The organism is Desulfobacter curvatus DSM 3379, assembly GCF_000373985.1.
GTDB classification, from domain to species: domain Bacteria; phylum Desulfobacterota; class Desulfobacteria; order Desulfobacterales; family Desulfobacteraceae; genus Desulfobacter; species Desulfobacter curvatus.
In genome coordinates this window covers 1-41,127 of record NZ_KB893078.1, presented here as the reverse complement: position 1 = coordinate 41,127, position 41,127 = coordinate 1, and the positions used below count along the sequence as shown (strand labels likewise).

Genomic DNA, 41,127 nt, shown 5'->3' with positions numbered 1-41,127 from the left:
ATTTGCATAATACAGTGGCCCCTGGCAGTGAGGGCACTTCATTTGCCGATACTGTTCAGCTGTTGCCAGATCTATTTTGTATAGATCCCGAAAAAGGCTTTCGTTTTTTAGTGCTTCTGATAGCATATCTCCTGCCCTGTTAATGGGTGGGGAGGCAGGAGTTTCCATTGATTATTTGCGAGATAAACGGAGGAGCTTCTGCCTCAAACCTTGCATATCTTGCAAATTATCTTCATCTTTTCCATGAATTTTTGTGATTGCTCTCAATTGTATCGATTTTTCTGTTTTGCAGAAGATAAAAGAGCAAAGTCAATTCCCAAAAAACTATTACCATCAGACCAGCCGAGGGTGAGCAGTCGAAATCCTTTTAAAAATTTCATGGTCGAATGATCGAACACCTTGGCCAGTAGTTCAACTTTTTTGGAGCGACTGCGATCATAGGGGGAGTCGTCAAAAATCAAAACTTCTTCAGGTGAATTATCATCGAGAAGCCTTCTGATGAGAAGATAAATTTTCGAAAAAAGGATTAGAGTAAAGCGCCGCCAATTATAAGTCGATGAATTGAGGAAGTTGTATACAGCATCTTTGCCGATTTTAATCTGTCGGTTCCGAACAATACCCTCATAAAAATTTTTGCCAACGAACGACAGGTTGAAAATGATTGTAAAAATCTCTAATGGTGAAGCTCCTTTAGTCTTCACTATTCCAGACCGGTTCAAAAGGCTCCCAACTTTTAATTTGGCAAAGTACGAACTAAAGACTCCAAGTTTTTCATGGGCAAGGGTTTGATTTTGATCTTCGAGCGGGGTAGTATTCATTTTAGCGAGATTCCTTTCTTTGATTTCTATGTTTTTGGTCGAACTATAGTATATCATAGATAGCGAATCCCGCAATATTTTTTATAAATTCAGTCTGTTATGTTCTATATTTAATGTCAGAAAGTTGAGTAAAGAAACAAGAAGAGTTCCGTCCCGGCGATATCAAATTGGAACGAGGAAAACGGAAATATATCCACAACACCATTGCTCACATATCCAAAGCACATGCGGGTAAATATGTGTTGAATGGCCCTGGCACAAAATATGTCTTGTTATTTTTAACAGCTTTTCTGTTCCATAATGATTTGATAGGCGACCGTATCCAGTTCTTCACCGACGGTCATAAAATACTAAACGATTCCATTTTTAACTGGTTCAGTTGGTATGGGAATATTGGTGTCATCCTTGATTGGTATCATTTGGAAAAGAAATGCAAAGAACAATTGAGCCTGGCGCTTAAGGGACGATTCATCCGTAACGAAATTCTTGATAATCTTAAGCCGCTGTTGTGGTATGGGTTAATTGATGAAGCTGTAGGCCATTTGGAGGCAATCGATAAAGATTCCATAAAGCAAGTGGAAAAATTAGATAAACTGATTGCTTATTTGAAAAGGAATAAACCGTATATTCCCTGCTATGCGGTAAGGAAAGAACTGGGTTTATGTAACTCCAGTGCTATCGGTGAAAAAATGAATGACCTTGTCGTCTCAAGCCGTCAAAAACACAATGGAATGAGTTGGTCAAAAGCGGGTTCAGTTGGATTGGCAACAATCACGGCCATAAAAAGAAATAAAGAAAATGAAAAATGGTTTGAAACAAAGAGCTTAGATTTCAAGCTGGCTGCTTAAGCCACCCGCACAGGTCGAAAAATATCGGGAAAGATATCAGGAAATCAGTGGGATAGATCCCATGAGGTGTCAATATTGCGAAAACATTATGGAATTGATGTCGATATGGCATCCCAAATACGGTAATCTGTATGATATTTTTTCGACTTTAGAGGAAGTGAAAATTGAGCAAAAAAAAGTTGATAGAGGGGGAGGACATACCGTTCGGCCCTCCTCCGGAGGAGTACAGTTATCGTTGTTCCCATTGCCATTGTGAGATGAAGGTAAATGAAGCGATAATTGATGTTGAGATAGGAATGGCTAAATTTGAGGGCCGGTATTCTGATGGCTTTATGCCGGTACTTGGATGCCCTGGATGCAATAACGAAACTATGGAATTTGTTCGAGATTAAAAAGTCCGCGCGTTAGCGCGCTAAGTTCAAAGAAAAAGAAGTAATCAACAGGGAAAGCAAATACTGAAGGAGACAGTTTCTATGATAATCGGATTAATTAAAAGGAATATGCCTGACAGAATTTGTGAGTCACAAGCAGACTATGAATTTGAGCAGAAGTAAGAAATACGGTATCTATGGCAACTTTGTGAGCATGCGCTCCCTTAATCGTGACCACCGTTAAGGCGCTAAGTCCACCTTTCCCTTGAGCATACGCCTGATGGCATCATATCCGGTGCTGGTTTGATTCAGCATGATCACAAAGGGGTAAAGTCGGTTATTCTTTCCACGAATAAATCCTGCACGGCTTCTAACATCCGACAGCGTACCGGTTTTATAAAATTCATTTTCATCTTTTCTTAACAATTCATACCAGGGCATAAAAGCAATAAGAATATCTTTCATCTGACCAGGCGTTAATTGGTTGCGCCGGGACAGGCCGGAGCCCTCAACAATCGCAACATTTCTTAACCCCAGTGTTTCTTCTGCAAATTTGTTCAGGACAGCGGTTCCTTTTTCAAGGGTGGCCGGCGGGCCGAAGGTGCGGGCTCCCATGGTTAGCATCAGCTGGTTGGCAATAAAGTTGTTTGAAAATTTCAGTAATTTTTCAATAATGTCTGCCAGGCTAAAGGCGGATGTGTAAACAATGCAGCCTTCATCAGAACCTATAAATTTACCCGTCCGGACTGACCCTGTCACCTTAACCCCGGGTTCCTTTAAAAAATAGTGCATCAGTATGCCCGGGTAATCTTGACGAAGATCATGGGACAGAAGAATTCTGTCTGCTTTTTTTGAGCCGGGCGTAATCTGCCGTGCCAGAATGTCCGGAAATGGGGTTTGCCTTTCAGCAGAGATATATTGTCTGTTCCGGCGGTCCCATTTTAGAAAAATTGTGTTAAAATTGGCACACAGCGCTCCGTTTGTGGCATCATAGGGATTGGAGGAGGACCCGGCACCGGGGATTGTAATGTGGGGCGCATAATAGGTTTGGTCCACAATGATATCCCGGATAACCGCAGATGGGATAATTCCTTCAGATACCTGTTTGAAAAGATGGTGTGATATTTGATGTGCAAACTTGTTTATCTCCTCGGAGATAAACAAAGGATCTCCAAATCCCTTCAGGTAAAGGTCACAAGTCGTTTCGTCGTAACAGGCCCATGTCTGGAAATGGAAATCCGGGCCTAACGTTTTAATTGCCGCAAGGCTGGTCAGTATCTTCAAAGTTGATGCAGGGATTAAAGGATTATCCGGATTCTTTGCATAAATCGTTTTGCCCTCATCATCGGACAGAATAATGCCCGATGTTTGGGCCCAAACACACAACGATGTTGAAAGGGTCAGAAAAAGAACCAAAATAGTCGACAGGCTGTTACGGAATGCTAATTTCCCCAATTTCTGCGTTGGAGAAATAAATTTGGTCCTCGGAATACTGCATGTATGCCTGTGGCCAAATTTATTTTCCGCCTTGAACTTGGAAAAATTATTTATTCCGTAACAACCTGTCGAGCAAAGATATAGTTGGATTTTATTTTTCATGTTTTTTAAAGTGTTTATATAAAAGTTCCAATAAGTTGTTGAATTACTTTGTAACTTCTCAATAAATCAGGGTTAGGAATTACAAAATTTGTTCTTCCATTTTCCTTACCATTAAATCCGAAAGGGAGGGGATATTTTTTCTGGTCTCAATCCGATCTATCAGGTAATCCCAAAACGAAACCCCTAATTTTCTGCAAGTCTTTTTAATACTTGTAAAGGTGTCTCGGCAGGTCCTCCCCGCAGGGCTTCTGGTTGAACCACTGATTTTTCGTTTCTTGACATATTCCCGGATATCGCTTTCGCTCAAATTGTTATGCAATGGAATATCAGGCCTCTCAAGAACCAACAACAGTTCAGACTTGTTTTTGAGGATTCTGTTTAGGGCCAGGTCTAACGCCGCATAACCGGTTTTTTGTCCAAAAATATTATCAAACCGTTTATTGAGGTCCGACTTTGCTCCCCTTGTCGGGCCTTGCTGATATTTTTTTAAATCAGAGTATAAATCCCATATATCGGATCGGACCGACTCAATTTGATCCTTTCGTTTTTGTGTAAAACCGATTAATTTCTGGATTGTTCTTTCTGCATGGACCCAGCATAAAGCATGGGTCAAGATATTGAACTGACCTGCATCATCACTGATTATGGCAAGATCATGATTCCAGCCATGATCAAGCAGGCTGCCCAGAAGAGCTCCCTCGGTTGCAATCCTTTTGTGGCGTTTTTTACGGATTTTGTTCTGAAACAAAAATGATTTCCAGTTGCGTTCAGTTGAAAAACACTGATTTTGAAATTTTTCCAGTTGGTACTTGGGAAGCCGCTGATGTTTCATATATTCAATGGCAGCGTCGTTAATCACATAATCTTCATGGTTGCACCGCAATAACTGGAGGAAATTGATTCTGCTTTTGCTGTCGGTACTTTTAAACCAGGCGAAAAAGTTATTACCGATATGGGTGCAGTAACCATTTTTCCCATTATGCCTGGCACCGGTATCATCCACATTAATATGGCTTGAAAATTTTAATCCCGCAGATAAGATTTCATCTTTTTCTGCATGATATTGATCTTTATTTTCGGTGATGATCGAATTGATCTGCCCGCTTGAAATACTGATGCCATACTCTCGCAGTTGCTCAAGAATCAACGGTTGGGTAACATGGCCATGATAGTATTGATACAATATAAAGGCTGTCAAAGTAGAACCAAAATGATTTTGAGAAACATGATCCGGCAACCCGCCGACAATATAGCCCCCGTTGGGGGTTCTATATCGAGCTTTTCGATATCGGATGTTCCAGTTTCCTATGATGAGATCTTGGACGATGAAATCCTGATACCCTTTAAATTCGCTGCCGGCAGGGATTAAATCCGGCTGGACAATTTTGTCCTCATTAATCTCGAGTTGCTTTGTCTTTGATCTCTTTTGGGAACCCGGTCGTTTTTTATCCTGAGTGTTTTTCCTTTTTATGGCTGTTTTCTTATCAAGATTTGAAGGTTTGATTTTGGGTTTGGCCTTCTGGCCTTTTAATTCGGCAAGCTCATCTTTCAATTTTTGAATCATGTCCCCTTGCTGTTTGATATAGTCTATCAACTCTGAGATTATAGGAGATTCTTCATCTTTAGCCATTTTGAGTATTTGCCCGATCGTTTTCATGCGGTGAATATAAGTACACAAAAAGAACAATGTCTATCGATTTTTTATTTGTTCCCCACACTTATTGAGAAGTTACATTACTTTCATTGTTTGTTGTGGGATGAGCCTGGGTGTTGATAGGCCAGGTCCGCCCATGGCTGTTATTGGAAGAAAAGGAAAAAATTATCAAGAATCTCTTTCATTTTAAACCGTCGACGCAATGATTCCCACTGATCCGGAAAGCTTAACGGGCTGAAGAGCACCCGGGCAGTATATGGATATCCTTTGTTTTTATCATCATACGGCGAAATAAGCAGGGTAATAGGCACCTGGACACAGCCTTCATAACTGACAATCGTATCATAATTCAAGGTTGTTACCGATTTTAACCCCTTTTGCTCTAATAGTTGAATAAAGGCATTTTGTTTTACTTTGGCTTCAATGGTTCGGGCCGTTTCCTGGGGCAGGGCCGGGATGATGCCGGATATCGGAAAATAAGAAAATTTTGCCGCCCTGAACTCCTCATATGCCGGCACCATTGTCAGTTTTCCGTCGGTGATCCGCTGGCTGGAGCTTTTAAGGTCGAATCGAATGTAATAGGTGGAAATTCCTTTGAGATCCCCGGCAACAAGGGATTTCAAGCATATTAGAACCAGAAACATACCTGTGGTGAACAGCCGGCCATTTTTTTTTGTGAAACAAGGTATGAATTTTGAGTAAGCTTTTATTGAATAGGTTTTTAAATGAGTTTTAAAATTAGATTGCATTTAATTGTCCGTTTTAACCGTGGGTTGTTGGCTTTATTCTAACTTTAAAGTTGAAAAAGCAATGTTTCTAAAGTTTAAAGCCCTACCTGACGATTAATTTTTAACATGAATACAAGATGTGAATCAATGGTTGCGCATTTGATTTTGCAACGGCTAACTGCAGAGAGGAGAAAAATGCCATGAAGAAATTATTGGCTTTGTCGTCATGTTTAATTGTTTTATCCGTATGGGGCTGCACTAATATGAATTTTTCGAGAGGAGGGCCGGGAGGCGTTCTGGATCCTTCTGCAGACAACACGGTGAATCAAAAAGTTGTCACGTTTCAGGTAACGGGCAAGGGGCTTGAACCTGAAAATGCATTAACTAAAGGGGAAGCAATACTCATGGCCGAGCGTGCTGCCGTTGCCGATGGATATCGGCAGCTGGTTGAAAAAGTACGCGGCGTTTATGTGGATGCATATATGAAAGCGGGCAGGGGGACGGTGAGCCAGGATGCAATTCGGCTGCATACACAATCCTGGTTAAGAGGTACCGAAGTGATGGAAATTACCCAGGCCGATTATGGCATCACCTTGGCCCGGCTAAGGTTAAGAATTAATTTTTCGAAACAAGGTATGGTTTGGTGGCCTGTGGGCATTGCAGATAAGAGCTAATAGTTCAATTTCTGGTACAAAGACGGTTTTCAATTTAACAGACTATTAACAGGGGGCCGCATGGGAACTCTTCTTTCGAAATCGATATTCCCAGGCAGGATCGTGTTTATTTTGATACCTGTGTATATAACATTCTTATATTATGCCAACATTGCAAATGGTGCTTATCAAACATTCAAGCCTGATCCGCAAACGTATTCGCTAATAGAACTGGAGGAAATCCTTGGAGAGTACAAAAGTCAATTGGATGTTTTGGATGAACAACTCCGTGATACGCGTAAGGACCTTGAGTGGCTAATTGTCAAAATAAGCCGCATATCTGATTCCGGAAGAAGCATTCCGCAGTTGCTTCATGAATCAGTTGATTTTAAAGAGAGGAAAATTTCTCAGCTTGAGCGGCAAAAAAAGTATCTTAACAGCACTGCTGCAAAATACCGGAAGATTTATCATATAAAAAAAAATCATGAAGAGAACACAAACCAGATTCGGATTGAGTCCACACCGGACATGAAAGTCTCCGTAAAAGGCGTCGACAAATCCAAGGTAGTGACAAAACTTGCGGACATTGAACAAGCGCTTAAAAAAGCCGGCCTTGAAGATTGGGTAGATGTCATTCCAGCATACGGAAGTTGTGCAAAGATCAACAATACCCTGCCGATTCTTTTTTCTTCGGGCAGCGCAACTTTGGCCAAAGAATATAAATCCTTTTTAGAAAAATTGGCACGGTTCCTTAAGCCCTATGATGTCAAAGTTTATGTCAACGGATATGCCGACCCGGACCCCATTCATACCCCCAAATATCCTTCTAATCTGGAACTCGGCGCATCTCGGGCGGCAAATGTTGTTCATGAAATGGTGAAAAACGGTTTGAAACCCGACATTTTTAAAATAGGTTCAACTGGCGAGTATCAGTTTGCAGCCAAAATGCAGTCAGCAACAAAAACTTTCCAGCGCCGTGCGCAATTGACGGTTGTGTTCAGCGGTTAGCTCAGGTTAATCTCTATCCTTTATTTTTCCAACTAGCTATTATAAGCCCCAGTATCAAGGCCGTTTTTTCTTGATTTAATCGTCATAACAGGGCTTTTTTCAGTACATAGCGGCATACCTTGAGGATGGGCACCACAAAAACTGACCGTTAAAACGCTGGTGTGGTCGTTCATAATTGTGATAATTAAAGTGTTTTTACAGTGATTTTCGTAGTTGTTCAACAGACTCAAAATCTGTCACATAAATATCTTCATACTTTACACTGCGCCACAACCGCTCTATGAAAATATTGGGCATGGCCTTGCCTTTACCGTCCATGCTGATTTTGATGCATTTATCCTTCAACTCCTTTGTATACTCGATGCGTGTATATTAAGAACCTTGATCCGTGTTAGGGGGGATCATGCAGTAGCAAAGCACGTTTTAAAGCCGAAATACAGAATTCACTATCCATGACTGATTTTTAAGGGTCTGATACATTCGAAAACAGCAAAGCAATTTATCTTGGATAGTAGTGATAAAAAAGTATTGCCATATTTCATGGACCTGGTAGGGTGATTCAAAAAAAATGATACTATGAAAACTGCAAACAAGGCGAATGGCCTACGCTTTTTTATTTATTTAAGGAGGATGTGAAGATGGCATCAACAGAATCCATGGATTTGGCTCAGCAGCTTTACGTTGGTTATTATGGTCGTCCGGCAGATCCCGAAGGGCAAGCATACTGGGCAGACATTTTTGATGAGACGGATGATCTGACCGGGGCCTTGGAGGCCTTTGGTACATCTGAAGAGTATACTGAAAATTTTGGAGCCATGACCACTGAAGAATTAATTGAAAATCTTTATCAGCAATTATTCGGCCGTTCTGCTGAAGCAGCAGGGATTGAGTTTTATACCGAACGTATAACAAGCGGCGAAGCTTCCCTGATTACCATTGCAAAACAGATTGCAGATGGCGCCGGCGGTGATGATGCTACCGTTTTGAACAATAAAATAAGTGTCGCCAATGCCTATACACTTTCTGTAGAAACCAACAATGCCGATTATACTTCTGACGACATACCGATGGCCCAGGACTTGCTAATGTCTGTAGATGCAACTGATGAATCCGTCGAAAGTGCCACTTCTATGGTTGATGACATCGTCACCACTTCTCTTACTGATGACACCAGCGATTCCGGAGATGATTCCTCTGGGACGACTGCTGACTTCACGGATATTTTCACCACGAGTTATGATTCTGTTCTCCAGAATATTACCACATCTAAAATTTACTATAATGAAGACGGCCTTGAGGTTAAATCAGTTACTGAGATAGATGAGGGTGGTGACGGAACGGTAGACTCCTCCTTTACAATTACGTCTACCTATGATGGCAACGGTAACGCTATTAAACTGGTGACGGAAAACGACAACAATGCCGACGGCACTATCGATTCAATTGAAACAAACACCCTTACCTTTAATGCCAGCGGGCATGCAGAAAGCTCAGTGAGCGAGACTGATAGTAATGCTGATGGCGTTCTTGATCAGCGAGACACATTCATTTACACATACGATGCAAACAATAACATTCTTACTCTAATTGGTGAAACGGATCTTGAGGCAGACGGTTTTGTTGATAGTATTGTTACATACACCTATACCTATGATGGCAATAACAATATGACATCTTCGATTCAAGAAGACGACGACGATGCTGACAGCAATATTGATGAGCGTATTACAATAACCTATACCTATGATGGTAATAACAATATGACATCTTCGACTCAAGAAGAAGATGACGATGCTGACGGAATCATTGACAGCCTCTCGACAACCTCCAATACTTACGATGAGAACGGCAATGAGATATATTCGGTCTCAACCCGTGATAGTGATGCTGACGGCAATATTGACAACCGTACTGAAACCACTACGACATATGATGGTAACAACAATGTGGTAAAAGAAGTCATGGATGAAACTATCATGACAAACATAGCCGGCAACCTTATAACAACAGAGTATCAAATAACAACAACATACGCTTATAATGCCGATAACAATGTAATTGAGCAGGTAATTGAAACGGATTTGGATGGGGATGGTGCTGTTGATATGCGCACTACCGTGACTTATGACTGGGATGAAGTTGTTGTACAGACCCGTGCTGACGGATCTGAGTACATGACTGGAACCCTTTACACGGACTGGAATGCTGAATATTCTCTTGACGATATCTCAGCTTCTGATTTTTTGGAAAATTTTATTGATGACGTTCAGCTCGTAGCTGTCCAAGAAACGGTTCAAGTAGATAGTTTAACAGTTTAGGACTATAAGGGTTTGCTCAAAAATTAAGTCTTCATTTTTAAGGCGTTTCGTTTGTAATTCCAGAGTGAAAGAGTTTTGTACTTTATCTATGCAAAACTCTTTCATTTATTTTATCGGAAACCCTTTTTTTCATAGTCAATAGTTATTATACGTAGTTCTTGAAATTCCGGTACCAATAAATTAGTGTACACATAAATTTTTAATGATTTAATATGGAGTTCGGGTTTTTTATTTGGCAGAAAGATTGTTTGATATAATAAGTGTATGCCATGGCTGGTCTATAAAATATCTTGGCATATCCATGCCCAAGGGAGTGTTTTGCCAGATATTAATAATTTTTATCAGTTTGGGCCTATGTTTATTTTATCGCCCATGTTGGGGCGATGATAAAGGCAATAATTGCATTGCCGTTGTGATTTCAAAAAAAATTAAACCATATATCCAGATTGGTGATGGGATCAAGTCCAAATCAGAAGAGGTTGAACTGGATGTTGATATTTTTTTTCTTGACCCTGAAACCGAATCAATCTCAGGAAATGCTTTACACGAACTAACCCTGGAAAAGTATAAACTCATTGCAGCCATAGGACCAGAAGCCGCTGTTTTTATTTGGAGTGCAAGAAGTATTCAATCTCCCAAAATATACACAGCCATCCTTGATCCGGAAAATTGTTCCGGCTTGCCGGAGCATGCCATGGGTATTGCTTTAAAGATCCCTGTTGAAATCCAGGTCGAACAGATCAGTAGGCATCTTAGAAATCTTGACTCTATCGGCATTTTGTTTAATCCAAAGTTTAACCAGGTGTTTTATAACCAGGCTGATGCTGCTGCCTTAAACCATTCTTTTGAAATTCTCCCAATCAAAGTAGACTCAAAAAACCAGATCTTTCAACAGGTTAAGATGCATATAAGTAAAGTTGATGCCATTTGGATGATTCCGGACCAGACCATTATTTCTGAAAAAATTATTCAGTACGTGATTAAGCAGGGTATTTATCAAAATACCGGGGTGATTGGTTATAACTCTTTTTTTTCCTTGTCTGGTGCGGTTTTTTCTTTTGAATTTGATTATGAGGCATTAGGCCGTCAGGCCGCATTAAAAATAAAAGCATTTATAGAATCAGGTCAATGGGTGGCTGAACCGCCTGTATTTAAAACTATTGTTAACCAGAGAATCGCAAAAAAAATAGGAATCAGCGTCAAATAATGATGTTGAGGTTTAAAAATATTAGCATCCACGCGCGCCTTCTCTCTGCGGCAGTCATATTGATTACACTGACTACGTTGATTTTAGGGTGGGTTGGAATATTTATGATCAGTAATTTTGTTACAAAACGATTTCACCAGCGCATTGATTTTATGACTCAGTACCTGGCTTTGAACTGTGAACTTGGTTTGTTGATCGGGGAAAAACATCTGCTTCAAGGATTGGTGGACAATATGCTTAATGAAGATGATGTTACCGTCGTAGAAATTTTTGATCCAGACAAAAAAACGCTTGCTTTGGGAAAGCGAATTTTACCCGGCCCCTTTGAACATATCAGTAAAAAAGTTTTTTCTTCAACCAGTCAGGAACCCATAGCCTGGGTAGGGGGAACGCAAAAGAACAAAGCGTCTGAAATTATAGGGGAAGTGAAGATAACTTATTCGGTCCATGGTATCTCTGAGCTTATAAACGCAATGAAAAATCAAGTACTTGTCAGCGCGCTTGCGTTGATTTTTATTTCATGTTTGATTTTTCATTTTATTTCAAGATCCCTTGTCGCACCTATTGTTTCCCTTGCGGATACAGCCAGAAAGGTGTCAATGGGCAACAAAAATGTACGGGCTGCCCCCGGAACGACCCCTGAAATCATTCGATTGAGTCAGGCTTTCAATAACATGCTTGATTCTCTGGCCCAAGGCCGTAAAACCCTTGTGCGTACCTATGAAAAATTGACCAGACAAGAGGCGTTGGTTGAAGTGGGAAAGTTTTCAATGATGATTGCCCATGAAGTTAAAAACCCTTTAGGGATTATTAAATCTTCCCTTGAGCTGATTAAATCCGAGTTCAATATTCCAGACAATAATTTGCTGATAAGTTATGCAGAGGAGGAAATTGTTCGCCTGAATCACCTTATTGAAAGTTTTTTAATGTTTTCAAAACCTGCAAAACCACAATTGGCAAAAGTAAATTTAAATCAGTTGGTGGAACAGATCGTCATGGGATTTGATATACAATCATTAACGACCGGAGTAAAACTGGATTGCAGGATTCCCGAATCCAAATTTGAGGCACAGGCTGACTTTGACCTGCTTGCGCGCGGGATAGGAAATATCATTAAAAACGCCTGTGAAGCCAATGATAATAACGGTACGGTCAGGATAGACGTAGTGGAACATTATAAGATGGATAAAACTCCACACAAATGGGAAATATTCATCCAGGATCAGGGGCCTGGCATAAGCCAGGAGCAAAAGGCCAAAATTTTTGAGCCCTTTTTTACCACTAAGTCAACCGGAACAGGTCTGGGCCTTGCTTTTGCTGATCAGGCCATAAAGGCCCACGGTGGAAACATCCGCATTGAATCACCTGAGATCGGTGGATGTTGCTTTTGCGTAACATTGTTTTCAAATATTCGGGAGCCAGAGGTGTTAAAAGCTTATGACACAGATATTAATAGTTGATGACGAAGAAAAATTAAGAAACCTTCTTTCAATGATGCTCGAAAGCAAGGGGATAACAACGCATAAAGCCGTTCATGGGGCCGATGCGCTTGAAATGCTGGAACATAACAGCTATGATTTGATAATTTCAGATATTAAAATGCCTGTAATGGACGGCAAGCAACTCATCTGTAAAATGCGGGAGAAAAATATTTTAACCCCCGTCATTTTCATTACTGCTTTTGCAACCGTTGATTCAGCCGTGGAAATGATGCAGCAGGGGGCATGCGATTATATAACCAAACCCTTTGAATCGGCAAAAATTCATTTGGCCGTTGAAAAGGCCATGAACTTGTCCAGGCTGATCACAGAAAATCAGGAGATGAAGCGGGTTCTTTCCGGCGCCGAGAAGTCTAAAAATCTTATTTATAAATCAAAAGCGATGCAGGATGTAGTGGCTTTGGCAGATAATGTAGCCACAGTGGATACTGCGGTGTTGATACTAGGAGAGTCCGGGACAGGCAAAGAAGTGCTTGCAAATTATATTCACAGCAAAAGTCCCAGGCGTGATAAAAAATTTGTGGCAGTGAACTGCGCAGCCATTTCTTCAAACCTCGTGGAATCAGAGTTGTTCGGCTATGAAAAAGGTGCTTTTACAGGTGCTTCCGTCAGGACCCGGGGACGGTTTGAGTTTGCAGACTCCGGGACGCTGTTTCTTGATGAGATCGGGGATATGCCTCTGGAATCCCAGGGTAAGCTTTTACGGGCCTTGCAGGAGAAAAGAATACAGCGGGTCGGGGGGAATGAAGAAATCCCCGTCGACGTTAGGGTTATCTGTGCGACCAATCAGCACCTTGGTCAAATGGTGATGAATAAAAAATTCCGCCAGGATCTATATTACAGAATTAATGTATTTCCCATTGAAATTCCGCCGTTGCGTCTAAGAAAAGAAGATATTGTCCCGCTTGCACAATATATTATCACTACATTTTCCTTTGGCGCAGGGCATGAACTCAGTGAAGGTGCTTGTACCAAGCTTATGGAGTACCCTTGGCCGGGAAACGTCAGAGAGCTTGCCAATGTGCTTGAGCGCTGTCTGATATTAACCCGGGATACACAAAAAATTACATCCCAGACCTTGTCTTTCCTGCAGGTGGGAAAACCTGTCACCCAGACTCAACATACGGTGATAAGGCTACCGGCCAACGGTATTTCGTTGCAGCAGGTTCAAATGAACCTGGTCAAGCAGGCATTGGATAAGTCTGGTAATAACCAGACATCTGCAGCAAAACTTTTGGGCCTGAGCCGTTCTAAATTTAGGGTGTTGCTGAAAAACATGGAGCCAAACCAGTAAGGATGAAATGTTGATAGGTAAACTTAAAATTGCCGTAATCATTTTATTTTCCGCCTGGATTTCTTTTGGGGCATCCTGGGTATGGGCATCAGATACCATGCTTATGTTCGTGGGTGAAGATTTAGAGATGCTGTCCATTGCCTCGCGAAAAGAAGAGGCTGCCTGGAGCGCGCCGGCCATCGTTGACGTCATCACAAGGCAGGAGTTTGAGTATGACAATGCATTTACCCTCTCCCAGGCCCTCCAAGGCACGCCCGGATTTCACATAAACCAGACTGAAAGATCCAGCAATTATTATCTGAGAGGTATTCCGAATTCTGCCTTGATTCTTTTTGATACAGTGCCCGCAGGGTCCGGTGTGGTGAAATCTGAAAATTATATGGATTATGAAACAAGCCTTGCCGCTGTAAAACGTATTGAAGTGATAAGAGGGGGCAGTTCTGTCTTGTGGGGACCGGATGCCTTTGCCGGGGTTGTCAATATTGTTCCGCTCACAGGCAAGGATATCGATGGTTTTCAAGCCGGCCTTAATTCATCTTCAGGGGACAGCACCGGGGAAGTCTACCTGAACTATGGACATCAAAAAAATAAGTGGTCTGGGTTTGCTTCCGTGTCAGGGCGGTTTGCAAAAGATGACGGTCCTGAAACAAATCTTGTTCGCTTCTGGAATGATGGTATTGTAGCGACTCCTCCTGAAGATCGTTATGGGATAAAAAATGCCGATGATTCTCATTTCGTTAATTTTTATGGAAACATAACCTATGAAAATTGGCTGACGCTTTCATTCCGGTTTGCAGACAGCCTTAACGCATATACGGTTTCGGACTGGTATGATAATTTTTGCTGGGAAGAACAGGTTGCATCCACCCGGCATATGGTAAAGCTTGAAGCTGTAAAATCCCTTGACCAGGATTCCGGGTTGCGCTTTACGGGCTACCTGTCCGGAACGTCCCTGGATTATACCATTATAGATGGAACCTTTGATCGTAAGGAGTCTTCACTCTTTGCTGAAGTCATTTACGACAGGTCGTTTTTTCTTTCCAAAGGGATTTTAACCACAGGTATCTCCGTGAAATCCGATCAGTATGACCAAGTTCCGGAGTGGAGGGGCTTTTTCCCCTTATATTTAACAGACGAAAATTTTGAACACCTTCCCGATATTTCACAATATGATTTTTCCAATGATCTGTTTTCAGTATTTGGGCAATACCGGCATAAATTTAATCTTGTGGAAATCTGGACCGGGGCGCGCTATGACAGCCACAAGGCCTATGAGGACAAAGTCAGCTATACCACAGGATTTGCCTGGAACATAGACAGATTTATCTTTAAAGGGATTTTCGGTACCGGCTACAGAACGCCCTTTGCCCTCCGGATGATCGAAGCATCGGACGTTAAGCTTGAAAAGATCACGACGTTTAATTTAGGCCTTTCATGGAAATATATGGGCACCCGGGCGGCTGTCACTATGTTCCGAAACGAGATCGATAATCATGTTATTGAGGATCGGTATGCAGGGGCCGGGCTTTCAAGTCCAAACAGTCAGGATATTTATGGTTTGGAACTGGAACTCGAGCATCAATTGTTCCAAGATTTGACGCTTTTTGTAAATTTGACATTGCTGGATAACTCCGGTACCGATGAAATCTATTATTATCGTGACTACATCTTATCCGGCGATGAGTATTATATTGAGTTATCCCATGCCTATGAGACCGGGCCGGACATCATGGGGTCGGTAAAAGCGGTTTGGGATCTTAATCGGAATTTGTCTCTTGCGCCTGAAATCAGATATTTCAGCGGCCAGACGATTTATTTCCCTGTGGAGGATGAGACCCTGTCATGTCGTCACGCCTGGGTGATGGATATTAATCTACGGATAAAAAATTATTTCCCCTGTGATGTTAACTTATTTGTAAATAATGTGTTTAACCATAGATATAAAACACCCGGGTTGTATTCGGTGACCCGAAACACAGGATTTAGTGCTGGGGTTGTATTGCGATACGCTTGGTGATTTAGATAGATAATTTAGGCTTGCCTTTGAAAAAATCATAGTCTATATACAAAGGCTGCAAAGAATAAAGGAGCTGTTTTGAAATACTGGAGAACATCTGTACTACCTGCACTACTGTTGATGAGTTTAATCTGGCCTGGTTTTTCAGCTGTTGCCGCGCAATCAATGACTCTGGCGCAATGCGTGGCTGTCGCGCTGGAAGACAATCCCACTCTTGAAGCATCACGTCTGGAAATTCAAGCTGCTGAAGCGAATCGGAAGTCTGCTCGGGGTGTTTTTTTGCCTTCGGCCACCACGGAGTATGGAATGAATAGAGTACACAGCCGTAGTGCAAAAGGGCTGACGGATGACGATGCATTGAATCAGGACGGCCTTAATTTTAGTGTTAGGCTCAGCCAGGTCCTTTATTCAGGTTTTAGAAATTTTAATTCTTATCAGCGGGCTAAGATTAGAAAAAGCCTGCTGACGGCTGAACTTGAGCTAAGGCGCATGGAAGTCCGATACGATATTGAAACAACTTTTTATCGTTTGTTAAAGGCCAAGCAGGACGTGGTGGTGGCCAGGGAATCTGTGTTAAGACTTAAAGAGAGTCTGAAAGCAGCAGAGGCCTTGTTTCGCCGGGAACAAATTCCTTATGTAGATGTGCTCCAGGCTAAGGTTGAGGTTGCCGGTGCAATAGAGCGACTTGGGGTTGCCGGAAATGATGTTAACCGTGAGCGAGCTTCTTTATTTACCTTAATGAATAAGGAAGAAAGCCCTGATATCAGCTTTATCGGGGCTGTTGATCCTGACCTGTCAGATCCGCCGGCGTTTGAGGTTAACCGGCAAATAGCCTTTGAAAACAGGCCGGATATCAAAAGCCTGGAATGCCAACTGCAAATTGCCCAAAAAGATGCGGCAATTGCGAAAGGCCAATATCTGCCTGTGGTAAGGCTTGATGTTGGTTACTACGATCAGGATAGAGATTTTGAAAATGACGTATATGATAGGCGTAATCGTTATTGGTCTGCCGGCGTAAGCGCCTCCTGGTCTCTGTTTGATGGTGGTAGAGCCTTTTACGAGTCTCAGGAGCATGAAATTATGTCCAACCGAATCAAATCCTTGATATTAGATACAAAAAATTCCATTTCCAAGGAAATTCGATGTGCATTGTATGCCATGACAGAGGCCAAGCAACGGGTGAAAGTTTCCGTAGAAGCACTTGGTGCGGCCAATGAGTATTATGCCGGCGAAGAAAAACGGCTTACTGCCGGGCTTTCGACCATTCCGAATCTGCTTGATGCTCATGTCCAACTTATTCAGGCCCAGCGAAATAATGCCCGGGCTATTCTGGATTATCGCTTAGCACAGTCCGATTTGAAATTGATGACCGGTTCTTCAGATTTTTAGTAAGGGCTTTCTGTGGTCTTTTATTTAGTTTTTTTATATGAGAGTCTGTGTGCTCTGCACAGATCGTTAAAATTCGTTGTGGGCTGAGCAGGCAGATGCTATGTCAGGTCGGCCCATGGCCGTTAGAGGAAAAATATGGGGCCTGGACCATTAATCGCTATTGATGTTTTGTTGTTATATCTATTGTTGGGACCTTTGGTGTTATTTGGTATATATGTTTTTTTTGATGGGTTAGGGACCCAAACAGTATCACATATTCAAAAATCTAAGCCGGAGACGTCGCCTGCCCTTTGGACGGATCGTGAAGTCCGTTCGTTTTTGGAAAAATCGTCACTATGACTCTGTTTTTAAAAGAGTGGAAAAAATATTTTACATTTGCAGCAATGCTTAGTTGTTTCGTAAATATTCTTCAACTCACATTTCCGTTTTACATGTTTACCATATACCGCAATATACTTGTTTCTTTCAGCATGGTTTCCCTTGAAAATATTACTGCTGTTGCTGTTTTTGCGATCATGGTCCTGGCGATTTTCAGCTATCTGCGATCCAGACTTCTTTCGGTTGCGGGAAGAAAATTGACGCTTTCCCTTAGACAGGACGTATATGCAACCATGGTTAAAGGGTGTGCCGTTAACAGTCAAATTGCCTATCGTGGAGGTGCTGGTGACCTCGATACATTACGCAATTTTTTTTCATCCCCTGGGATTTACGCGCTGTTTGATGCCGTTTGGGCTCCATTTTATCTGGGGTTGATTTTTTTGTTTCACCCGGTCCTGGGTCTTATTGCGCTTTGCGGTGTCGGCGGCATGGTTGGACTGAGCATTCTCCAGGAAAACCTTGTCGGCAGGCGTATAAAAGAAGCAAATCGTCTCAATGCAGAAAATTACAGGTTTGTGGATTCATTTTTGAGAAATACAGAGGTAATTAACGGCATGGGAATGATTACGGCCATCAGTGATCGATTTATTTTGGGAAACAGCAGGGTCATGGACAATCAGACGTTGTCGAGTTATTATGCCGGTATGATTCAGGCAATAATAAAACCGGCCCAGAATGTGATTCAGGTGCTGATTTATTGTTTCGGTGCGTACTATGCCATGCATGAGGGATTCAATGTGGGACTGATGGTGGCCGCTTCCATCATCATGGGTAGGGGGGTGGGACCTTTGATGCAGGTGATGTCTTCTTGGAGACTGATTTCATCTGCAAAACTGTCCTATGAGAGGATAAGCCGAATGGCTGCTCATATTGAGGCGGAAGCGATAAACGAATCGATGTCCTTGCCCAAACCTGCCGGGCATATTAGAGCGGAAAGCGTTTTATTCAGCACCGGCGGTCGTGTTTTGCTTAATAATATTTCTTTTGATTTGGCACCCGGGGAATTCCTCGGTATTGTCGGGCCGAATGGTGCTGGAAAGACTACCCTGTGTAGACTTCTGCTTGGTATTTGGCCCACCGTTGCCGGTAGGATAACCCTCGACGGGAAAGATATGTTTTCCTGGTCTAAATCCGACCTCGGCCGGCATATCGGGTATCTTCCCCAAGAAATAGAATTGTTTCCCGGAAGTATGGCTGAAAATATTTCCCGTTTGGGAGAAATTGACTCCGACGCGCTTGATAAAGCTGTTGAACTCAGTGGTATTGCCGATCTGGTGAGTGCGTTTCCCAGAGGTCTGGGCACAAAGCTTGAGGGGAAGGACGGTATCCGGCTTTCGGGGGGGCAGCGTCAGCGTATCGGTTTGGCCAGGGCATTGTATGGTAGCCCCTCTTTTGTTGTTCTTGATGAGCCCTCCTCTAATATGGACGAGCAAAGTGAAGCGCTGTTGGCTAAAAATCTCGAGTTAATAAAGTCCGGTCGTGATACGACCTGCATCATGGTCACGCATAAGCCTGAGCTGTTGCATGTCATGGATAAGATTTTGGTTCTCAATAAAGGGCAGGCAGTCCTTTTTGGCGCAAGGGATGACGTACTCAGCAAGTTGGCAGGGGGAGAGAAGTGATTGCTTATCTCAGGGCTTGCTTGCGGCATTTTTTATTCGCCGGCTTTTTTTCCCTATTTATAAATACATTATATTTGACGTTTCCCCTATATATGCTGTCGGTATACGATAAGGTGCTAACCAGTTATAGTATGCCTACCCTATATGCAACAACGGCTTTAGCCCTGGTTGCACTGATGGTGCTCGGGGGGCTGGACCTTGCCAGATCCCGATTACTGGTCAGGTCCGGCGTTTTATTGGATAAACTGCTCAGTCGCCGTGTTTTAAAGGAGATGTTAACTGACCTGGCCCGGGTTGACGGCATTGGATATACCCAGGGGCTTAAGGATATTAATACCCTTCGAAATTATTTGGGTGGTAGTTCAATCTTTGCTTTTTTTGATGTTCCCTGGATTTTTATTTATTTATGGATCATTTACATGATTCACCCTAAATTAGGCGCTGTGGCCGGTATTGGTGCGCTTATTCTTTTCATTGTAGGGATTTTGCAAACTTTTTTGACCCGAAACTATATGACCAGCTTTGATAAATGGAATAACCAGGCCGAACAATGGCTACTGAAAAGTTTTAGGTCGGCAAAGGAGATTGACGTAATGGGAATGACCGGGAATGCGGGCCGGCATTTTGCCGCAATCAGCAATACCGGGCTGGCCCATATGGAAAAAGCGTCCAGATTTAATCATTTCTTTTCAGCCGTTACGTCAAGTTTTGGTACACTCATGCAAGTATTCATATACGGTGCCGGGGCAATTTTAGTTATTCAGAATGAAACGGCTCCCGGCGTCATTATTGCTGCTTCTATTATTATGGGCAGAGCGCTGGCCCCGGTGAATCAGGGAATCAGCGCCTGGCGACAGACATCCGGAGCAAAAAGAGCTTATGATAACCTGAATCGCTTGTTCAGCATTGGAGCACACCGGGAACTTGAGCAGATTGATGAGGTAAACGGCCGTTTGAATATCGTTGATTTAAGTCTTGATATCAAAGACAAACGGGTCCTCAACGGAATTAATTTTCAATTGGCATCCGGTGAAATTATGGGGTTGATGGGACATAACGGTGCCGGAAAGAGTTGTTTATGCCGGCTTATTTTGGGAATGTGGGCCCCTACGGAGGGCCGTGTGGAGTTGGATGGTAGAAATGTTTATAATCTGGATAACGACGCGCTGGGTGCAAAGCTTGGATATCTGCCCCAATCCGTTGAGTTGTTTGCCGGGACGGTGAAAGAGAATATAGCAAGAATGGGACATGTGGATGATGCAAAAGTAGTGGAAGCGGCTAGGTCCGCCTTTGCCCATGAAACGATTTTGGGCTTTCCACAAGGATATGATACTGATATTGGGGAGGCAGGTCTTATGCTTTCAGGTGGCCAGCGCCAGCGGGTCGGTCTGGCCCGGGCCCTTTACGGCAATCCGGGATTGGTCATTCTTGACGAACCCAATTCAAATTTGGATCAAGCTGGCGAAGATGCGCTGGTGCTGGCCCTTCAACATTTAAAGCTGATGGGAACCACGACGATAATGATTACCCATAAACCCAGTCTGCTGAATGCCGTAGATAAAATTATGATGCTCAAGAACGGAAATCAGATCATATTTGGGACCCGGCAGGAGGTACTTGAATATCATGCAACCATGCAACGGGGGAATTGAATGCAGTATACAATGAAATCTTGGTTGAAATACTTTTTATTTGCAGGCATATTCAATATCTGCCTCAACGTGGTGTATCTTTCCGTGCCTTTTTATATAATGATCGTCTATGACCGTGCTCTGTATAGTTTTAGTCGCTCGACATTGTATACATTATCTGCCGGAGTGTTGATATGTCTGGTCGTAACGGCCATGTTTGATTATTTAAAACATAGATTGATGGATCAGGCCGGCAATGATGTGGTTCAGCACTTAAATAGCCTTGTTTTCAATCAGATGCACAAAGATGCCGCGGTGCCGGGGGGCGATGCTGATTCTGGCGGTCTTAGCGACCTTAATCTTATCCGCCGGGCTATTGTTCAAGGGCGGATATCAAGTGTTCTGGATTTCCCATGGATATTAATTTACCTTGCCGTGCTGTATTTGATCCACCCCTTGCCGGGGATGATAGGCATCGGCGTAGTTTTTCTGGTCGCTGTATTTCAAATTTTAGTCTATATTCTTGAAAAAAGAAATTATACCATTGCCGATGTTATCCAGCAGTCCAACCAAAAGTTTGCAGACAAGATTTTTTCCCATGCGTATCTGATTCAGTCCATGCGAATGGGGCCGGCTGCAGAACGCAAATACAGGGAAAGAGAACGTCAGGGGCTGAAAATGGCGGCAGGGGCTGACTTTTTTCAATCCCTGGCTGGTGCCGCCATTCGTATGATTCATATGATCGGTCCGACGGCGGTCTTTTGTGCGGGTGCTTTTGTTTTCTTTGATAATGAGATTACTGTGGGTGGTATATTTGCCGGAGCCATGGTTGCCGTCAAAATATTTCAGAGTCTGGATAATTCATTGACAAATCTTCAGCCGGCTGTCCAAGCAAATGCGGCATGGCAAAGGATAAAGCACAGGGTTGAAATCAGCGCTCAACGGGAAAAACTTTCTTTACCCGAACCTGAAGGTCGTCTGGATGTGAATCAACTGAACCTTGTGATCCAGGGGCGGCCGATGCTCTACAATGTTACATTTTCACTAGAGCCGGGGGAGTCCTTAGGCATTTTTGGGCCTTCTCCCGTAGGAAAAACATCCTTGTGTCGAGCGCTGGTTGGCGTCTGGCCCATTGCTGCCGGGGAGGTCAGGCTGGACAAAGCAAAAATTTCAGATTGGCCTGACAGGCAGTTGGCACAATATTTGGGGTATATGCCCCAGGAGCCGGAACTGCTTCCCGGTACGGTTGTTGAAAATATCGCGAGGTTCGCAAAAGACGCTGATTCGGAAAAGGTTGTCAAGGCGGCAAAATCGGCCGGGGTCCATGAAGCGATTCTCAAAATGCCCAAAGGATATGATACGCACATCGTTGCCGATGGGGCAAATCTTTCGCCCGGGCAGCGGCAGATTATTTCATTGGCAAGAACCCTGTACAATGACCCCAGGCTCGTTATACTTGATGAGCCGTTCACCCATATGGACGACATCGGGATCAAGCAGGTCGCAGCGACATTAAATCATTTAAAACAATCTAAGATAACCCATGTGATGGTGACCCGTCAGGTCGGTTTTTTAGCTAAAATGGATAAGGTGTTAATTTTAAAAGAGGGGAAGGTCGCTATGTACGGACCGTCCAAAGCGGTGTTTGCCCAGCTTGCCAAACAGCAGCAGGCCGCAAACGGAGTTGTACCGTTATCCAACCCGTCAACAGGAGCAAGAATATGATGGCAGAAGACAAAATTTTAAATACGAACCCCTTGAAATATATTCTGGCTGGTTTAGCGGTAATCGTTGTATTTTTTGGCGGCCTCACTGTGTGGGCAATATACCTCCCTTTTCAAGGGGCCGTGATCGCGCCGGGGCTTGTTAAGGTGTCCGGAGAAAGAAAAACCGTTCAGCACCTTGAGGGCGGAATTATAGAAAGAATCTTCATTAAGGAAGGCGATCATGTCTCCCAGGGAGATATTTTGATTTCTCTGAAAGGATCCAGAATAAGCTCCAATGTTGACATGATCAGCGGTAAGTTGTGGGCAAGACAGGCAGAATCGGCGCGCTTGCGGGCAGAGGCGGCCATGAAATCAAAAATCGAGTGGCCGGCTGAATTTGAGGTATTAAAAGCCGATAAAGAAGTTGTGGAAATTATGGCCACTGAGCAGGATATTTTTGACTCCAGGCGCAGAGATATCAAGGGGAAAACCCAGTTGTACCAATCCCAGGCAAAACAATTGGCAAATCGCATAGCCGGTGCCAAAGAAGAGTTAAACAGTGTTGAGACAATCATCACTAATTTAGAAGAGGATCTGGCTGCCAAGCGCCCTCTGCTCAAAGAAAAATATATGGGAAAGGCCAGCATTCTTGAACTTGAGAGAAGCCTTGCCGATTATAAGGGTCGAAAGGGAAAGCTCATCCAAGATATCGCCCAGTTTAATCAGATGATCCAGGAAAATAAACTCCGAGTGGTGGATATTAACAACCAATATAAGGAGAGTGCCGTCTCACAACTGGGTGAAGTTACGGATTCTATTTTTGAACTTAAAGACCAAATCAAGCCCTACCTGGATGCCAGAGATCGTTTAGAAATTAGAGCGCCCATCAGCGGCACTGTAATTAATATGCAGGTTCACTCAGAGGGAAGTGGGGTAATCCAGCCGGGGATGCCCCTTTTAGATATTGTGCCGGTGGATTTGCAAATGGTGATCAAAGCACAGGTCAGGCCCCAGGATATCATCAGTGTGAAAAAAGGCCAGGCGACTAAGGTGCAACTGGCTGCATTTCAACGCAAAAGTACGCCCCCGGTGAACGCGACGGTGACCCACATATCCCCGGACCTTATCACTGAGAATCACGGCGCAAGGGATATATCCTATTATGAGGCTTACGTGGCCGTTGACCCCGGGGATCTGGCAAGTAAGGGTGCATACCTGTCTCCGGGTATGCCGGTCACCTGTTATATCACCACAGATAAACGTACGGTTGTTTCATATATTCTGGGACCCTTGCTTAGAAATATTGATACGGCACTGAGAGAGTAGCAGGCGTCCATATCCCAACTGGAACACCATGCCTAAAATCACTCATATATTCAAAACTTATTTTCCGGAAACCAGTGGTGGACTGGAAGAAGCCATCAGGCAGATTGGAAGCTATGCCGTTGGTAGGGGGTTTGACGTGGAGGTGATGGCTGTGGGCAAAAGAAATTGCTGTTACCGGAGCTCTGATGGAATCGTCGCACGGTTTTTTAAATGTGATATCGATGTGTTGGCATCCCCCTTTTCATTTTCATTTGCCCAGGCGTTTAGGAAGATCTGTCGAGATGCCGATCTTCTCCATTTTCACTTCCCCTGGCCTACTGCCGAGATGCTTGCGCTGGGCTGCCGGATAGACCGGCCGATTGTGACAACCTTTCACTGTGATATTTTTAAGAACAAATTTTTAAAACCCCTTTACCTTCCAATTATCAGACAATATTTAAAACGGGTAGATACGATCTGTGTTACGAGCCGGCAAGTTGCCGGTTCAACTGCTTATCTATCCGAGTTTAAAGATAAAATCAGCGAAGTGCCTCTTTTTTTAAATGAAAAAAGGTTTGGTGGACTCGGCGGGCCGGATTCTGATATTCATGGCCTGGTTGATCATTGCCGCTCCTATGCTTTGTTTGCCGGAGTATTGAGGTGGTACAAAGGATTAGAAGTTCTTTTGGATGCGGCTGAAAAAATTCCCCATCATATTGTTATTGTAGGCAAAGGCCCCCTACATGCTAAAATACAGGGTTTAATACGCAAGAAAAAATTAAGTCATGTCCATTTGATCGGGTTTCAGCCGGATCACAATTTAAAATATCTTATTGAAAATTCCCGACTCATGGTTCTGCCCTCTACAACTGCCGCTGAAGCTTTCGGCCAGGTGTTACTTGAAGGTCTTTATTTTTCAAGGCCCCTGGTCTCCACGAAACTCGGCACCGGGACAAGTGTTGTCAACCAACACAACCATACCGGCCTGGAGGTCAAGCCGGGATGTCCGGATGAATTGGCACATGCGATAAACCGCATCATGGATGAAGACGCGCTGTTTAAAAAATTTTCATCGAATGGGTTTTCCCATTATGCAGCCCATTTTACCGCTAAAATTCAGGGTGATAAATATTGCCGGATTTATAACGACCTTTTGTCCCGGTAGCCAATTCGGGTTATATTTGACCAATTTTTATTTAAAAACCTGCCTTGTCTGATTGTCGTTTTGCCGGTATTTTTTTTAAAATCGTGAAATGTTGCAGGGGTTTAACCTGTTGTACTATAAAACGCGAATAAAAATCTGTTGTAGTGGTGTGCTTTGTGCATATAGAATAATGTATTATGAAACGTACAAATAAAATACTATGGATTTTCTTTCTTTTAGCCGGGTCGTGTTTTTATTTTTTACATGGCGTGGCCCATGCCGAGGAGAGCAGTCTTCTTGACAATATTAATACCATCCGACAGGCCCCTTACGCATATGGACTGACATTGGGGCTATCCCAGGATCAACTCAGTGGGTGTGGACTGACGGAAAGCGCATCATTTGAAATTTATAACATGGACGAGTCTTTAAATGTGATGGCATTTCAAATGAACGAGGCGGCGATGAGTGATGAGTCTGATCAGGAAGATCAAATACCGGCATTTTCTACAGTCACTGAGGTCGGCGGTATTTTTGAATTTTCGAATTTTATTTCCATGGATACGGCTGGAAAGATTTTTGTAGACAATCTTTTTAAGAAAGAAATTGAATCAGGAAATTTTCAATATATACTTTCAAGTGAGTACACGCAAGTCGGCGTCTCAGTTTTGGCCGGGACAACCCATGGATACCCGAATACCTGGTTTTTTTCCCTTTGCTTTGATGCTGAATCATCAGTGAATGACGCTGTTCTGTTGACCCTTGTTAACCAATTGAGGGCGGATGCTTGGGGGGTGGTATCAGCCAACATCCTGAGTAATAATTTTTCGGGGGAAATCGATCCGGTCTTGGGGCGTGTGCTTCTTAAAAAAAGGCCGCCGTTATTTTTAGACCCCACGCTTTCAGAAATTTCCAGTATTGCTGTCCAGACGGGGGAAGAAACGGGAGCCGTCTCTGAGGATGATGAGATACCCAGTTATGACGGTACGTTGTTGCCTGAAATCGGCGGCATAGTACAGTTGCAGGGCAGCAATTCTTCAGAGAAAAAAATAAACCGGATTTTTGGTACGATTTTGGAAGATACGCTGCCCCACCTGGAGACGATTCCGGGTATTTTAAATGATGATGCCCAAGACATAGGCATTGCAACAATGACTTCTGAAAGCCTGGATGACTCCGTGTCAATACGGTTTAATCTGAATACCGGTATCCCAAGCCTTACTGCCGCACAAGACGATGTTAACAGAGTTTATGGTGTCCTGTATGTGGACCAGGATAAGAATGGATATTATTCTCCCGGCGAAGAAGTCTGTAGTCGAAATATTTCTGTATGGGTAAAGGATGCTGAAGCAGAAAATTATGTGCAGACACAGACAATAACCACCGACTATGCTGGCCGTTTTTTACTCTCTCTTCCCTCTAAAAAACGCTACCGGTTTTCCTGTACGGTGCAAAATGCCGATGCGGATACACAGTCGTTTGATTTGTATAAATATCTGTACAAAGATGTGTTTTTAAGTTTTGCCCTTCCCATTTCCCAGGAATAATCTTATTTCACCTTTCAATGAAAAACTTGTGTTGCGCCTTAATCTCTGATAAACAAATCTTTCGAATTAACAGCCATGGGCAGACCCGGTCTTTCAACAACAACCCACCCAGGTTTCAACCCGAGACGAAGCATGCGAGTAATTCAACAACTTAAGTGTAGTTTTCATTCAAGCTGGATATGAAATAGACAAGTGTATGGCAGGATTTAATTTTTCTTATATTGTTGAGATCACCAGGCAGGATTTTGCAACCCGGTTTGCAGGGTCCGTTCTTGGTTCTTTGTGGACGGTTATCTGGCCGTTGGTCAACTTGTTTGTGTATATTGTGATTTTCGGTAAATTAATGGGCGGCAGGCTGCCTGGGACATCGGATATGAATGCCTACGGCATCTATCTGGCAGCAGGCCTGATCCCATGGACGGCTTTTTCAACAACGATTATGCGATCCGTCACAGTGTTTCTGGAGAAAAAGCACATTATCACCAAAGTGAATACGTCCATGACGGCATTGTTGATCCACATCAACCTGTCTGAGTCCATCACCTTCTGGATTTCCATGGTTGTTTTTTTTGCCATTCTTGGGATACAGGGCCATCACTTCAACCGCACGCTGCTGTTGCTGCCCTTTTTGTATTACCTTCAGCAGTTGCTGGCGTTAGGAATCGGTCTCGGTGCCGCGGTGCTAAACGTGTTTATTCGGGATGTGGCCCAGATTGTGGGGGTTGTGCTTCAGCTATGGTTTTGGTTTACGCCTATCGTATATGTGCCGGACATACTGCCCAAACTTGTATATCGCATCATGACATTCAATCCGGCCTATGTGCTGGTTGAGTCTTATCACAGGATTTTTGTATACGGAGATCTTCCGCCTTGCAAGTCTCTGGTGTTGTTGACCATTGTCACACACCTTATTTTATTTGTTTCGTTTTTCATGCTTCGGCACCTGGAAAAAGATATCAGGGATTTTTTGTGATGGCCTTTTTTTTTATTATAAGCTGGACTCTGTTGTTTATAGGGATCAGTGTGCTGATATGTAAAAAAATAATTAGTAAATATAAATTGTATCTACTTCTTTTATTAGATTGTGTTGCGCTTGCAGGATTTTTTTTCTTTATCCCCATTTTTTTTTAAGAACTAATCGGACAGGCTTGATATGAAGGTCTCTGTTAATGCAGTACCCATGGCTGGACTCCTAACCGGAATTGCACGCCATTTACGCAATTTGTACATGGAAATGGAAAAGATAGATGATATTGAGGTTGTTTATCTGCTCAGAAACAAGATATCTAAGTGCATGCCTGCCTTAGCGGATACTGAAAAATGGCAGCACAGGACGGATCAGCTCAGAAAATTGCCCCCATCGGTTTTATTCGGACTCAGGGCATTAGAGTGGTATAAATATGAATATGGATTGAATCGGATAGCGTGCAAGCCTGGAAACGGCATTGCGTTGCACCATGAAACCGGATTTACCCCGGCAAGATTTACAAAAGGGCCCTGCGTGTTTTCCATGTATGACCTTGTCTTAAGGCGATTCAAAGAGACCCAGCCGGCTGAACGGGTGATGCTGTTTGAGCATTTTATTTCAAAACGCCTGCCCCAAGCGGATCATATTATAGCCAGTTGCCGATTTGTGCGGCAGGAGATTATTGAGGAGTTCAAGATAGCGCCCGGCAAAGTGTCTGCAGTACCATTAGCCCCGGATCCTGTCTTTTCCCCTGCTTCGTCCGACCATGTCCGGGATGCTTGCCGGAGGTTGGGATTGCCCAATGATTATTTGCTTTTTGTAAGTGCCCTTGAACCGCGCAAAAATATTGATTTGCTTGTGGACGCGTTGGGAATCGCCAAAACAGATATTCCCCTGGTGCTTGTGGGGTGGCAGGGATGGGGAGAAAAACCCTGGCTGGAAAAGGTGAATAACAAAGAGATCAACAACAGGTTCTTTTTTACAGGGCACTTGTCCGACAGTGATTTAAAGGCGGTGTATTCGGGGGCCACGGCATTGATCTACCCCAGTATTTACGAGGGGTTTGGCCTTCCAATTCTTGAGGCCATGGCCTGCCGTTGCCCGGTCGTGTGTTCAAATGCGGCCTCCATGCCCGAAGCTGCCGGTGATGCCGCTATTCTTATTGATCCTTTTGACGCCGATGATCTTGCCCGGGCGATCGATTTAATTGTCAATGATTCGTTGGTTCGCCATAACCTGATAGCCAAAGGCGAACAGCATGCAGCAAACTTTACCTGGTCCAGGACAGCCCAAAAGACAGCCAAGGTTTTTAAAAAGGTTCTCTTATGATTTCAGTGGATGCCGTTTCAAAAACATTTAAACTGTATCGAACGCCTTCAGATCGATTAAAAGAGATTGTTTTAAGGAGATCCTTTCATACCGATTTTCATGCCGTAAACGCCGTTACTTTTTCTGTAAGAGAGGGAGAGACCATCGGCATTATTGGTGAGAACGGCGCCGGAAAATCAACCCTGCTTAAACTGCTTACCGGCGTTCTGATTCCCGATTCAGGCCGTGTGCATATTGACGGAAGGGTGACCGGGCTTTTAGAGCTGGGTACAGGGTTCAATCCCGAATTTTCAGGCATGGAGAATATCATACATAACGCCACCTATCTTGGGCTGTCCCGGTCACAGATCAATGACAGACTCCCTCGGATTATCGAGTTTACGGAACTTGGTGAGTTTATCCATGAGCCCATAAAAACCTACTCTTCAGGTATGGTGATGCGCCTGGCATTTTCTGTGGCCATTCATGCTGATCCAAAGGCGTTTGTGGTGGATGAAGCCTTATCCGTGGGAGATGCGTACTTCCAGCAAAAGTGCATGAAAAAAATCCTGCAGTTCAAAGCGGCCGGCGGTGCCATTGTTTTTGTGTCCCATGATATGAACGCGGTAAAAATTTTGTGCGACCGTGCCATGCTCCTGAATCAGGGCCGGGTCGTGGAGTCCGGCTCTCCGGAGGCCATTATCAACAGTTACAACTATCTGATTGCCCATAAATCAAAAGAAGATGAGATTGCTTACAAGGATGAATGCGTAACGTCCGGATATGGGAATCAGAAAGCGGTGATCGATAAAGTATCCATTTGCGGGGAAGATGATCAGCCGGCCCGGATTTTTATCAGCGGTCGCCCGGCAAAGGTGGCGATCCGTATCAACGGTTATCAGGATATGGATGATATCACCGTGGGCGTACTGATCAGGGATCGGTTCGGACAGGATATTTTCGGTACCAATTCTTATCACCTGAAAAAAGAGATAAGTATCCGTGCCGGTCAGCATGTCTGCCTGGTATACGATTTTACCGAACTGAATCTGGGGCCGGGCAAATATTCCATCACCGCTGCCGTTCACACCGGATCAACCCATGTTGACGAATGTGTTCACTGGATGGATAAATGTGTAGCCTTTGAAGTCGTTGCCGGGGCTGATCCCGTTTTTTCAGGATTGCTGAGAATGACCCCGCAGCTTTATTTAAATGAAGGGATGAATTCATATTTTTCGGAGAAAACATATGTTGACCAGGAAAAGCCTGCTTGATGCGGTTCGGCGTGAACAGGTACTATACAGGGCCATAACGCTGAAAGATGTGTTGAACAGTTCCGGTGAGACATTTATATACCGGGCCTTTGAATATGTGCTAGGCCGGGAGCCGGATCCGCCGGGAAGAGAAAACTATCTATCCAAGCTGGCATCTGGGGAGCTGACCAAAGAAAAAATACTGCTCATACTCAGATTTTCAGATGAGGGCAAAAGAAACAGCGACAGAATGAAGTGGTCCGATCTGTTGACACTTGGGTTAAGGCTTTTAAAGCCGTCAAAATCCCTGCCGCCTTCGCCGGTACCCCTAAACTATACCACCACTGGCTTTGGTGGTCTTTCAGACCATGAATACGCCGATTTCGAGGCCCATTTCCGTGGTTCCGTGGAAGATGTAAGACGGCATTTAAAGGTTTACACCCCCGTTATCTTGGATCTTCAGGAACAATGCGGGTCCATGCCGGTGAAGGGCGTGGATCTAGGGTGCGGGCGGGGAGAGTGGCTGGAATTGTTAAAAGAATATGAAGTGGCAATCCAGGGGGTAGATCTCAATGATACATTTTTTGGGCGTGTTCAAGAAAAGAATCTGTCTGTGGTAAAATCAGACATTTTTGAATACCTAAAGGCATCAAAACCTGAATCTTTTGATCTTGTCACTGCCTTTCATGTCATAGAACACATTCCTCCCGATTTAAGGATGGCATTTTTAAGACAGATCTTAAGAGTACTTAGAAAAGACGGTGTCTGTATTCTGGAGACACCTAACCCACGAAACCTTCTTGTGGGGTGTGGTGATTTTTACAGGGATCCGACGCACATTGCCCCGATTTTTCCCGATACAATAGAATTCCAAGGAAAAATTGCCGGTTTTTCCCAGTCCGCGGCGTATTTTATTCAGGATCGCAAGCTTTTGGAGACCGGTAAATACCGATTTGATACCCTTGATCATTATGTCCAGGTTTCCAGAGATTTTGCATGGATGGGAAAAAAATAAACCAAGCCGATAGATAAAATAATAATGGATACAAGGCCTGATTCAAGGCTTTAACTTCATTAAAGAGTCAATTCTGATCGTCTGCCGAATTCAATAGGAGTAACGTATATGAAGATTGCAGTGGCGGCTCCCTCTCCAATCGGGTTTTTGATCGGTGGGGCCGAAAAGCTGTTCATGGGTATGCTCAATAACCTGAACCGTTTGTCAACTCATGATGTTGAACTGATAAAAATCCCATGCAGGGACCAGGAATTCTGGAGTCTGATTAAAGGCTACCACCAGTTTTCAAAATTGGATCTGAGCCATTTTGATATGGTCATCACCACCAAATACCCGGCGTGGATGGTACGGCACCATAATCACATGGTTTACCTCCAGCACACATGTCGGGGTCTTTACGATCTGTATCACATGTCCGGAAAATCAAAGGACTGGAAATCGGTTGTTGAAAAGGACAGCCGTTTGGCCGAACTGGGCAGAATTCTCACTGAAAACCCTGACAGAAGCCTTCTTGAAGATTTGTTTGAAGAACTTGATTATCTAAAAAAAATCAGGGTTGGGTTGCCGTCCCGCACCTTCGAGTATCCCGGACCTTTAATTCGCCGGGTGATTCATTTTTTGGATGCGATTGCCATGCTTCCGGTTTCAAAGACAAATCCCTTTGGGATAAAATCCTATAATGCCATCTCGGAGAATGTTGCGTTAAGAAAGGATTATTTTCCGGCCGGGGTGCCGGTGGGTATCATCCACCATCCAACGGATCTTGAGAACTTGCATTCAGCATCCTATGATTTTATTTTTACCGCCTCAAGACTTGAAACCCTCAAGCGGGTTGATCTGCTGATCAAGGCCTTTAAAAAAGTCAAAACCGATACGCGGTTTTTGATTGCGGGAACCGGCGGGCAGGAAAAAGAGTTTAAACATTTGGCCAAAAAGGATCCCAGAATACAATTCTTAGGCTTTGTTACCGATATTGAGCTTGTGGAATACTACGCCAATGCCCTTTTTGTGCCTTTTATTCCCTATGACGAAGATTACGGCCTGATCACCATAGAGGCCATGAAGTCGGAAAAAGCCGTACTGACCACGTCCGATGCAGGCGGCCCCATGGAGTTGGTCACACATGATGTCAACGGGATGATTGTCGAACCCGAGGTTGAATCCCTGGCCCGGGCCATGCAGCAGCTGGTGGATGACCGGGAAAAGACCATTGAAATGGGAAAAAAAGCAAAGCAGACGGTGGCTGGCATAGACTGGAAAAATTTGTCTGCCCAGTTGCTGGATAGCCAGGCCCCGGACCAAAATACAGGGACAATCGCCAAACGCCTTAAAACCATCAGGACAGGTGCCTGGCCGGAATTCCCCTGTCTGCTTGTGTTATCAACATTTAGTGTATATCCGCCCTTGAGTGGTGGCAGATTGAGATTGTATCACCTGTACAAGGAGCTTGGGACCTATTGTCGGGTTATTATGCTGAGTCTTGATTTTCAACGCGGGGGGATCACCGAAATTTCAGATAATTTTACGGAAATTCGGATGAAAGCCGGCGCTGATTTTTATAATTATGTGCAAAAGGTCAGGGCTGAGACAGGGGTTTCAAGTGATGATATCGCCGCCATCAGGGGGTACGACAAAATTCCGGATTTTAAGGCTCAACTGGATAGGCTTATTCCCCGGGCAAACGCCTTGGTCCTTGCTCATCCCTATTTTTATTATGCCGTGGAAGATGTCAAAAAACCGATATTTTATGATGCACCCAATGTGGAATTTCATCTAAAAAAGGCCATGTTCAACGATCCCCATTGGCTGTCACAGGTCAGATCCGTAGAACAGGATCTGTGCGACCGGGCAAGCTTGGTCTATACGGCTTCAAGGCAGGATCTGCTGGCAATGAAATCATTGTACAATCTGAATGAAGACAAATGTCTGGTTGTGGAAAACGGGGTGGATACATCCGCTATTCAAGTGCTTTCGCCCGGACAAAAAAAGAAACTTAAAGCACGGCTGGGGTTTGGCGAACGCACTGTCTCCGTATTCGTCGGTAGCATGCATAAACCCAATGAAGAGGCGGTGTTGTATATCCAGGATCTGGCTGCATTTTTTCCAGATACCCTATTTATCGTGATCGGCGAAGTAGGAGATGTGCTGATTCGTCCCTCGAAGAATCTCATTCCCGTGGGGATTGTATCCAAAGGGGATAAGGATGTGCTCATGAGTGCGGCGGATATCGGGTTAAATCCCGTCATTTCAGGTTCCGGTACCAATCTGAAACTGGTTGAATATCTGGCTCATGGCCTTGCCGTTCTTTCGACGGATTTTGGTGCCAGGGGCTTTGATTATAAAAATGAATTATTTACTTGCAAAATTGAAGATTTTAAGAGAGAATTCAAAACATTGTCAGATAGTTTACAAGACCTCTCTGATATCTCACTGAGGGCCAGGCAGTTATCTAAGAAATATGACTGGACCAAGATTTCGTCAAAGCTACAGGCCCGTATATGCGAGTGTATTATTCAATAATTCAGGTATCAATAACCATGTCTTTGGGATGCAGGCTGAATAAAGCCAACAGTGAGCAGATTTGACCGGAACGACAACCCTGGTAGGCCGATGTTAACTATGTGATGAATTAATATTTGAAAATTTTTGTGTGTGTTTTAAGATGTTTATCGGTGATAGTGTTTTTTAATGGTAGAATTGGCATTTTTTTTGCTTTATTGTTTGGGCGGTGTTCAATAACAAAGAGCAAAATATATAAATATCTGCGCGTCATGTGTAGGTAACGTTTTATTTCATTTAAATTTATTTTTAGGAGGAAAGATGGCAACTACTGAATCTATGAATCTGGCTCAAGAACTTTATGTCGGTTATTACGGGCGTCCGGCTGATCCCGCAGGGCTATCATTCTGGGCAGATTATTTTGACGGAACAGATGATCTGGACCAAGCGTTGAGTGCTTTTGGCACATCCGACGAATACACTGAAAGTTTCGGGTCCTTGACCAACGAGGAATTGGTTAACAACCTCTACCAACAGATGTTTAGCCGTGATGCTGGGGACGAAGGCCTTGAGTTCTACACAGGACGTCTTGAAAGCGGCGAGGCTACCTTGGCCAGCATTGCCAAGCAGATTGCAGACGGCGCTACCGGTGATGATCTCACAACTCTGAGCAACAAGACAACTGTTGCAAATACTTATACTGATGCTGTAACCAGTATGGGTGCCACTTATGAATCTGATGATATCGCTGATGCCCAGGCTATTTTGGATGCGGTTGATGAAACAGATGCTTCTGTGGATACCGGTAATGATGCCGCTGAGGCCGAAGTCGGATCCAATGTTGAAGGCGGTACGGTTACTTTGACCGTTGATCCCGATACGGAGACCGCTAATATTTTTAACGCAGGCAGGGACTGGAACCCCGATGGTTCCGATTATATGAACACCCTGAATGACGATGACGTGCTGACTGGTGTCGGCGATAACCCGACCCTGAACATGACCTTTGTCAATGACACCGAGGCGAATGATTTGAATCTCATGCCTTCCATGACAAATATCCAGACCGTTAACGTTGCCTTTACTGCAGATGCCAATCAGACCCTGGACCTTCAGGATACAACAGGGGTTCTTGAGGTGAATGCCACCCGTATTGACAATATCGTAGCCGGCGTTGTGACCTTTGACAATATTCAGTCTGTTCTTGAAAGCGCCAGTGTATCCAACTCCAATGACAATACCACCACGGATGTTGCCTTCGACCATTCAGCATCCGTATTGAGTGGCGATGAGGATGAAGTTGATCTCTCCTTGGCAAACGTTCAGTTGGATGACCTGCGGATCGACGGTGTTACTGAGGGGTATGAAACTCTGAATTTGGATTCATCCACACAGACGAATTCCCTGAACACCCTTACCACGGAAGATACGGTCACTCTGAACATTACCGGTGATGCTGATCTTACCCTGGGTGCGACCAATGATGTTGTCGATCCCATCAATGATTCATTGGATGAAGCGGATTTGTTTGTTGCAGGTCTGATTAACGTAGCCGGATCTTTGACCTTAGTTGATGCAAGCGAATTTACAGGTGACTTGACCTACCACATTGGTTTTGAAATCAATGCCAACGCTGACGCAGACGGTACTGATGTTGAATTGTCTGTTCTCGGCGGTTCCGGCGATGATACATTTGTTCTGACCAACGGCAATAATGTCGATGCTGACGCAGATAATACCGATACCATTGACGGCGGCGACGGAACCAATACTCTTATTATTACCGGCGGCGCTGCCCAGACAATTGCTGCGCCCGACGCTGGTGCAAACCTGACCAATATCCAGGCCCTGGAAATTAGAACCGGTCATGATAATAATTCTGTTGCAGAGAACGTAACCGTAGATGCCGACGCTTTTGACAGCCTGGCAACTATTCTGGTAAGAAACGAAGGTCAGGATTTGATCGGTGGGTTCCAAGAAGCAGACACTGAAAACTCAACAGTGACCCTCAACGATCTGACCGCTGATCAGGCCCTGGCCATTACAATAGAGCACAGCACATCCGAGAATACCGGTCTGGCCCAGAATATTCTAATTTCTGATCTTGCGACCGATACTGCGAATGATACGTTGGGCCTCACCATTCAAACGGCCATCAACACCGACCAGCGGTTCAACTTCCAGATCCAGGAAAATGCCTCCACAAGCTATGAAAGTCTAACCATCAACGATACTGATGCTAAATCCGGTACGATTCAGCTGGACGACTTTGATAACTACACTGAGACCATTACCATCGAGGGGGGCGTTGCTGATACGTTCCTGAACCTTGATTCAGACACCGCAGTAACTGCTGTTGGTGGTCTGGCCGGCGGCATGTATGGTTATGATACGACTGCTGTTGCCACAAACGTCGCTAATGGTGACATTAATGTTGGCGACTATTTTTATGTCTTGGATGCTGCCGCTACGGCTACCGTTGCCAGGTTGACTGCGGAGGTCATCGACGCTGAAGAATATGCAGGTGACCTTGTGGTCAGGGTTTCCAACGGCACTGCCACCACCGGCGCCCAGACCATTACAATGGGTACCGGTGATGATACCGTTATCTTTGACGCGCTGAATGATACCCATGCAGGTTTGACTATTTCCGATAAGGTTGCCGGTGGTGACGGTGATGATACCCTGGTTATCGACGGTGATGGTGTTCAGGTCAGCCTTGGCTCGTCCGAATGGACCAATGTAAGCGGTTTTGAAACCATTCGTCTCATCGGCAACGGCCAGGCGGATGATAATGGTGTGAATGCGACCAATGCTTACAACCTGGTTCTCACCGATTCAATGATCTCTGCCAATGCTGCAGATGGTAACAGCATTGCGATTGTCAATGATAACGGTAACCGTGGCGATGAAACTGCTGGAAACGATGGTTTGCTGATGGATGCAAACGCCGGTGTAACCATTGATGCAACAAAACTGTCTGAAACCAAGTCCTTCAGCTATGACGGCCAGGAAGACTCAACTGACGGTAAAGCAGTAAATCTGCTTGGTGTTGCCCAGGATCAAGGTGCTGTGAATTCCACAAGTACTGCTGACAGGTTTATACTCACGGACTCCACATTGAATGGGCTTGCTACCATTGACGGTGGCGCTGACCTTGACCAGTCAGGTTTAGGAGCTCTAACAGCGCTGGGTGTGGGTGGTTCTGATATGACCCACGCTTCAAATTTGGATGTATTGGAAATTCAGAATACTGCTGTAGTTTCTATTGGTGACTTGTCCGGTCTGGCCAACGTGAGTAACATTGAGTTTACCAACACTGAAGCTGTAGATCAGGTCCTGACTCTGGAACTTGACGACACAGTTGTAGACACCCTGGTCAACAACACTGCTGCAGCCAATGGTACCAATGCAACCACAATTGCACAGACTTTTGAAACCCTGACTATTACAGCCATCGACAGTACAACTGTTGCAGCCGCTGATGCGATTCTTGACATTGATGCTTCAGCGATAACTAACGGTGCATTGCGTTTGTATATTACCGGTAGTGACGATGCCGATACTTTCGTTGGTGGTGGTAGTGTGGAAACTTACGTCTATACCGGTGATGACTCCGGTATTGGCACGACTGTTACGCCTACGGCTGCTTTAGCTGATACTATTACTAACTTCACTTCGGGTACTGATGTAATTGATATCGTTGCGGGTAATGGCGTAGATATTGATGGTGCCACGGATGGTGTGATTGTTGATGGTTCTCTGATAGCTGGTTACGCAGCTTTTGTAGCTGCTGCAACTGCTGTATTTACTGCTGGTAATAATGCTTCTGACGATATTTACATCGCATATAACTTGGATGTTGATGGCGATGGTACTGGTGATGGTGATACTTATATCGCCATTGATGACAATGACGATGCAGCATTCGGGACGACAGATACACAGATCATTCTTGCCGGTATTGATCTTGTTACAGAAATTGCTCTGACTGACTTTGTTTAATCTGTCAGTAACAACGAGTAAATCTCGGGCTTACAAGATAAGATTCTGATAAAGCCCAATTTGATAGTAAAAAGCCTTCCCGTAAAGCCGGGGAGGCTTTTTACTGTGCACAAAAGATCCTAAGACTATTGTTCTGGTCTATTGTCAATAGTATTTGCAAATAGCTTTAATGTATTGTATTTCTAAAACTTCGAATTTAATGATTCATAAAAAATATTAACAAGATAATAGTTATTGTTTAAAAGGAGGAAACTCAATGGCATCGATTACAATTGACGGGAAGGAATATGATTCCGCAACTCTCTCAGAAGAAGCAAAGGCTCAAATGACTTCTCTGCAGATTGTTGACCGGAAAATTGCGGACCTCACCAATGATATCAAAATTCTTCAGACCGCGCGCAATGCTTATGCAAAAAGCTTAGTGGATTTGTTGCCCAAAACTGGACAATAAGAAATTTTTTTGCGGCCGGGCGGTTTTTTTTGACCCGGCCTGCCTCAATTTTTTTTGTCTGAATTCGATGATAACTTTCCGAACACTTTAAGAGAGTGTTTCGCTACTCACTTAAATAATAAAATCCGTGGTATCAAAAAGATATATATTAACGGCGCCCGAAAGCTTGATGGTGATATCCTCGGCAGACTGAAAACCGGTGTCCGTGGTGCCGTCTTCGATCAGCAGGTATTGCCCTGCGGCAGAGCCGGTGGTGACGGTAAGCAGTACCGCGTCAATATCACTGTCGGCAAATGCCGTCTGCAGCTCTGTATTGGTATCCAAGGTGTTCCAGGTACTCAGCCATGCCGAGTCCACAGTCAGTGCGGTGGTTGTTCCGGTGAATGCATTGGCAAGTCGGATTTTATCCGATCCGAAATCAAAGCCGACAATGGTATCTGCGTTAAAGGCCGTCTCTCCGGCATACCGTGAATCTTCTCCTTGAAGATATGCGTAAACATCCCCGCCTGCATTGCCCTGGAGCGTATCGGCACCGGTTCCCCCTTCGATGTAATCGGCGTTGTTTCCGCCGATGAGGGTAAGACCCAGTGCGGTATCGTCGATAATATCATTTGAACCATCGTCCCCGCCCTGGAAGGTATCAATGTCGGTAAACAACGTGTCTGTGATCCGAAGCAGTCCCGGGGTGGTCACGATAACAGTGTCCTCTGCCCCAGCTGATCCGGTAATTGAGGTGAGTGCCGCCAACTGGTCTGCTGTGAGGGTGAGTGTGTTACCATCGCTGTTAAAAGTAATCGATTCAACATCTGTGATGGTGGCATAGGAAAGGTCCAGAGTCCCTGAAAAATCAAGCCTGATGGTATCGGTGCCTTCACCTCCGTCAAAGGTTTCGGCAAGACCGCTGCTGTGAGATGCGTTGCTGATCACAAAAATATCGTTGCCGCCACCGCCGGTAAAACTGTCCGCCTCCAAGCCGCCATCCAGGATGTCTTCACCGGCGTTTCCCATGAGGATGTCCGAACCGCCGCCACCGGTCAGCTGATCGTTTCCGTCGCCTCCGGCAAGGGTGTCGTCTCCGCCGCCCCCGTCCAGCAGGTCATCGCCGTCAGCCCCGGCAAGGGAATCGGTTCCGTTGTTTCCCGTCAGTTGATCGTTGCCGCTGCCGCCGGTTAATGTGTCAGCCGCATTGCCGCCGGAGAATACGACATCGCTTGCAGATGCCGTCAGCGTCACACTGGTGGAAAGGGCGCCGGCATTGACATTGACAATATTTTCAAGGCCGGTAATGGAAACGGCTTGCCCGTTGTCCGTTAGCTCCACTTGCGTTTGGCTCAGGTCCAATACAACGTTGCCCACAGGGTTACCGGTAAGAATCAAGGCAGAGGTGTCCTCGGCACTGATATAGGCAATCAGTCCCTGGGGATCAAGATCCGAAACGGTGGGCCCGGTGTAGCTGTCGGTGAGCATTATGGTCAGAGCCAGGTCTTCTATCTGCACGGCCAGGCCTGCCGTCATCTGGTCATCGGTAACAAGATTTCCGGTTAATCCGTAATAGACGGCACTGATAGGTAATTTTTTTTCAAGATATTCCGCAGCTTCCGGGGATTCGGCGAATCTGGTGACCACTTCGGTGAGGGACATGCCGTTTTCAACTTCAGAGAACCAGTATTCATATCCTGCATCGTCCGGGTCCCTGCCCAGGCCGAGTTGATAGAATTGTGTGAGCATTTCGCCTGTGGTTTTGCCGGCAGATGCCGTGGTATATTCATCCGAGGCCATAAGTTTTTCTGCGATGGATGCAAGAGTGCTTCCCTGGAAGGCAGCGTCCCGCCAGTAATTTAACCCGGGCAGATCCGGGCTGCGCCCGAAAAGTGTGTAATAAAGTGCGCAGATGGGCAGGCCGTCCGATGTGAATTCAGTGCTTTCCACCATCATTGCAACAAGTTCATTGGAGGTAATTGCACCTGATGTCAGTTGTCCGGTCCACCAGTCAAGTCCTTGGGCTTCTGGATTTCGTCCTAAAAAAGTCGTGTACGCATATGTTACAAAATCAGCTTCTTGGGTCATTATAAAATCCTCCTGAAAAGGTTTTTAGGGCCTTGATTTGAAAAATACAGTTCTGGTCAGCTCAATGTCGGTGCAATGCCATAGGTATTGCATAAGATGACAAATTTCTGTGCTGATGTGAAACTGTTCAATACTGTGGAGCGATCTGTCCCGCCTGCAAGCAGTCCGAGCCAGTAATTGTTCCCGAAGGTGTCTGGGGTACGCTCGAAAAAGGCATTGTAGAGAATCGCGACGAATTCTTCGTCGGATGTATTGCGGTCTAAAAATTCTGTACTGAAAATAAAGGCCTCTGCCAGGTCGTCTCTGGCCCTGTCTCCGTTCACAAGGCTGTTGGTCCAATAAGAGCCCCCTTCTGTTTCCCCTTCTCGGCCCAGACACTCCAGATAAAAACGTATGACAAAGGCTTCAACATCTGAGGACGACGCCGAAAGATCACTGCCGTCGCAGTCCTGGTCAATACCGTCCACCCGGATTTCCGTTGCACCCGGGTGGATATCAGCATCATTGTCATTGCAATCCGTGTTATCGGTTACATATCCTTCGGGCTTGGCGTCCGAGTCTTCAAAAACCTCAAGATCGCCGTATCCGTCCCCACCCGGATGGCCACTTTAAAATCCCCCACCCGTGGCCGGGTCAAAATCCCCCGGCGGCAGAATATTGAGATCTAAGTTATTCTCTTAATATCTTCCATTTTTTCCTTTTTTCATCCCTCCCTATTGTCGCGCAGCTGAGAGAGCCGGTTGGCAGCCTCTTTGAGTCGGTAACTCTTCCCTTCAAATTTCAGCAGATGACCATGGTGAAGCAACCGGTCCAGTATGGCCGATGA

The 41,127-nt window shown here is 44.5% G+C and carries 31 protein-coding genes and 2 pseudogenes; 24 read left to right on the top strand and 9 right to left on the bottom strand.

Translation table 11 applies throughout. The features are described from left to right. Nucleotides 1-266 precede the first annotated feature (266 nt). Nucleotides 267-818 (bottom strand): annotated as a pseudogene (locus B147_RS28835) (transposase); the annotation flags it as partial. A gap of 167 nt (nucleotides 819-985) precedes the next feature. Between B147_RS28835 and B147_RS0118085 the strand changes: the two are divergent. Next, a complete protein-coding gene (locus B147_RS0118085; protein ID WP_020588614.1) occupies nucleotides 986-1,666 on the top strand; it encodes a hypothetical protein in 681 nt (226 codons plus the stop codon). Between the two features lie 164 nt (nucleotides 1,667-1,830). Next, nucleotides 1,831-2,058 carry a hypothetical protein gene (locus B147_RS0118080; RefSeq protein ID WP_020588613.1) on the top strand — a complete coding sequence of 76 codons (228 nt, stop codon included), beginning with the start codon at nucleotides 1,831-1,833 and terminating at the stop codon, nucleotides 2,056-2,058. A gap of 219 nt (nucleotides 2,059-2,277) precedes the next feature. Here B147_RS0118080 and B147_RS0118070 read toward each other — a convergent pair whose 3' ends face one another. The 3 genes from B147_RS0118070 to B147_RS0118060 form a co-directional block, all read right to left on the bottom strand. Beyond that, nucleotides 2,278-3,492 carry a D-alanyl-D-alanine carboxypeptidase/D-alanyl-D-alanine-endopeptidase gene (locus B147_RS0118070; protein ID WP_033397608.1) on the bottom strand — a complete coding sequence of 405 codons (1,215 nt, stop codon included), beginning with the start codon at nucleotides 3,490-3,492 and terminating at the stop codon, nucleotides 2,278-2,280. Between the two features lie 223 nt (nucleotides 3,493-3,715). Then, on the bottom strand, nucleotides 3,716-5,266 hold the full coding sequence (locus B147_RS0118065; protein WP_026259719.1) for an IS66 family transposase: 1,551 nt from the start codon (nucleotides 5,264-5,266) through the stop codon (nucleotides 3,716-3,718). Nucleotides 5,267-5,433: 167 nt separating this feature from the next. Continuing rightward, nucleotides 5,434-5,913 (bottom strand): hypothetical protein, encoded by a 480-nt coding sequence (locus B147_RS0118060; protein WP_245569052.1) that lies wholly within the window; start codon nucleotides 5,911-5,913, stop codon nucleotides 5,434-5,436. A 305-nt stretch (nucleotides 5,914-6,218) separates the two neighbouring features. Here B147_RS0118060 and B147_RS0118055 point away from each other — a divergent pair, with 305 nt between their 5' ends. Continuing rightward, the gene (locus tag B147_RS0118055) at nucleotides 6,219-6,692 is read left to right on the top strand and encodes a hypothetical protein (protein ID WP_033397597.1); all 474 of its coding nucleotides are present in this window, start codon (nucleotides 6,219-6,221) and stop codon (nucleotides 6,690-6,692) included. A 60-nt stretch (nucleotides 6,693-6,752) separates the two neighbouring features. Then, nucleotides 6,753-7,679, top strand: a complete 927-nt coding sequence (locus tag B147_RS0118050) for an OmpA/MotB family protein (protein ID WP_020588608.1) — start codon at nucleotides 6,753-6,755, stop codon at nucleotides 7,677-7,679. 195 nt (nucleotides 7,680-7,874) lie between these two features. Here B147_RS0118050 and B147_RS33560 read toward each other — a convergent pair whose 3' ends face one another. Beyond that, entirely contained in the window at nucleotides 7,875-8,024 is a 150-nt protein-coding gene (locus B147_RS33560) for an integrase core domain-containing protein (RefSeq protein ID WP_020588607.1), read from the bottom strand. Nucleotides 8,025-8,317: 293 nt separating this feature from the next. Between B147_RS33560 and B147_RS30520 the strand changes: the two genes are divergently transcribed. The 19 genes from B147_RS30520 (at nucleotide 8,318) to B147_RS0117940 (ending at nucleotide 38,234) form a co-directional block, all read left to right on the top strand. Next, on the top strand, nucleotides 8,318-9,997 hold the full coding sequence (locus B147_RS30520; protein ID WP_020588606.1) for a DUF4214 domain-containing protein: 1,680 nt from the start codon (nucleotides 8,318-8,320) through the stop codon (nucleotides 9,995-9,997). A 412-nt stretch (nucleotides 9,998-10,409) separates the two neighbouring features. Next, nucleotides 10,410-11,204 (top strand): ABC transporter substrate-binding protein, encoded by a 795-nt coding sequence (locus B147_RS0118035; protein WP_245569050.1) that lies wholly within the window; start codon nucleotides 10,410-10,412, stop codon nucleotides 11,202-11,204. 104 nt (nucleotides 11,205-11,308) lie between these two features. Beyond that, on the top strand, nucleotides 11,309-12,664 hold the full coding sequence (locus B147_RS0118030) for a sensor histidine kinase (RefSeq protein WP_020588604.1): 1,356 nt from the start codon (nucleotides 11,309-11,311) through the stop codon (nucleotides 12,662-12,664). Further along, a complete protein-coding gene (locus B147_RS0118025) occupies nucleotides 12,642-13,997 on the top strand; it encodes a sigma-54-dependent transcriptional regulator (protein WP_020588603.1) in 1,356 nt (451 codons plus the stop codon). Before B147_RS0118030 ends, B147_RS0118025 begins: the two co-directional genes overlap by 23 nt. A 7-nt stretch (nucleotides 13,998-14,004) precedes the next feature. Beyond that, nucleotides 14,005-16,014, top strand: coding sequence for a TonB-dependent receptor plug domain-containing protein (locus B147_RS0118020; protein WP_020588602.1), 2,010 nt, complete (start codon nucleotides 14,005-14,007; stop codon nucleotides 16,012-16,014). Nucleotides 16,015-16,092: 78 nt separating this feature from the next. Next, nucleotides 16,093-17,403 carry a TolC family protein gene (locus tag B147_RS0118015; RefSeq protein WP_033397595.1) on the top strand — a complete coding sequence of 437 codons (1,311 nt, stop codon included), beginning with the start codon at nucleotides 16,093-16,095 and terminating at the stop codon, nucleotides 17,401-17,403. A 335-nt stretch (nucleotides 17,404-17,738) separates the two neighbouring features. Next, a complete protein-coding gene (locus B147_RS0118005) occupies nucleotides 17,739-19,403 on the top strand; it encodes a type I secretion system permease/ATPase (protein WP_020588599.1) in 1,665 nt (554 codons plus the stop codon). Then, on the top strand, nucleotides 19,400-21,055 hold the full coding sequence (locus tag B147_RS0118000; protein ID WP_020588598.1) for a type I secretion system permease/ATPase: 1,656 nt from the start codon (nucleotides 19,400-19,402) through the stop codon (nucleotides 21,053-21,055). Before B147_RS0118005 ends, B147_RS0118000 begins: the two co-directional genes overlap by 4 nt. Beyond that, complete coding sequence (locus B147_RS0117995; RefSeq protein ID WP_020588597.1) at nucleotides 21,056-22,759, top strand: type I secretion system permease/ATPase; 1,704 nt, start codon at nucleotides 21,056-21,058, stop codon at nucleotides 22,757-22,759. After that, complete coding sequence (locus B147_RS0117990; RefSeq protein WP_020588596.1) at nucleotides 22,756-24,066, top strand: HlyD family type I secretion periplasmic adaptor subunit; 1,311 nt, start codon at nucleotides 22,756-22,758, stop codon at nucleotides 24,064-24,066. The genes B147_RS0117995 and B147_RS0117990 overlap by 4 nt, the downstream gene beginning before the upstream one ends. A 28-nt stretch (nucleotides 24,067-24,094) precedes the next feature. Continuing rightward, nucleotides 24,095-25,210 (top strand): glycosyltransferase, encoded by a 1,116-nt coding sequence (locus B147_RS0117985; protein ID WP_020588595.1) that lies wholly within the window; start codon nucleotides 24,095-24,097, stop codon nucleotides 25,208-25,210. Between the two features lie 176 nt (nucleotides 25,211-25,386). Further along, nucleotides 25,387-26,736 (top strand): hypothetical protein, encoded by a 1,350-nt coding sequence (locus tag B147_RS0117980; protein WP_020588594.1) that lies wholly within the window; start codon nucleotides 25,387-25,389, stop codon nucleotides 26,734-26,736. 196 nt (nucleotides 26,737-26,932) lie between these two features. Further along, complete coding sequence (locus B147_RS0117975) at nucleotides 26,933-27,709, top strand: ABC transporter permease (RefSeq protein ID WP_020588593.1); 777 nt, start codon at nucleotides 26,933-26,935, stop codon at nucleotides 27,707-27,709. Between the two features lie 180 nt (nucleotides 27,710-27,889). After that, nucleotides 27,890-29,032 (top strand): glycosyltransferase family 4 protein, encoded by a 1,143-nt coding sequence (locus B147_RS0117965; protein ID WP_033397593.1) that lies wholly within the window; start codon nucleotides 27,890-27,892, stop codon nucleotides 29,030-29,032. Further along, nucleotides 29,029-30,285 carry an ABC transporter ATP-binding protein gene (locus tag B147_RS0117960; protein WP_020588590.1) on the top strand — a complete coding sequence of 419 codons (1,257 nt, stop codon included), beginning with the start codon at nucleotides 29,029-29,031 and terminating at the stop codon, nucleotides 30,283-30,285. Before B147_RS0117965 ends, B147_RS0117960 begins: the two co-directional genes overlap by 4 nt. Beyond that, complete coding sequence (locus tag B147_RS30515; RefSeq protein ID WP_020588589.1) at nucleotides 30,260-31,279, top strand: methyltransferase domain-containing protein; 1,020 nt, start codon at nucleotides 30,260-30,262, stop codon at nucleotides 31,277-31,279. Before B147_RS0117960 ends, B147_RS30515 begins: the two co-directional genes overlap by 26 nt. 108 nt (nucleotides 31,280-31,387) lie before the next feature. Continuing rightward, on the top strand, nucleotides 31,388-33,799 hold the full coding sequence (locus tag B147_RS0117950) for a glycosyltransferase family 4 protein (protein ID WP_020588588.1): 2,412 nt from the start codon (nucleotides 31,388-31,390) through the stop codon (nucleotides 33,797-33,799). Between the two features lie 300 nt (nucleotides 33,800-34,099). Then, on the top strand, nucleotides 34,100-37,783 hold the full coding sequence (locus B147_RS0117945; protein ID WP_083927932.1) for a beta strand repeat-containing protein: 3,684 nt from the start codon (nucleotides 34,100-34,102) through the stop codon (nucleotides 37,781-37,783). Nucleotides 37,784-38,039: 256 nt separating this feature from the next. Continuing rightward, nucleotides 38,040-38,234 carry a DUF6447 family protein gene (locus tag B147_RS0117940; RefSeq protein ID WP_020588586.1) on the top strand — a complete coding sequence of 65 codons (195 nt, stop codon included), beginning with the start codon at nucleotides 38,040-38,042 and terminating at the stop codon, nucleotides 38,232-38,234. A 111-nt stretch (nucleotides 38,235-38,345) separates the two neighbouring features. On the opposite strand, the gene B147_RS0117935 is transcribed toward B147_RS0117940, so the two are convergent. From B147_RS0117935 to B147_RS0117930, 3 genes and pseudogenes are all read right to left on the bottom strand, one after another. Then, nucleotides 38,346-39,701 carry a calcium-binding protein gene (locus B147_RS0117935; RefSeq protein ID WP_483782822.1) on the bottom strand — a complete coding sequence of 452 codons (1,356 nt, stop codon included), beginning with the start codon at nucleotides 39,699-39,701 and terminating at the stop codon, nucleotides 38,346-38,348. Between the two features lie 132 nt (nucleotides 39,702-39,833). Then, a pseudogene (locus B147_RS33645) lies at nucleotides 39,834-40,307 on the bottom strand (DUF4214 domain-containing protein); the annotation flags it as partial. 50 nt (nucleotides 40,308-40,357) lie between these two features. After that, complete coding sequence (locus tag B147_RS0117930; RefSeq protein WP_020588584.1) at nucleotides 40,358-40,768, bottom strand: DUF4214 domain-containing protein; 411 nt, start codon at nucleotides 40,766-40,768, stop codon at nucleotides 40,358-40,360. A 21-nt stretch (nucleotides 40,769-40,789) separates the two neighbouring features. Here B147_RS0117930 and B147_RS0117925 point away from each other — a divergent pair, with 21 nt between their 5' ends. Next, entirely contained in the window at nucleotides 40,790-40,969 is a 180-nt protein-coding gene (locus B147_RS0117925) for a hypothetical protein (protein ID WP_020588583.1), read from the top strand. A gap of 35 nt (nucleotides 40,970-41,004) precedes the next feature. On the opposite strand, the gene B147_RS32975 is transcribed toward B147_RS0117925, so the two are convergent. Then, a complete protein-coding gene (locus B147_RS32975; RefSeq protein WP_281167901.1) occupies nucleotides 41,005-41,115 on the bottom strand; it encodes a hypothetical protein in 111 nt (36 codons plus the stop codon). Between the last annotated feature and the right edge of the window lie 12 nt (nucleotides 41,116-41,127).

Coding starts and splice junctions, on each gene's coding strand:
- B147_RS0117985 (WP_020588595.1), top strand. CDS start 24,095: ATGCCTAAAATCACTCATATATTCAAAACTTATTTTCCGGAAACCAGT.
- B147_RS0117965 (WP_033397593.1), top strand. CDS start 27,890: ATGAAGGTCTCTGTTAATGCAGTACCCATGGCTGGACTCCTAACCGGA.
- B147_RS0118050 (WP_020588608.1), top strand. CDS start 6,753: ATGGGAACTCTTCTTTCGAAATCGATATTCCCAGGCAGGATCGTGTTT.
- B147_RS0118065 (WP_026259719.1), bottom strand. CDS start 5,266: ATGGCTAAAGATGAAGAATCTCCTATAATCTCAGAGTTGATAGACTAT.
- B147_RS0117950 (WP_020588588.1), top strand. CDS start 31,388: ATGAAGATTGCAGTGGCGGCTCCCTCTCCAATCGGGTTTTTGATCGGT.
- B147_RS0117940 (WP_020588586.1), top strand. CDS start 38,040: ATGGCATCGATTACAATTGACGGGAAGGAATATGATTCCGCAACTCTC.
- B147_RS0117945 (WP_083927932.1), top strand. CDS start 34,100: ATGGCAACTACTGAATCTATGAATCTGGCTCAAGAACTTTATGTCGGT.
- B147_RS0117990 (WP_020588596.1), top strand. CDS start 22,756: ATGATGGCAGAAGACAAAATTTTAAATACGAACCCCTTGAAATATATT.
- B147_RS0117980 (WP_020588594.1), top strand. CDS start 25,387: ATGAAACGTACAAATAAAATACTATGGATTTTCTTTCTTTTAGCCGGG.
- B147_RS0117995 (WP_020588597.1), top strand. CDS start 21,056: ATGCAGTATACAATGAAATCTTGGTTGAAATACTTTTTATTTGCAGGC.
- B147_RS0118025 (WP_020588603.1), top strand. CDS start 12,642: ATGACACAGATATTAATAGTTGATGACGAAGAAAAATTAAGAAACCTT.
- B147_RS0118020 (WP_020588602.1), top strand. CDS start 14,005: ATGTTGATAGGTAAACTTAAAATTGCCGTAATCATTTTATTTTCCGCC.
- B147_RS0118055 (WP_033397597.1), top strand. CDS start 6,219: ATGAAGAAATTATTGGCTTTGTCGTCATGTTTAATTGTTTTATCCGTA.
- B147_RS0117960 (WP_020588590.1), top strand. CDS start 29,029: ATGATTTCAGTGGATGCCGTTTCAAAAACATTTAAACTGTATCGAACG.
- B147_RS30520 (WP_020588606.1), top strand. CDS start 8,318: ATGGCATCAACAGAATCCATGGATTTGGCTCAGCAGCTTTACGTTGGT.
- B147_RS0118005 (WP_020588599.1), top strand. CDS start 17,739: ATGACTCTGTTTTTAAAAGAGTGGAAAAAATATTTTACATTTGCAGCA.
- B147_RS0118030 (WP_020588604.1), top strand. CDS start 11,309: ATGATCAGTAATTTTGTTACAAAACGATTTCACCAGCGCATTGATTTT.
- B147_RS0117975 (WP_020588593.1), top strand. CDS start 26,933: ATGGCAGGATTTAATTTTTCTTATATTGTTGAGATCACCAGGCAGGAT.
- B147_RS30515 (WP_020588589.1), top strand. CDS start 30,260: ATGTTGACCAGGAAAAGCCTGCTTGATGCGGTTCGGCGTGAACAGGTA.
- B147_RS0117935 (WP_483782822.1), bottom strand. CDS start 39,701: ATGCTCACCGACAGCTACACCGGGCCCACCGTTTCGGATCTTGATCCC.